Below are 57,553 nucleotides of genomic sequence, written 5' to 3' on the forward strand. Positions count from 1 at the left end.
ACGTCTCTGTGACGCTCAGCCGAGCGCCTTCTCGACCTCCCGGGCGAGCTCCCCGGCCCGGGCCGCGGACAGCGGATCGCCGTCCGTGTCCGTGACGTAGAAGGCGTCCACCGCGTTGGCCCCCAGCGTCGACACGTGTGCGCTGCGGACCCGGACGGCGCTCTGTTCGAGCGCCCGGCCGATCCGGTGCAGCAGCCCGGGGGCGTCCTGGGCGCGCACCTCGATCACCGTGGCCAGCTGCGAGCCGGCCGCCGCGACCGTGACCCTCGGCGGCGGCGCCTTCACCCCGCGGCGTCGCGGGTACGCCGCCTCGCGCTCGGCCAGCCTGGCCCGGATGTCCAGCGAGCCGTCCAGCGCGCGTACGAGATCGGCGCGCAGCCGGGCGGCCTGCGGCAGGGACCCGTACTCGGCCGCGACCCGCCAGCTGAGCAGCAGCAGGTCCGCGGAGTCGCCCATCTCGGTGGGCAGCTCGACGGCCCGCAGGTCCGCGGCGCGGACGGTGAGGCGGTGCAGGGCGAGGACGCCGGCCGCGGCGGGAAGGACCCCGGGCCGGTCCGGGAGGGCGATGAGGAGTTCGACGCCGACGGGTTCGGGTGCGCCGTCCTCGTCCGGGGTCTCGGTCTGGGCGTGCAGGGAGAGGACCGGTTCCCCGGTGCGCAGCGCCTCCACGGCCAGGCGCTCCTGTTCGGCGCTGGGCGCCGCTTCCTCGGGCTCCTCGGGTGCCTCGCCGGCGAGGACCGCGGCGACGCGCCTGACCAGGTCGGTGACGAGGGAGGCGCGCCAGGTGGACCATGCGGCGGGCCCGGTGGCGAGCGCGTCGGCCTCGGTGAGTGCGTGCAGGAGTTCCAGCGTGGAGGCGGTGCCGACCGCGTCGGCGACGGAGCGGACGGTCGCCGGGTCGTCGAGGTCGCGGCGGGTGGCGGTCTCGATGAGCATCAGGTGGTGGCGCACGAGGGTGGCGATGACGCCCACGTCGTGCTGGTCGAAGCCGATCCGGGCGGCCATGTCGCGGGCGATGACCTCGCCGGCGACGGAGTGGTCACCGGGCCAGCCCTTGCCGATGTCGTGCAGCAGCGCGGCGACGAGCAGCAGGTCGGGCCGGCCGACCCGGCGGGTGAGGGAGGAGGCGCGGACGGCCGTCTCGACGAGGTGGCGGTCCACCGTCCAGGTGTGGACGGGGTTGCGCTGCGGCCGGCAGTGGACCCGTTCCCAGTCGGGGAGGAGCCGGGTGATCAGCCCTCGGCCTCCAGGGCCTCCCACACGGGGACGGTGGCCTCGCCCGCGCCGAGGAGGGTGACGAGTTCCTCCCGGGCCTCGGCCGGCCAGGGCACCGGCAGCGGCTTGGCCGCGGTGGCGAGGTGGCGTACGACGTGGCGGGAGAGCGGGAGTTCGGACTGGGCGGCCGCGGCGGCGGCACGCAGGACGAGCACCGGGTCCCGCTCCGGCCGGGCGGTGCGGGCGAGGACGACTTCGCCGTCGGCCTCGACGACGCCGTCGGCGAGCGGGCTGCGGTCGGTGGCCGGGGCACGGCCGCCGCCCAGCATGGCGCGCAGCCGGGGCCGGACCGAGCGGGCCCGGAGCACCCGGTTGACCTCGCGCCAGGTGACGTCGGTGGCGTACGAGACGGTGCGGGCGGCCTCGTACACCTGGCGCAGCAGTGCGTCGGCGTCCAGGAGTCCGAGTGCGCCGGCGACCTGGTCCTGTTCCTGGAGGGCGAGGCGGTCGGTGGCGCGGCCGGTGGTGAGGTGGAGGGCGTCGCGGGTGTCGAGCAGGACGCGGCGGGCTTCGGCGAGCCCCTCCCGGGGTGCGTCGGCGACCCAGGACGCGGCCACGGCGCGCAGGGCGGTGGCGTCGCGCAGCCCGCCGCGGGCCTCCTTGAGGTCGGGTTCCAGGAGGAACTGGAGCTCGCCCTGCCGTTCGGCCCGTTCGCGGCACAGCTCGTCGAGCGCGGGCAGGCGCTTGGGGGCCTGGTTGCGCCAGTCGGCGAGGATCGCGGTGCGCAGGGAGGCGACGAGGCCGAGGTTCCCGGCGACCGGCCGGGCGTCGAGCAGCCCGAGCTGGACCTTGAGGTCCTCGCCGGCCGTCTTGCGGGCTTCGGCGGGAGTGCGTACCGAGTGGTCGAGGGCGAGCCCGAGGTCCCAGACGGGGTACCAGACGCGGTCGGCGAGGGCGGCCACGGCAGCCGCGTCGGCGGTGCCGTCGTGCAGGAGCACGAGGTCGAGGTCGCTGCGCGGGGAGAGTTCGCCGCGGCCGTAGCCGCCGACGGCGACGAGTGCGGCGCCGCGGACACCCGCGTGTTCGGCCGCGGCGGTGAAGAGGGCGGTCAGCCACTCGTCGGTGAGCGAGGCGAGGGCCGCACGGCGCGGCGGCCCGGACTGCGCCTTCTCCTGGAGAAGGCGCAGCCGGGCCGCCGCATAGCCGCTGGGTCCCGAGTCCTCGGATCCGGTGGTCACTTCGGTACTCGTCACCCAGCTGCCTTTCCGTTTACGGAACCGTCGGTCAGAGTGCGTCCGGGCCGCGTTCACCGGTGCGGACCCGGATCGCGGTCTCCACCGGCACGCTCCACACCTTGCCGTCACCGATCTTGCCGGTCCGGGCGGCCTTGACCACCACGTCGATGAGCTGTTCGGAGTCCTCGTCCTCGACGAGCACCTCGATGCGGATCTTCGGGACGAGGTCGACGGTGTACTCGGCGCCCCGGTAGACCTCGGTGTGGCCGCGCTGACGCCCGTAGCCGCTGGCTTCCGTGACCGTGAGGCCCTGGACGCCGAAGGCCTGGAGGGCCTCCTTGATCTCGTCAAGCCGGTGGGGCTTCACGACTGCGGTGATGAGCTTCATGCGTCCACCTTCTTGTTCGTCGGGGTTCCCGTGGTGCCGGGGGCGGGCGGCGTGGGCCGTGTGGACAGGCCACCGCCCGCACCGCTGAAGTCGTACGCGGTCTCGGCGTGCTCGACCTGGTCGATGCCGGAGACCTCGTCGTCCTCGGTGACCCGCATCCCGATCGTCTTGTCGAGCAGGAAGGCGAGGATCGCGGAGACGACCAGAGAGTACGCGAGGACGGCGAAGACACCGACGGCCTGCTTGCCGAGCTGGTCGAGTCCGCCGCCGTAGAAGAGGCCCTTGGCGTCGGACTGGACTCCGCCGGTGGCGAAGAGTCCGATGAGCAGGGAGCCCGCCACACCGCCGACGAGGTGGACACCGACGACGTCCAGGGAGTCGTCGTAGCCGAACCGGTACTTCAGGCCGACCGCCATGGCGCACAGCACACCGGCGATGGCACCGACCGCGATGGCGCCCAGGGGGCTGATCGCGCCGCCGGACGGGGTGATGGCGACGAGGCCCGCGACCGCGCCGGAAGCCGCGCCGAGGGTGGTGAAGGAGCCGTGGCGGAGCTTCTCGTAGCCGAGCCAGGCGAGCATCGCGGCCGCCGTGGCGACCTGCGTGTTGACGAACATGACCGCGCCGACGCCGTCGTCGTTGCCGAGCCAGGAGCCCGCGTTGAAGCCGAACCAGCCGAACCAGAGGAGACCGGCGCCGAGCATGACGAGCGGCAGGCTGTGCGGCCGCATCGGGTCCTTCTTGAAGCCGACCCGCTTGCCGATGACGAGGATCACGCCGAGCGCCGCCGCACCGGCGTTGATGTGCACGGCCGTACCGCCGGCGAAGTCGATGACGCCGAGCTCGAAGAGCCAGCCGCCCGCGCCCCAGACCCAGTGGGCGACGGGGAAGTAGACGACGGTGACCCAGAGGGTGATGAAGAGCGCCCAGGAGGTGAACTTGACCCGGTCGGCGAGCGCACCGCTGATCAGGGCCGGCGTGATGATGGCGAACATCAGCTGGAAGACGGCGAAGACGTAGACCGGGATGGTGTAGCCGTCCCAGAGCTCTGTGACGCCGATCCCGCTGAAGCCGGCGAAGTCCGAGGTCCAGCCGATGAAGGACCCCACGTCGTTACCGAAGGCAAGGCTGAATCCGTACAGCACCCACAGGATCGTGACGATCCCGAGGCTGATGAAACTCATCATCAGCATGTTGAGGGTGCTCTTGACGCGGACCATGCCTCCGTAGAAGAAGGCCAGGGCCGGAGTCATGATCATCACCAGGGCCGAGCAGATGAGCATGAACCCGGTATTGGCGGCAGACAGCGTCGGGGCGTCTGCTGCAAGCGTCGTGATGCCTGGGGGCATCGGCGTCTCCTCGTCGTCGGTGCGGCCGCGTGCGGGCGATGGGGGCACAACCACGTGCGGGACCACTGGGGAAAAGGTGCGGGCCGGTTATGCGCCATGAGATTCGCCCAGTGCCGTTTCCGCCGATGCCGCACGATGTTTCGCCGCAGTGACGAAGGGGAGCGACGTGTTACGTCCCATGAACCGCCCGTGCCGCATCCGCGCTCGGGCCTACTCTGCGGCCGGAGCCGCATACGGTGCGGTTACGACGCTCCGGTACGGGCACGACCACACGAACCGGCCACGGCGACCACCCGCTGACCTGGCAATCGGGGGAGCCGAAGTCGGTCCTTGCGGGGTGGCCGTCGTGGCCGGGGCCTGGGTGCCGCTCAGACCGCTTCGGCGGTCTCGGGCAGTTGTTCGGTGAGGAGATCGGTGAGCCGGGCGACCTCGGGAATGTCCCCGAAGTCCCTGGCCGCGGTGTCGACCGTCTTGCGCAGCCGGGTGTTGACGCGCTCGGAGCGGACCTTCTTGGCGACGCGCAGCGCCTTCTCGGCCAGCACGGTGGACTGCTCGGGCTCGCGCTTGAGGAGGTGGACGGTGGCGAGGCCGATCAGGTTGAGGGCGTACGACCGCTGGTGCTCGTCGTCCTCGCCGAAGAGCTGGACCGCCTTGTCCATGACGGGTTCGGCGAGCGAGGCGTACGTGGGGCTGCGGCCGGCCACATAGGCCAGGTCACGGTAGGAGTGGGAGTTCTCGCCGTTGAGCTCGGCCTCGGAGAAGAAGCGGATCCAGTCGGGCTCGGGCTCGCCGTCGATACCGGCGTCCAGGAAGGTGTCCTCGGCCATGCGGACGGCTCGTTTGCACTTGCTCGGCTGGCCCATGTTGGCGTAGGCGCGGGCCTCCATCGCATACAGCATGGCCTGGGTCCGGGCGGTGGCGCACTCCCGGCTGCCGTACTGCGCGAGGTGGATCAGTTCGAGGGCATCCTCGGGGCGGCCGAGGTGGATCATCTGCCGGCTCATGCTGGACAGCACGTACGAGCCCAGCGGCTTGTCGCCGGCCTCCTTGGAGGCGTGCAGCGCGAGGACGAAGTACTTCTGGGCGGTGGGCTGAAGGCCTACGTCGTAGCTCATCCAGCCTGCCAGCTCGGCCAGTTCGGCAGCGCAGCGGAACAGCCGCTTGGCGGTGGCGGCCGGCTGCGGTTCCTGCAGCAGGTCGGTGACCTCGTGGAGCTGGCCGACGACGGCCTTGCGGCGCAGTCCCCCGCCGCACTGCGCGTCCCACTGACGGAACATCGCGGTGGTGGATTCCAGCAGGTCGAGCTCGGGGCCGGAGAGCCGGGAGGGGCGGCGGTCGGCGGCGGCCGACTCCGGCTCCGCGGCTCCGGCGGACACGACGGGCACCAGCCAGCGCTGCATGGGCTCGATGAGGGCGGGGCCGGCGGCGAGGGCGAGCGAGCTGCCGAGGAACCCGCGGCGGGCGAGCATCAGGTCGCTGCGGGAGAACTCGCTGAGCAGGGCGACGGTCTGCGGTCCGGCCCAGGGCAGATCGACGCCGGCCACCGACGGTGCCTGGTGCGCGGCGCGCAGCCCCAGGTCCTCCACGGCGACGACGGTGCCGAAGCGCTCCGAGAAGAGTTCGGACAGGATGCGCGGGATCGGTTCGCGCGGCTGCTCACCGTCGAGCCAGCGCCGCACCCGGGAGGTGTCGGTGCTGATGTGGTGGGCGCCCATCTGCCGTGCCCTGCGGTTCACCTGCCGTGCCAGCTCGCCTTTCGACCAGCCGCTGCGCATGAACCATGATCCCAATTGCCCGTTCGGGCGCTTACCGGCATTCGCCTCGCCCGCGCCGCTGCCACTCACTGGAACGCCCCCATCCCGCCGAATACTGTCGCCGCGAACCACTATCAGAATGCCGTGAACAGATGCTGCCCGTACGAAGGTTGGACACCATCGAACAGAAAATCGGGTTGCCTCCGGCATACCCATGGGCGCACATACTTCCACGCTTCGTGTACCGACGGTAATCCTACGATCACCCCCTCGGGAGGGTGATTGGAGAAACGCCACCATTCGCCACCCCTTCGGATGAACGCCACCGCGGCCGGGCGCGATTCACTTGACAGACAGCGATCAGCGGTGGGCGCACAGGCGCATCCAGGGGCGCGCAGACGGCGTCCGACTCCCCGGGGCGCGCCCCGCACCCACCGGGGCCACTGGAAAGCGGAGGGTCACGATTGAACTCCGGTACGTAACCACCGGCGAGTTGGACCCGTTGGAGGGGGCATGGGCTTCACGATCGGCGGCATCCGCGAAAAGCGATCCGGCTCACGGCGCCGCGGCCGTGCGGCCGAGGGCACCGCGGTGGCCGAGTACACGGGACTGTGGGGCTGGGCCGTCACGCCCGGCGCACGGGCCTCGGACGGCAACTGCTCGTGCGGGGACGCCGGTTGCGTCTCTCCCGGCGCACATCCACTGGACTTCGCGGACGAGGTTCCCGCCGGGGCGACACTCCACACCGCCGCGCGGGCGTGGGCCGAGGTGCCGGGCGCCTCGATGCTGCTGCCGGTAGGCCGCAGCTTCGATGTGCTCGATGTCGCCGAACTGCCCGGACGCCGGGCACTGGTGCGGATGGAGCGGATGGGCCTGCCACTGGGGCCGGTGGCGGTGACCCCGGCCGGCCGGGCGCAGTTCTTCGTCGCACCGGGCGCCGCCGCCGGGCTCCCCCAACTGCTGTACCGGATGGGCTGGGACGACGCGGACCTGGATCTGCGGGCTCTCGGCCCGGGCACCCACATCACCGCACCACCGTCGGACCAGGGCGGCCTCGGCCCGGTCCGCTGGCTCCGGCCGCCGGCCCTGGACACCGCGGCGGCGCCACCGGAGGCGCGGCTGCTGCTGGGCACACTGGCGTACATCTGCCACCGGGCGCCCTGCGGCTGAGCCGCCTGGGCTGCGCGACTGAAGCTGTGCGGCGGGACCTGACAGCGAAGAACCCGGCCGCAGGTGTCACGCGGCCGGGCTCTTCGCTGTCTGCGGGACTTCAGTCCCCGATCAGGGCGTCCACGAACGCCTCCGGTTCGAAGGGAGCCAGATCGTCCGGCCCCTCGCCGAGTCCGATCAGCTTCACCGGCACGCCCAGTTCACGCTGGACGGCGATGACGATGCCGCCCTTGGCGGTGCCGTCGAGCTTGGTGAGGACGATGCCGGTGATGTCGACGACCTCGGCGAACACCCGCGCCTGGACCAGGCCGTTCTGACCGGTGGTGGCGTCGAGGACGAGCAGGATCTCGTCGAGCGGGCCGTGCTTCTCGACCACCCGCTTGACCTTGCCGAGCTCGTCCATCAGGCCGGTCTTGGTGTGCAGCCGGCCCGCCGTGTCGATGAGCACGACGTCGGCGCCCTCGGCGATGCCTTCCTTCACCGCGTCGAAGGCGATCGACGCGGGGTCGCCGCCCTCGGGCCCGCGCACGGTGCGGGCGCCGACGCGCTCGCCCCAGGTCTGGAGCTGGTCGGCGGCGGCGGCCCGGAAGGTGTCGGCCGCGCCGAGCACGACGCTGCGGCCGTCGGCCACGAGCACCCGGGCAAGTTTGCCGGTGGTGGTGGTCTTGCCGGTGCCGTTGACACCGACGACCATCACGACGCCGGGGGTGTCGACGCCGCTCTCCGTCTTGACGGCGCGGTCGAAGTCGGTGCCCAGCAGGGTGAGGAGCTCCTCCCGCAGCAGCGAGCGCAGCTCGTCGGGCGTACGGGTGCCGAGGACACGGACGCGCTCACGGAGCCGCGCCACCAGTTCCTGGGTGGGTGCGACGCCCACGTCGGCGGTGAGGAGGGTGTCCTCGATCTCCTCCCAGGTGTCCTCGTCGAGGTTGTCCCGGGACAGGAGCGTGAGCAGCCCCTTGCCCAGGGAGTTCTGCGAGCGGGCGAGCCGGGCCCGCAGCCGTACGAGACGGCCGGCGGTGGGCTCGGGGACGTCGAGCGCGGGGGCTTCGGGTGCGACGGTCTCCGGAGCCTGTCCGGGGGCGGCCTCGGCAGGCGGAAGCCCGACGTCCTCGATGGTGCGGCGCGAATCGTCGCGCGGCGTCTCGGCCTCCTCGCCGACATGGGGCTCGGCGGGAGGAGTGATGGTCGGCGTGCTCGACGGTGCCGGGGGCAGCTGCTTCTTCTTGCGGCTGCTGACCACGAGCCCGCTGATCACGCCGACCGCGACCAGGGCGATGACTACAGCAAGGATGACGAATTCCATAACCCACCCAGTATCGGTCACGTGCGGGGACAAACGGGGAATGCGCGAGCCCGTAGGGGGACGAGTGCCCGCGATCGCCCCGCGGGAACGGGGGCGGGCGGGCGGCGCCCCCGTGAATCCACCGAGGCGTTACGCCCGGTATGACGGTAAAGGTACGATCTTGGCCGTGGAGACCCGTGGCCTGGACCCCGTGCCCGACAGCGAGCGCACCGGCCGGGTCCGGAGCCTCTTCCCCACCTGGATCGCGGCCAACATGACCGTGCTCCTGCTCACCATGGGCGCGGGGCTCATCGTCTTCAACGCGCTGAACTTCTGGCAGGTGCTGGTCGTCGCGGTGGCCACGCCCGTCGTCTCGTTCGGAATGGTCGGGCTGATCTCGATCGCGGGCAGACGCGGTGGCGCGCCCGGCATGGCGCTCTCCCGGGCCGTCTTCGGGCAGCGCGGCAACCTCGCGCCCGGTGCGCTGATCTGGGTCGCCCGCTGGGGCTGGGAGACGGCCAACGCGGTCACCGGCGCCTACGCCGTGCTGGCCGTGCTCGATCTGCTCTTCGACATCCGGACCACCTCGACCCTGATCATGGTGACCCTGCAGGCTTTCGTGGCGGCCAGCTTCCTGCTGTCGGGGCTCGGCGTGCGGGCACTGCGGGTGTGCTGCACCTGGTCCGCCTGCCTCTTCGGCGGGTTCAGCGTCCTCGTGCTGGTGCGTCTGGCCGCCGCGACGCCGTGGCGGGCCGTCCTGGACCTGCCCGCCGGACCTACGTCGATGATGATCGCGGGCATCGGCACGCTGGCGGCCGGCGGCCTCAGCTGGGCCCCCTCGGGCCCGGACTTCACCCGCTACCTGCCGCGCACCGCGTCCGGGCGGGCGATGGTCGCGGCGACCGTGGGCGGCGCGGGAATCGTGTTTCTGCCGATGGTGCTGATGGGTGCGGTGATGGCGGTCGGTACGCCGGGACTGGCCGTCACCGACGATCCGGTCTCGTTCATCGGCGTCCTGCTGCCCGGCTGGATCTCGGTGCCGTATCTGATCGTCGCCGTCCTCGGGATGGTCCTGATCAACGCGATGTCGATGTACTCGGCGGGATTCACCGCGCAGACCCTGGGATTCAGGGTCCCGCGGGCCTGGGCGGTCGGGATCAATGCGGCGATCAGTCTGCTCCTGGGGTCGCTGCTGATGATGGTGGCGAGCAGTTTCATCGATTCGTTCGTCTCCTTCCTCAACCTGCTCGCGGTGACGTTCTCGGCCTGGATCGGTGTCTTCGGCGTGGACCAGTTACGGGGGCGCACCTACGATCCGGTGGCACTCATGGACACCACCCCCACCAGCGCCTACTGGTACGCGGGTGGGTTCGCGTGGCCGGCGGTGGCGGCCTGGGCCGCGGGACTGGCGGTGGGGCTGCTCTTCACCGGCGTGGAGTGGTTCACCGGTCCGCTCGCCACCACCTGGATCGGGCGGAGCGGCCTCGGCTGGGCCGTCACGATCGTCGTCTCGGGCGGCCTGTACGCGGCACTGCCGCGTCCCGGGGCGCGACGGGGTGCCGCACCCCTACACTTCTGACGCTTCGTCAGCTACTGTCCGGGCCGCCCAGCCCAGCCCTCCCGGCGAAGGGGACAGTGTCATGGCCTTCACAGTCGTCCGGTTCAACCTCGTCGATCCCGACGCCACGCCCGGATCCCTCTCGGCCCGCTACCGCGCGGCGCTGGACATGACCGCGTACGCCGACGAGCACGGCGTCGACACCGTGCAGACCGAGGAGCACCACGGCGCCGCCAACTCCTGGCTGCCCTCGCCCTTCGTCTTCGCCGGCGCCGTCTTCGGCGCCACCCGGCGGATCGCGGTCACGGTCTCCGCGGTCATCGGTCCGCTGCACGACCCGCTGCGGCTGGCCGAGGACATCGCGGTGCTCGACCTGCTGAGCGCCGGCCGGCTGGTCACGGTCGCCGGGATCGGCTACCGGCCGCAGGAGTACGAGCGGGCGGGCGTCGAATGGGGCAGGCGCGGCCGCCTCCAGGACGAACTGCTGGAGACGCTGCTGCGGGCGTGGACCGGCGAGCCGTTCGAGTTCCGCGGCCGTACGGTCACGGTCACCCCTCGTCCGTACACCCGTCCGCACCCGCTGCTGCTGGTGGGCGGCAGCTCCCGGGCAGCGGCACGGCGGGCGGCCCGGCTGGGGCTGCCGCTGTTCCCGAGCGCGCATCTGCCGGAGCTGGAGGCGTACTACCACGAGCAGCGCGCGGAGCACGGAACGGAGGGATTCTGCATGATGCCCGCGGCCGAGACACCGCTGCTGCACGTCTCCGAGGACCCGGACCGGACGTGGGCCGAGTACGGGGAGCACTTCCTGCACGAGGCGCGCACGTACGCCTCCTGGCAGTCCAAGGACATCCGCTCGGCCGTGCGCTCGGCGGCGACGACGGTGGCGGAGCTCCGCGACGAGGGCGTCTACCGGATCGTCACGCCGAAGGCGTGTGCGGAGTTGGGCCGGGAGCTGGACAGCCTGGTGCTGCATCCGCTGTGCGGCGGGATGCCGGTCGAGGAGGGGTGGCGCAGCCTGCGTCTGTTCTGCGAGGCGACCGGGGCCTGAACGGCGTACGGCCCCGGCTCGCGGGCGCGAGCCGGGGCCGTACGTTAACGAGGAGCGGGGCAGCGGGGATCAGCCCATCTCCTCCAGCGCCTTGCCCTTGGTCTCCTTCACGAACTTGATGACGAAGGGGATCGAGAGCGTGGCGAAGCATGCGTAGATGATGTACGTGCCCGACAGGTTCCAGTCGGCGAGGCTCGGGAAGCTCGCGGTGATCGCCCAGTTGGCGATCCACTGGGCCGAGGCGGCGACGCCGAGCGCGGCGGCGCGGATCCGGTTCGGGAACATCTCGCCGAGGAAGACCCAGACCACGACACCCCACGACAGGGCGAAGAAGAGCACGAAGACGTGGGCGGCGATCAGGGCCACCATGCCCTGGGTGTCGGGGAGTTTGCCGTCGACCAGGTCGGCGGAGAAGGCCCACGCCTCGAAGGCGAGGGCGACGGCCATGCCGCAGGAGCCGACGAGGGCCAGCGGCCGGCGGCCCACCCGGTCCACCAGCACCATCGCGATCACCGTACCGATGATGTTGACGATGGAAGTGGTGAAGGAGTAGAAGAACGAGCTGCTCGGGTCGATGCCGACGGACTGCCAGAGCGTCGCCGAGTAGTAGAACGCCACGTTGATGCCGACGAGCTGCTGGAACACCGACAGGCCGATACCGACCCAGACGATGGGCAGGAAGCCGAAGCGGCTGCCCAGCAGGTCCTTGAAGGTCGACTTGTGCTCGCGGTGCATCGCGGTCTCGATCTCGGTCACCCGGGCGTCGAGGTCGACGTCCTTGCCCTCGACCTCGGACAGGATCTTGCGTGCCCGTTCCTTCTTGCCGACCGAGATCAGAAAGCGCGGCGACTCGGGGATCGCGAAGGACAGCAGGCCGTACAGGACCGCGGGCACGACCATCACACCGAGCATCCACTGCCAGGCTTCGAGGCCGCCGATCTTGCCGCGCTGGTCACCGTCGGCGATCTGCAGGATGCCGTAGTTGACCAGCTGGGAGATGGCGATGCCGATGACGATCGCCGCCTGCTGGAAGGAGCCGAGCCGGCCGCGGTAGGCGGGCGGCGAGACCTCCGCGATGTACGCCGGGCCGATCACCGAGGCCATACCGATGGCGAAGCCGCCGATGATGCGCCACATCGCCAGGTCCCAGAGCGCGAACGGGAGCGCGGAACCGACGGCACTGATGGTGAAGAGGACCGAGGCGATCTGCATGCAGCGGATACGGCCGATGCGGTCCGCGATACGGCCCGCGGTGGCCGCGCCGATCGCACAGCCGATCAACGCGATGGCGATGACCTGGGCGAGCGTGCCGGAGCCGATGTCGTACCGGCTGCGGATCGCTTCGACCGCTCCGTTGATCACGGAACTGTCGTATCCGAAGAGGAAGCCACCCATCGCAGCGGCTGCCGTAATGAAGATGACATGGCCGAGGTGGTCCGGGTGGGCCGTTCGGGCTCCGGACTCTGGTCCCTGCGATGTGCTGGTCACGTGAACTCCTGGTGCCTGGCCGCAACGCAGGCGTGGGGGGTGAGCTGTTCCCAGTGGCGCATAAGTTCAGCTCTGCCACCACTTGAAGGTAAAAACGACGTTACAGAGACTATGCGTTCAAGTTTTGAAGTCAAGAGTGGGGTCACGGCAGACTTCTACCCAGGAGCACCCAAAAGGTACGTTGAATTCTTGAAGGTTGGGTAAAGGCTCAGCGGAGACGTTGACTGATGACCTTGGAGACCCCGTCGCCCTGCATCGAGACTCCGTAGAGCGCGTCGGCGACCTCCATCGTCCGCTTCTGGTGAGTGATCACGATCAGCTGGGAGCTCTCCTGGAGCTCCTCCATGATCCGGATCAGCCGCTGCAGGTTGGTGTCGTCGAGCGCGGCCTCGACCTCGTCCATCACATAGAACGGGCTCGGCCTGGCCTTGAAGATCGCGACCAGCAACGCCACTGCCGTCAGCGAGCGTTCGCCGCCGGACAGCAGGGACAGCCGCTTGACCTTCTTGCCGGGCGGCCGGGCCTCGACGTCCACGCCGGTCGCGAGCATGTTGTCCGGATCGGTCAGGATGAGCCGCCCCTCACCGCCCGGGAAGAGGCGCGAGAAGACGCCCTCGAACTCGCGGGCCGTGTCCCGGTAGGCCTCGGTGAAGACCTGCTCGACGCGCTCGTCGACCTCCTTGATGACCTGCATCAGGTCGGCCCGGGTCTTCTTCAGGTCCTCCAGCTGCTCGGAGAGGAATTTGTGCCGCTCCTCCAGCGCCGAGAACTCCTCGAGGGCCAGCGGATTCACCTTCCCGAGTTGCTGGTACGCCCGTTCGGCCGACTTCAGCCGCTTCTCCTGCTCGGCCCTGACGAACGGCTTCGGCTGGTTGCGCGGGTGCTCCGGATCCTCCGGCAGCTCCTCGCCCTCGGCGGCCGGGGACGGCGGCACGAGCTGGTCGGGCCCGTACTCCGCGGCCAGGCCGGCCGGCTCCACGCCCAGCTCCTCCAGCGCCTTCGCCTCAAGCTGTTCTATCCGCAGCCGCTTCTCGGCGCCGAGCACCTCTCCCCGGTGGACCGAGTCCGTCAGCTTGTCGAGCTCGCCCTTGAGTTCGCGGCCCTGCTGCCGCTCGGCCGCCAGCTCCCGCTCCCGCTCGGCCTTCGATGCCTCGGCGGCCACCCGTTCCTGTTCCGCCCGCAGGACGGACACCTCGACGTGGGCGAGCAGCTGACGGGCGCCGGATGCCACGGCGGAGGCCACCTCGGCCTCGTGCCGCAGCCGGGCCCTGCGCTGCTCGACGCGGGCACGGGCCTCCCGTTCGGCGCGGGCACCGCGGTCGAGCGAGTCGGCGCGTCCGGCCAGCGCCTTGACCCGTTCCTCATGGGTACGGACCTGGAGGCGGGCCTCCATCTCGGTCTGGCGGGCGTTGGCGCCGTCGGCGGCGAGCCGGTCGCGCACGGCGGTGTCCGGTTCCTCGTCCGCACCGTCCCCGGACGCCTCCTCGGCGACGAGCAGCCGCTCGGCCAGCTCCTCCGCCTCCTGCGTCGCCCGCTCCAGCGCCTCCTGGGCGCGAGTGGCGGAGGCGGCCATCCGCTCGGCCTCACCCACCGCGCCGCGCGCCTGACCCGCCAGCCGCCCGAGCTGCTGGGCCACGCCGGACTTCTCCCGCTCGGCGGCCCGGCGCCGCTCCCCCAGCTCCTCGACGAGCGCCGCGGCGGTCCCGCGGCGCTGCGTCTCGATCCGCTGGACCTCTGCCAGCTCCGTGCACCGCACCGCCAGTTCGGCCAGCTCGGCAGCCGCCTCGTCGACGGACGCCTGGACCTCGAGGAGGGTGGGCGCCCCCGCCGAACCGCCGTGCGCGAAGTGCGCCGACAGGACGTCCCCCTCGCCGGTCACCGCCGTCAGCTCCGGGTGGGCGGCAACCAGGTCCTCGGCATCCTCCAGCGTCCCGACGACCACCATGTCCCGTACCAGCCTGCGCACCGCGGCCATCAGTTCGACGGGGCCGCCGACGAGGTCGGCGACGGCCGGGGCGCCGCGGCCGTCCCACACCGGAACGGCCAGGTGTCCGGCCCCGTCCGCCCCGGCTCCGGCCCCGGCCGGCCCCTGCGGCACGAAGGCGGCCACCGCGGCCTGCGGCACGGCGGCCTGGTGTGCGGGTTCGATGCCCTGCCCGGGTTCGGTGCGCTGCGGCATCGCGGCCTGCTGCACGAGGCCCGCGCCTGGTGGTCCCGCGGCCCGCTGCCCGGATTCCGTGCCCGGTGGTACCGCGGCTTGCCGCACGGGTTCGGTGCCGTTCGGCATCACGGCCCGCTGCACGAGGTCCGTGCCCTGCCCGGGTACGTGGGCCTCCCCGCCGCGGACCGCGGAGTGCGGCTCGGACCCCTGACCCGGGACGTGGCCCGCCGCGTGAGCCCCGCCGGGCACCCCACGGTCCTCAACCCCGCCCGCGCCTGCGCCTGTACCTGCACCCGCGCCCGTGAGCAGCAGCGCGGCCCGTCCCGCGTCCAGTTTGCGCAGCAGCCGGATCGCCTCCGCAGCCGTGGCCGGGTCCGTCACCGCCACCGCGTCCGCCGCCGCGCCCAGTGCGGCGGCCACCGCGACCTCGTGCCCCGGGGCCACCGTGAGCAGTTCCGCCGCCGGCCCGAGCAGGCCCGCCAGCCGGTCCCGGGCACCGAGCAGCACCCCGGTGCCGTCCTTGCGGCGCAGCCCGAGGGCCAGCGCGTCATGGCGGGCCGAGACCGCCGCGCGCTTGCGTTCGGCGGTGGTGACGGCCTCCCGCGCCGCGGACAGCGCGCCCTCCGCCTCCTTCAGCTCGCGCCTGGCCGCCTCGTGCCGCTCGCCGAGCTCGGTGTCGCCGGCGTCCAGGCCGTCGACCTCGGCCTTGAGCTGCTCGTACTCCTCCTGGGCCACGACCGCCCGCTCCTGCGCCTCGTCGCGCGATGCGGCCAGCCGGTCGATCTCGGACTGCGCCGAACCGGCCCGGCTGCGGGCGGCGTTGACCTGGCCGGTCAGCCGGGCGAGCCCCTCGCGGCGGTCGGCGAGGGCGCGGGCCGCGTCCTTGAGCCTGCGTTCCTCGGCCGCCAACTCCCGTTCCAGATCGGCCCGGTGCGAGGCGGTGTCCTCCAGCGCGTGTTCCGCGGCCTCCAGCGCCGCGGTCAGCTCCGCCTCCTGCTCGCGGATCCGGGCCGCCTCGCGCTCCATGTCCTGCGGGTCGCGGCCACGCTGCTCCTCGACCGGCGGGGCGGTGGCGCTCTTCACCCGGGCGTCGGCCAGTGAGATCGTGCCGCGCACCCGCTCGGCCAGCTGGGACAGCTCGTACCAGGTCTGCTGGGCACGCTGGAGCCGCGGTGTCAGCCGCCGCACCTCGTCCTCGAGCTCGGCCTCGCGTGCCAGTGCAGCCTTGAGCTCGGCCTCGGCGCTCTCGCGGCGCTGCTTCAGCGCCGCCTCGTCGGCGATCTCGCCGCGCAGCGCGGTGTGCAGCCGCACCAGGTCGTCGGCGAGCAGCCGCAGCCGGGCGTCGCGCAGGTCGGCCTGGATGACCGCGGCCCGGCGGGCGACCGCGGCCTGCCGGCCGAGCGGCTTCAACTGCCGGCGCAACTCGTCGGTGAGGTCCTGGACGCGGGCCAGGTTCGCCCCCATCGCGTCCAGCTTCCGCAGCGCCTTCTCCTTGCGCTTGCGGTGCTTCAGTACGCCGGCGGCCTCCTCGATGAACGCGCGGCGCCCCATCGGATCGGCGTGGAGCACGGAGTCCAGCTGGCCCTGGCCGACGATGACATGCATCTCCCGGCCGATGCCGGAGTCCGAGAGGAGTTCCTGGATGTCCAGCAGCCGGCAGGTGTCGCCGTTGATCTGGTATTCGCTGCCGCCGTTGCGGAACATGATCCGGGTGATCGTCACCTCGGCGTATTCGATGGGCAGTGCGCCGTCGGAGTTGTCGATGGTCAGCGACACCTCCGCCCGTCCGAGCGGAGGCCGCCCGGTGGTGCCGGCGAAGATGACGTCCTCCATCTTGCCGCCGCGCAGGGATTTGGCGCCCTGTTCTCCCATGACCCAGGAGAGCGCGTCCACCACATTGGACTTGCCCGATCCATTGGGACCGACCACACACGTGATCCCGGGTTCGAACCGCAGGGTGGTGGCGGAGGCGAACGATTTGAAACCACGCAGGGTCAGGGCCTTGAGGTGCACGCCGCCGGACTCTACCTTTCGCTCTCGGTTTCGCTGATGAAGGTGCAGGGCACATCAGACGGTAAGGGAAGGGGTGTACGTCCGGGGCGGGACGGGCGGAGTCCGGAGGGGAAAAGAAAGAAGGGACGCCGAAGCGTCCCCTGCAAATCTTGTGAAATGCTCTGTCGACGGATCGGCGTCTCATGGAGACGCGCGTTCCGGATCAGTGACAAGGCAGATGAAGACGCAGATCAAGAGCAATTGATCTTCAATGATCCGGTGACGATCCGGCGAGAATCCGTGCGGCTGACGCATGCAGCCCGACCGGCCCTGGGGCCCTCGGTCAGGTCAGCGCCGGCTCCGCCTGAGGTACGTCGATGTCGATGCTGTCGAGCAGCGACTCTTGGTGCTGAGCGGCGGCGTTGAGCGCGTCGTTCTCGTCCTGAATCCGTACGATCTCGGATTCAAGATCCTGGACGCGCTGCTGAAGCCGTCGCATCTCGGCGAGGAGTCGCGGGTCGGAACCGCCGACGTAACCGAGAAGCGCCTTTGCCATGAGGATGGTCCTCCACACTGAGTGACCGACCGATGCGGTGTGGGTCGTGAGGGAATCGCACCCGCGGTGCTCGGCAGTGCTCTGTGTTCACTGCTGTTCTGCTGCCAAACAGCTCTGCCGAACAGCTAAGGTGCGCGGGGTTTTCAGCGTCTCACCAAAAAGTTTGACGGTCAACACGATCACACCCCGTAAAGGCGGGCGTCCCGGGGGCGCGCGGCTCGACGATCACGCGGCGCGACTCTCCTGCGGGGCCCTCAGGGGCGTGGAGATCATCCTTACCGCCGCAGCCTGGCACGCCAACCGAATCTTGGCAACCACCGGGTCATTCCGCAGGTCATTTCATGTGTACGCGCCGCGCCACCCCCCGCCGTCACGCCCTGACGCACTTCGAACACGGCCCGAACACAAGGCATGTTCCGACCCCGTTCGGGACCTTGATCAGCGGATCGCGAATCCCTCATATCCGCCGCGCGGCGTGTCCCAGATCTCAGTGACGCCGTCAACGCGGCCGGGTGTGTCGTCCGAGCGCAGCCAATCCAGTAGACGGTGGCAATTCTCACGCCGCCCCTCGGCGACAACCTGCACCCGGCCGTCATCGAGATTGAGGGCGAATCCGGCGAGGCCGCCGATCTCCAGAGCGTTTGCCCTGGTGAACCAGCGAAACCCTACTTGCTGTACTCGGCCGCGTACCCAGGCGGTGAGTCGCACATCTTCGTTCATGCCCGAACGCTAACCGTCCAATTGCTCTCGGAGCACTTCTCGCCGAGAGGCCATGGCGTACAGTCCCCTCGCAAAAGCTTCACTCGATCGGGTGAGCCATGGTGGCGCCGAAAACGGCGTCCGAGTCGTCAGAAGGGCACAGCAGATGGGACGCCATCGACGCTCCGCCGCAGCTCCCGCCGCTGAAGAACACGCGGAGGGGCCGCAGGCCGGAGTCATGGAGCGCGCCGCAAGAAGCGGTCCGGCATGCCGCTTCGCACCGGACTTCTCGGCGTCTCCGCGGCCGTGGCCGTCGGGGCCGTCGCCGTGGCCTCCGGCCTGCTGCCCGGTGGCGACAACTACGTGGGCGGTGGTTCGGCCGCCGACCAGGTGCGCTCCGAGGCGGCCCCGGACCTGCTGACGCAGGGCGGCTCCACGACCGAGCCGGCCGACCGCGGATCCGCTTCCGCCTCGGCCAGCCGCGGCACCGAGCGGGGCGTCGGGCCCACCAAGTCGAGCTCCCCCAAGGCCGGCAAGCCGTCCTCGTCCCCTTCCAAGACGGCCACGGCGACGAAGGAGGCGAAGAAGAGGGAGCAGGCCACGCACGCTCCCTCCTCGAAGTCCCCCGCCGCGTCGAAGAGCTCGGCCCCGTCCGCCCCCGCGAGCTCGAAGGCAGCGGCGCCGAAGGCGTCGACCTCCGCTCCGGCCCCCGGACCACGGCGCCGGCCACCACCGACAGCTCGGCCCAGGCCGCCGTGCTCTCCCTGGTGAACCAGGAGCGCGCCAAGGTCGGCTGCAGCGCGGTGACGGCCAGCAGCTCACTGGCCTCGCTCGCCCAGAACTTCAGCGACGACATGGCGGCCCGCGGTTTCTTCGACCACACCGACCCCGACGGCCAGACCCCCTGGGACCGTGCCGCCAAGGCAGGCGTGGACGGGCTCGGCGGTGAGAACATCGCCCGCGGTCAGGCCGACGCACAGGCTGTGATGGACGCCTGGATGAACAGCGACGGTCACCGCGCGAACATTCTCAACTGCGACTACAAGACGCTCGGCGTCGGTGTCCACTTCGGCTCCGGCGGTCCCTGGTGGACCCAGGACTTCGGCTTCTGAGCCGTACCCGCCCCGCACCACCACTCGCTCCGACCTCGTACGCCCCACCCGCTCACCCACGGACCGCGCAAACCCGTGGAGAGCGCTGTGCGGGCGTACGCTGGTTTCCATGGACGAGAACGGCTGCGACGAGCACCGCGGCGACGGCGGGACGAACTGCGGCCCGGACGACGTACTGCCCTTCGACGTGTTCTCCAAGCAGTGCCCCTCGCGCGGCACGCTGGAACATGTCACCGGTCGCTGGGGCAGCCTGACGCTCGGCGCCCTGTCCGAGGGCAGCCTCCGCTTCAACGCCCTGCGCCGCCGGGTCGACGGGGTGAGCGAGAAGATGCTCTCCCAGACGCTGCACGCGCTGGAGCGTGACGGGCTGGTCCACCGCGAGGCGCAGCCCACCAACCCGCCCCGCGTCGACTACGAGCTCACGCCGCTGGGACGGCAGGTCGCCGAACGGCTGCTCGGGCTGATCCAGCTCGTCGAGGGCCGGATGGCCGAGGTCCTGGCGGCTCGTGGGCAGTACGACCAGGCCCACGCGGAGAAGTAGCGGAAGAGGCGCGCCCCCGGCCCCGCCTCAGGCGGTGTTGCGCGGCGGGCGCTGGCAGCGCGGGCAGAAGTAGCTGGACCTGTTCATCCAGGCGCGGCGCCGCATCGGCGTACCGCAGCGGTGGCAGGGCTCGTCCTCTCGCCCGTAGGCGTCGAGCGAGCGGTCGAAGTAGCCCGACTCGCCGTTCACGTTGACGTAGAGGCTGTCGAAACTCGTGCCGCCCTGTTCCAGCGCCGCGTTCATCACGTCGCGGACGTGGCCGAGCAGCTCGGCCGACTTGGGGCGGGTCAGGGTCGCGGTCGGCCGGTCGTAGTGCAGCTGGGCACGCCAGAGCGCCTCGTCCGCGTAGATGTTGCCGACGCCGCTGATCAGCGACTGGTCGAGCAGGGCGCGCTTGACCGTGGTGCGGCGCAGTCGCAGTGCGGTGTGGAACGCCGCGTCGTCGAAGGCCGGGTCCAGCGGGTCGCGGGCGATGTGCGCGATGGTGCCGGGCAGTCCGTCCGTGCTGCCGACAGCGCATTCGTGGACCGAGAGCCCGCCGAAGGTGCGCTGGTCGACGAAGCGCAGTTCGGTGCCGACGGAGTCGTCGAACCGGATCCTGACCCGGAGATGCTTCTCGTCGGGTGCGTCCGCGGGCTGCACCAGCAGCTGACCGCTCATCCCGAGATGTCCGAGCAGCGAGCTGGTCGTCTCGTCCAGCGGCACCCAGAGGTACTTGCCGCGGCGCATCGCCGGTCCGAGGCGGACACCGCCGAGCCGGGCCGCGAAGTCCACACCCCCGGCGAGGTGCCGGCGCACCGCCCGCGGATGCAGGACCTCGACCTCGCCGATCGTGCGCCCGGTCACCCAGCGCTCAAGACCGCGTCGCACGACTTCGACCTCGGGCAGCTCGGGCACGGTGTCGCTCCTGGCAGATCGGTGGGGGATCCGGACGGGTCCCGGCGTGGTTGAGGACAGAGAGAACCCCCGGTGCACAGGGCACCGAGGGGTTCTCGGGTCAGGCCGGAGCGACGTCCGTGGACGGCGGCGGGTCGGCAGGGGTGTCGGCGACCCCTCCGTCGGCGGCGGCCTTGGCCACAGCCTCCCGCGCCTCCGCGGCGGCGCTGATCTCACGCCAGGCGGATTCTGCCGCCTGTTGCTCCGCTTCCTTCTTGCTACGGCCGGTGCCGGTGCCGTACGAGACACCACCGACGCGAGCAGCAGCAGTAAAGGTCTTCTCGTGGTCCGGGCCGGTCTCCGTGACGAGGTACTCGGGGACTCCGAGGCTCTCGCTCGCGGTGAGCTCCTGGAGACTGGTCTTCCAGTCCAGGCCGGCGCCGAGGTTCGAGGACCTGTCGATCAGCGGGTCGAAGAGCCGGTGGACCAGCTCCGAGGCCGCGCTGAGGCCCTGATCGAGGTAGACCGCACCGAGCACCGCTTCAAGGGTGTCGGCGAGGATGGACGCCTTGTCCCGGCCACCCGTGCCCTCTTCACCGCGGCCGAGCCGGATGAAGGAGCCGAGTTCGAGGCCGCGGCCCACTTCCGCAAGCGCACGAGAGTTGACCACCGCGGCCCGCAGTTTGGCCAGCTGGCCTTCAGGCAGGTCGGGGTGGGTGCGGTACAGCGTGTCCGTGACCACCAGACCGAGCACCGAATCCCCGAGGAATTCGAGCCGCTCGTTGGTGGGCAGACCGCCGTTCTCGTACGCGTACGAACGATGGGTCAGCGCACGCACCAGAAGGGCGGACTCGAGGTGATACCCGAGCCGCCCTTCCAGAAGCGTGTGGGACGAGGCTGTGTTGACGTTGTCTGCCTGCTTCTTGGCGTGGGACAACTCAGACATCGGGCCTCTCACCAGCCGCTCAGACCTCGAGGACCTGGCGCTTGTTGTACGTGCCGCAGCTGGGGCACGCGATGTGCTGCAGCTTCGGCTCCTGGCAACGCTCGCACGAAACCAGGGTGGGGACCGCAGCCTTCCACTGCGACCGGCGGTGGCGCGTGTTGCTGCGCGACATCTTCCGCTTCGGAACAGCCACGGCTACTTCTCCTGCTTCTCGTCGACGCCAGGTTCGGCGCCGCCCATGTTGTCCTTCTCGCCGTCCTGAACGGTCTCGGCGAGTCCTTGCAATGCCGCCCAACGGATGTCGAGGGCTTCGTGGTGGTGGCCGGGGTTCTCGTCCAGCCTGACTCCGCATTCGGAGCACAGACCGGCACAGGTCTCCTGGCACACCGGCTGCATCGGCAGTGCGAGCACCACCGCATCACGCAGCACAGACTCGAGGTCGAACAGGCCGTCCTCGAGGAAGAACCTGTCCTCGTCGTCCTCGGCGTCGTCGACCGGGTCCGCCGTCTTGCTGCGGTTCCGGTCATCGGCGTCAGGGTACGAGAACATTTCCTGGAAGTCCGCCTCGACCTCAAAGCTCAGCGGCTCCAGACACCTTACGCACTCCCCCTCGGCCGATGCACGGGCGGTGCCTGTGACGAGCACACCTTCCATGACCGATTCGAGGCGGACATCCAGCTCCACGGGTGCGCCTTCCGGCACACCGATGACCCCGTCGATACCGAGATCCTTGGGGGCGTCCACCGAGCGGGTCAGCCGCTTGAGGGCACCGGGACGCCGACCCAGCTCGTGCGTATCGAACACGAGAGGGTTTCGGTGGTCGAGGTGGCCGTTCAGGGCTTCTCCTGCTTTCGAATCATGCGCATCACGCGTGGTGGGGAGGGGCTGACCGGCTCCGGAGTCGAAGCGGGCAGCCGGGACCGCGGACATACGCGCGACCGAAGAACCAGGATACTTGACGCACCGCTCAGCTCCCAATCCGGTCCTGATCCGGCCTCGGCACTGCCCCCGGCACGGCCCGCACCCGGTCCCGGAAGAGCTCCCCGGACCGCCTCCGCGCCGGTCAGCGCTCCTGTTCGTACCGGCGGAGCTGGTCCAGGTCGATCATCCCCGTGTCGAACAGGCTGGTCTCGTCCAGGGCGCCCTCGCCGTGCTGCTGGAGCGGCTGCTGCCGGTCGTCCTGTCCGGGCTGCGGCTGCTGCTGCCAGGCGTCGTAGCCCTGCTGCACGGGCAGTGCGCCGTGGTTCTGGTCGTAGCCCTGCTGCTGGTAGCCCGCGTAGGGGTCGGGCTGCTGCTGGTAGCCGTACACGTCCTGCTGCGGCTGGTCCTGGTACGCGTACGTCTGCGCGTACTGCGGGTCCGGCTGCGCGGGGAAGTGCGGATCGGCCTGCGAGGGAAGCTGCTGGGGCACCTGCGGCGGCTGCGGGGTGGCGAGCTCGGCCAGTCCCGCCCAGTGGTCCTCGTCGCTGGTGCGGCCCTGGCTGCCCGCGGCGTCCTGGGCCGCCATGTGCGCGCCGAGGTCGTCGGTGGCGACCCGGCCGTGCAGTTTCTGCCGGCCCCGGCCCACCGCCTCCAGGGTCTTGGCGAGCACCGCCTCGAAGGCGCCGAGCTTGGTGTCCACGTACTCGTCGGCCCGGCGCTGGAGCGTGGCCGGGTCGGCGCTGCGCTCCGGGGCCTCCGCGAAGTCGGGGTCCTCGTAGCCCTGCTCGTCGAAGCCCTGGCCGCGGCCGAGGAGCTTCTCGCGGCCCCGGTCGACGGAGCCGATGGTCTTGGTGAGGACGACCTCGAAGTTGGCGAGCTTGCTGTCGACGTACTCGTCGGCCTCGGCGCGGATCTCGTCGGCATCCTTGCGGGCCTCACCGAGGATCCGGTCCGCCTCGGCCTGGGACTGCCGGGCGATCTCGGTGCCGGAGATGAGCGAGCCGCGCTCGGCGTGGGCGGTCTCGATGATCCGCCCCGCCTCCTGACGGGCCTGCTCGACCAGCTGCTCTCGGCCGCCGATGAGCTCCTCGGCATGCGCGAGGGAGCCGGGCAGGGCCTGGCGCACCTCTTCGAGCATCGAGAGCAGTTCGGCGCGGTTGACCACGCAGGACGCCGACATGGGCATCGACCGGGCGCTCCCGACCGCTTCGACGATCTCGTCGAGCTTCTTCTGCACGTCCACCGTGTGCTCGCCACTCTCTACTGCCGATTGGAGACGGACGGGACGACTGTACGGCCAGTCGGCGCCCGCCCGACACCTGGTGACGGACTGTCAGTGCCTCAACGCTGAGCGAGGCGTTCCGTCAGTGCCTCGTGGACCAGCGGCGGCAGCAGGTGCGAGACGTCGCCGCCCCAGGTCGCCACCTCCTTGACCAGGGAGGACGACAGGAAACTGTAGGTCGGATTGGTGGGCACGAAGAGCGTTTCGACGCCGGAGAGCCCGTTGTTCATCTGGGCCATCTGCAGTTCGTAGTCGAAGTCACTGACCGCCCGCAGACCCTTCACGATCGCCGGGATGTCGCGCTGCTTGCAGAAGTCGACGAGCAGCCCGTGGAAGGCCTCGACCTGGACGTTGCCGAAGTCCGCGGTGACCTGGCGGATCATCTCGATCCGCTCGTCGACCGTGAACAGGCCCTTCTTGGACTGGTTGATCATCACCGCGACATGTACGACGTCGTACAGCTTCGAGGCACGGCCGATGATGTCGAGATGTCCATTGGTGATGGGGTCGAACGACCCCGGGCAGACGGCGCGGCGCAACTTGATTCCCTCGCTCTCCGGTCCGGTCATCGTGCGTCTTCGCACGTAGCGGCGGCGCGACCGTACCAAAGCGTTCCCTCGCCGTAGCGACGGGCCCGCAATGGCTCGAATCCCTTGGGCCAGCTGAATTCTCCGCCTCTGGTGCTGCGCTCCACGGTGACGAGCGCATCGCCGGAGAGCCACCCCTGAGCACGGAGTGTGAGCAGTATCTCGCCAAGATCGTCGTCGGTGACGGCGTACGGCGGGTCCAGGAACACCACGTCGTACGGTTCCTCGGGCGCCGGTCCTGTCACGATCTGTTCGGCTTTGCCGGTACGGACCTCGGCGCCGGGCAGCCCGAGGGTACGGACGTTGTCCCGGACGGTGCGGACGGCCTTGGCGTCGGCCTCGACGAGCAGCGCGTGGACCGCGCCGCGGGAGAGCGCTTCGAGGCCGACGGCGCCCGAGCCCGCGTACAGATCGGCGATCCGGATGCCGTCCAGGGTGCCGAGGAGCGCCTGCCAGGTGGAGAACAGCCCCTCGCGTGCGCGGTCGGAGGTGGGGCGGGTGCCGGTACCGGGCGGGACGGCCAGGCGGCGTCCGCCGGCCGAGCCGGCGATCACGCGGGTCATGGGTGTCTGATCCTCGGGTCGGGGCGGCGCGCAGGGTGCTGCGGGCGCCGTACCTCCCACGATATGGCGTCGCGGCTGCCTGGGCGCCCCCGGTGGTCCGGCCCGCACCGGCACTCCTGCGTCACCCCTTGTCGAGGTACTCCTCACGGTCCTTGTCGAGCAGCGCGTCCAGGACGAGGCGCAGCTCGGGCAGGTGCTCCAGGTCCGGATCCGCGGCGACGACCTTGACGGCCTCCTCGCGGGCGGCCGCGATGACCTCCTCGTCGTCGATGACGCTGAGGACGCGGAGCGAGGAGCGGACCCCGGACTGCGCCTGGCCGAGTACGTCGCCCTCGCGGCGCTCCTCGAGGTCGATCCGGGACAGCTCGAAGCCGTCGAGGGTGGCGGCGACGGCGGAGAGCCGGGCGCGGGCGGGGCTCGCCTCATGGGCCTCGCTGACCAGCAGGCAGAGTCCTGGGGCTGACCCCCGGCCGACCCGGCCGCGCAGCTGGTGCAGCTGAGAGACGCCGAACCGGTCGGCGTCCATGATCACCATCGCGGTGGCGTTGGGGACGTTGACCCCGACCTCGATGACGGTGGTGGCGACGAGGACGTCGACCTCGCCCGCGGCGAACCGGCGCATGACGTCGTCCTTGTCGTCGGGGTGCATCCTGCCGTGCAGCACCTCGACGCGCAGACCGGCCAGTGGTCCCTTGGCGAGCTGTTCGGCGATCTCCAGGACGGCGAGCGGCGGACGCTTGTCCCCCTCCTCCTCGGCGGCCTTCTTCCCCTTCTTCTTGGCCGCCTCGTCCTCGTCGTCGCCGATCCGGGGGCAGACCACATACGCCTGGTGCCCGTTCTCCACTTCCTCGCGGACCCGTTCCCAGGCGCGGCTGAGGAAGTGCGGTTTGTCCTTGGCGGGGACCACATGGCTGGCGATCGGTGAACGGCCGGCCGGCAGCTGGTCCAGGACGGAGGTCTCCAGGTCCCCGAAGACGGTCATGGCGACCGTCCTGGGAATGGGGGTGGCGGTCATCACGAGCAGATGCGGTGGCTGCTTCCCCTTGGAACGCAGGGCGTCGCGCTGCTCCACCCCGAAGCGGTGCTGCTCGTCGACGACGACCATCCCCAGCTCGTGGAACTGCACCTTGTCCTCGATCAGCGCGTGGGTGCCGATCACGATCCCGGCCTCGCCGGTGACCAGGTCCAGGAGCGCCTGGCGGCGGGCCGGCATGCCCATGGAGCCGGTCAGCACGACCACCTTCGTGCCCTGCCCGGCCCCGCCGGGCGCCGGTCCGCCGCCCGCGCCCCCCGCATCGGGAGGCGCTTCGCGCCACAGCCCCCAGTTCCCGGCCAGCTCCCCCATCATCTCGGTGATGGACCGGTGGTGCTGCTGGGCGAGGACCTCGGTCGGCGCGAGCATGGCGGCCTGCCCGCCCGCGTCCACGACGGCGAGCATGGCCCGCAGCGCGACCAGGGTCTTTCCGCTGCCCACCTCGCCCTGCAGCAGCCGGTGCATCGGGTGCTCGGTCGCCAGGTCGTCGAAGATCTCCTTGGAGACCTTGAGCTGGCCGTCGGTCAGGGTGAAGGGCAGCTTGGCGTCGAAGGCGTCGAGCATCCCGCCGGGGACGGGCCGGCGGGCGACGGCGGGCAGCTGGGTGTCCGCGTACCTGCGGCGGGCCAGCGCGACCTGGAGGACGAAGGCCTCGTCCCACTTCAGCCGGTCCCTGGCAGCCGCGACGTCGGCCTTGGTCTGCGGGCGGTGGATCTTCAGCAGCGCCTCGGGCAGGGCGGTGAAGCCGCGGCCCTCACGCAGCGCGGGCGGCAGCGGGTCGACGGCCTCCTGGGCGCTCGGCAGCACCGCGTCGACGGCCTTGGCGATCCGCCAGGAGTCGAGCTGCTTGCAGGCGGGGTAGATCGGGAGCAGCTTGCCGGCGAAGGCGTCCACGGCCTCGGTCGCCTCGGCCCCGTCGGCGGACTCGGCGTCCAGGAGCTGGTACGTGGGGTGGGCGAGCTGCATCTTCCGGTTGAACACGGAGACCTTGCCGGCGAACATGGCGCGCCGGCCCGGCAGCAGTTCCTTGTGCGGCTTGTGGACGCCGTGGCCGAAGAAGACCAGCTGGAGCCGGCCGTGGCCGTCGGTGAGCGTCACTTCGAGGCGTTTGCCCCTGCCGTTGTTGAACGCCATGACGCGGGCGTCGGCGACCTGGGCGACGACCGTCACGTGCTCGTCGAGCGGGAGGTCGGTCAGTGCCGTGAGCCGGCCGCGCTCCTCGTACCGCCGCGGGTAGTGGTGCAGCAGATCGCCGACCGTGTGCAGGTCGAGGTGCTCGGCCATCACCTTCGCGGTGGCGCCACCGAGGAGCTTCTTGAGGGGTTCGTCGAACGCAGACACGCGGTCCATTGCACACCACGCCACTGACAGTTGTCCGCCGGGCGCCACCGCGCCGCGGTAAGTACCGGTCACGATCGCGGCGGAGAGTCCGCGTCGGGCGCTACTCCACCCCGATCAGCAGCGGAGCGCACTGGTGGCCGCCGCTGTACACCACCGTGTCCACCGCCAGGTAGCCCTCCCGGACGTGTTCCTCCAGGGCGCCGGACAGCTCTTCGGGGACGTCCTCGCCCAGGACCAGGGTGACCAGTTCGCCGCCGGCCGCCAGCATCCGGTCCAGCACCTTGCGGGCGGTGGCGGGGACGCTCTCGCCGATGACGGCCACGTCGCCGTCGATCAGCCCGAGGATGTCGCCGGCCTGGCAGATGCCGGCCATGGTCCAGGACTGCCGCTCGGCGACGGCCAGTTCGGCGTACCGGGTGGCGCCGGCCGCCGCGGTCATCGCGACCACGTCCTCGTCGAAGCTGCGGTCCGGTTCGTGGACGGCCAGGGCGGCGATGCCCTGGACCGCGGCCCTGGTCGGGATCAGGGCGACCCGGATGCCCTCCGCCCTGGCCTGCTCGGCGGCGGCCGCGGCCGTGTGCCGCAGGTCCCCGTCGTTGGGCAGGAGCACCACCTCGCGGGCGTGGGCGCGGCGGATCGCGTCGACCAGTTCGCCGCTGGCGGGCGGTTCGCCGGGGCGCGCGAGCACGGTCGTCGCGCCGGCCTCCGCGCACACGCCGCCGAGCCCGTCGCCGGGGACCACCACGACGACGGCGCGCTGGGCGGGCTCCGGGCGGGCGTGCACCCGGTCCGCGGCGAAGTGGGTGATCCGGATGCGGTACGGCCGCCCGGCCTCGACCCCGGCCTCCACCGCCGCACCCGCGTCGTCCACGTGCACGTGGACGTTCCAGAGCCCGTCGCCGCCCACCACCACGAGGGAGTCGCCCAGCGAGTCGAGCCGGGTGCGCAGCCGGGCCACGGCCTCGTCCCGGGCCTCCAGCAGGTAGATGACCTCGAAGGCGGGGCCGCCCTCCGGGTCGTCGGCCGCGGGGCAGTCCCCGTCGGCGGCCGCGAGCGGAACGGGCGAGGCGGGTGCCTCGTACACCCGGTCGGGGACCCGGCCCGAGACCGCCTCGACCAGCGCCCCGAGCACCGCCACCAGTCCCCGCCCCCCTGCGTCCACGACGCCGGCCCGGCCGAGGACGGCGAGCTGTCCGGGAGTCGCCTCCAGGGCGGTACGCGCCCCTTCGTACGCCGCCCGCGCCACCGTGGCCGCCCCCGCGCCGGCGGCCGCGCGCCCCGCGGCTTCGGCTGCCGCGGTGGCCACGGTCAGGACCGTGCCCTCGACGGGGTGGGCGACTGCTTCGCGCGCCGCGGCCGCGGCCCGGGTCAGCGCGAGGCGCAGCCGGTCCGTACCGGCTCCCTCGGCCAGCACTTGGGCCATGCCGCGCAGCAGCTGCGCCAGGATGGTGCCGGAGTTCCCGCGGGCGCCGATCAGCGCCCCGTGCGCCATGGCGCGCACCGCGTCCGCGGTGGAGGGCACCGAGGTGCCGGTCTCATGGGCGGCGAACACCGCCTCGACGGCCGCTGCCGCGGATTCCACGGTCAGATAGAGGTTGGTGCCGGTGTCCCCGTCGGCGACCGGATACACGTTGATCGCGTCGATCGCCTCGCGCTCCCGGCCGAGTGCGTCCAGCGTCAGTGAGCACCAGGTACGCACCGCGACGGCGTCCAGGTCGTCGGCGATCTGCGGCACCTGACGGTCCTCCTCGGAGCGGGGTTGGGAGGGTGGGCTGCACCGCAGGGTAGTCCTGGACGGCGCCCCTGACCGGTTCAGGGGCGGGGCGGGCACCTGTGGAACCCATGGTAGTTTCGTATCTCCGACGCAGCCGTTGTATGCTGCTTCGGTTGCCCGATGAGAGTCGGGCCATTCCCCCGGTACCGCCACTTCAGTCAATGAATCCGGCGTGCCGGAATTCACTGTAAGTGCACCTGAAGTCTTTGGAGTGACCCGTGGCTGCCAACTGCGACGTTTGCGGCAAGGGGCCGAGCTTCGGCAACAGCATTTCGCACTCGCACCGCCGTACGTCCCGTCGCTGGAATCCCAACATCCAGCGCGTGCGTGCCGTGGTCGGGCGGACGCCGAAGCGGCTCAACGTCTGCACCTCGTGCATCAAGGCCGGCAAGGTCGCGCGCTGACGTTCCCGTCGTAGCGCAGCCTTACCGGTTGCCCAAAAAGCCGGTCCACCTCGGTGGACCGGCTTTTTGCTGTGCTCCGGCGGGGGCGGGGCTCAGCGGGCGTCCCGCAGCTGCCATCCGTGGTCGACCGGGCCGATGCCCGTGCCCAGCGGGAAGCCGGCCGCGATCGCGCCGGTGACGTAGGACTTCGCGGCCCGTACCGCTGTGGGCACGTCCTGTCCCCGGGCCAGTCCGCAGGCGATCGCGGAGGCGAGGGTGCAGCCGGTGCCGTGCGTGTGCCGGTTGTCGTGGCGGGGGGCGCGCAGCCAGTGCTCCTCGGCGCCGTCCGTGAGCAGGTCCACGGGTTCGCCCGGCAGGTGCCCGCCCTTGATGACGACCCAGCGGGGCCCGTACCCGAGGATCTCGGCTGCCGCCCGGCGCATGCCGGCCTCGTCGGTGACCGTGATGCCCGTGAGCTGCGCCACTTCGTCGAGGTTCGGGGTCGCCACGGTCGCGACGGGCAGCAGCTTCGTGCGCACGGAGTCCAGCGCCTCGGCGGCGAGCAGCGGGTCACCGTGCTTGGAGACGCCCACCGGGTCGACGACGGCCGGGGCGTCGGTCGCGGCGAGCAGCGCGGCGACGGTCTCGACGAGCACGGCGGACGACAGCATGCCGGTCTTGACCGCGCTGACGCCGATGTCGTCCACGACGCTGCGGTACTGGGCGCGCACCGCCTCCTCGGGCAGTTCCCAGGCGCCCTGCACGCCGAGTGAGTTCTGGGCGGTGACGGCGGTCAGGACGCTCATGCCGTGCACACCGAGTGCCAGCATCGTCTTGAGGTCGGCCTGGATGCCCGCCCCGCCGCCGGAGTCGGATCCGGCGACGGTGAGGACACGGGGAGGCACGGCGGTGGGTATGGGCATGCGCCGCAATCTACTGGGCGTCCTCGATGTCCCCGAAATGGTCCCAGCCGCTCTTGCTGGTCCAGGGCGCGCCGTCGACCGTCACCTGGGGCAGCGCGGAGGGTTGAGGACCTCGCCGATCACCTTCCAGCGGGCCGGCAGCTTCACGTCCGGCGGGAACGTCGCGACGATCGCGTGGTCCTCTCCCCCGGTGAGCACCCACTGGAGGGGGTCCACGCCGACGGCCTGCCCGATGTCGGACATCTGGGACGGGATGTCGATGCGCCCGGACTGCAGGTCGATCCGGACCTTGCTCGCCTCGGCGATGTGCCCGAGGTCGGCGACGAGCCCGTCGCTGACGTCGGTCATGGCGGTGGCGCCGAGCCCGGCGGCTGCGGGGCCGGCGTGGTACGGCGGTTCGGGGCGCCGGTGGGCCTCCACGAAGGCGCGGGGCGAGCGGAAGCCGCGGGACAGCACGGCGTACCCGGCGGCGGACCAGCCGAGCCAGCCGGTGACGGCGACGACGTCGCCGGGCTGGGCGCCTGACCTGGTGACGGGTTCGTGGTTGCGCAGATCGCCGAGTGCGGTGATCGCGACGGTGATGGTGTCGCCGCGGACCACATCGCCGCCGACCACGGCCGCCCCCGCGACCTGGCACTCGTCACGGATGCCGTCCATGAGCTCCCCGGCCCAGGTCACCGGGAGTTCGGCGGGGACGACGAGACCGAGGAGCAGCGCGGTGGGCACGGCTCCCATGGCGGCGATGTCGGCGAGGTTCTGTGCGGCGGCCTTGCGTCCGACGTCGTACGCCGTCGACCAGTCACGCCGGAAGTGGCGCCCCTCCAGCAGGATGTCGGTGCTGGCCACGACCCTGCGGTCGGGGGCGGTCACGACCGCCGCGTCGTCCCCCGGCCCCAGCCGTACCGCCGGAGTGGTGGTGAGCCGGGACGTCAGTTCCCTGATGAGCCCGAACTCCCCCAACTCGCCCACGGTTCCCTTCACCGAGTCTCACCCCTCATCTATCGCGCCGGACGGGCGTCCGGCCTGCTTCAGCGGCCTGACGCCCGGACCGTGGACCGGCCCCCGGGGGCGGTCCGTCCTGGTGGTCACGTGCATGCCTGTCCCCCGTCTGCACCGCTGAGCTTGCGGTCGCGGGCCGTCACTGCTGTCGGTACTGTCAAGAGATACGTCAACTTGTGTGTTCTGTACGCCACGCTGTGGGCGTGATCCGGCCCGCAGGTCTCCCCGCGGCCCGCGGCAACGCGATACCGTGGCGTCCCTTTCCCCACATGATCCTCGTGGCCGCCCTGGAGGTTCCGTGGTACAGGCGTACATCCTTATTCAGACCGAGGTGGGCAAGGCGTCGACCGTCGCCGAGACCATCGCAAAGATCCCGGGAGTGATCCAGGCAGAGGACGTCACAGGTCCCTACGACGTGATCGTGCGTGCTCAGGCCGACACGGTCGATGAACTCGGACGCATGGTGGTGGCCAAGGTTCAGCAGGTGGACGGCATCACCCGAACCCTGACCTGCCCGGTCGTTCACCTGTAACCCCGTCTACGCTGGGCCGGTGACGACTTCCTGCCGCCGGCTCCTCCGTCCCGTGTTCCTCGGTCCGTCCGCTGCCCTGGTGCTCATGGCCGCGGCGGGCTGCTCCTCGACGGACGCCACGGCATCGGTCACGGTTCCCACCCCGTCCTCGGAAGCCGCAGCCTACTGCCGTGCGTTGCACAAGGAGCTGCCGAATGCCGTCGCCGGTCAGAAGCGCAGTGATCCCGGGCCCGGCTCGGACCTGACCGCCGGGTGGGGGGACGGGGCGATCGTACTGCGCTGCGGTGTCCCGCGCCCCGCGAAGATGGACGACGCCCAGTCGAAGGCGATCAGCGCGAGCGGCGTCAAGTGGATGCTGGAGCAGCGGGAGGGCGAGGGGCCGCGCTTCACGACCACCTTCCGCAAGGCGTACGTCGAGGTGACGTTCTCGGCGGCGTACGCGCATGACGTGAGCCCGCTGGCGGCCTTCGCCCGGCGGTCAGGAAGACGATTCCCAGCAGCCTGTAGGGCGTGTGCTCCCGTGCGGAGCACACGCCCCGGCCTTCGGTCCGGGTCAGCGCAGGCCGGTCGGCCGGTTCAACGCCGCCTGGATGAGCCGGTCCACCAGCTGCGGGTAGTTGACGCCGCTCTCCTGCCACATCCGCGGGAACATGGAGATCGGGGTGAAGCCCGGCAGGGTGTTGATCTCGTTGATGACGAAGCCGCCGTCCTCGGTGAGGAAGAAGTCGGCGCGCACCAGCCCCTCGCAGGAGGCCGCCTCGAAGGCGTCGACCGCGAGCCGCTGGACCTCGGCGGTCTGCTCGTCGGTGAGCGGGGCGGGCACGATCCCGGACGCCGCGTCGATGTACTTGGCCTCGAAGTCGTAGAAGTCGTGCGAGGTGACCGGCGGGATCTCGGCCGGCGCGCTGGCGCGCGGTCCGTCCTCGAACTCCAGCACCCCGCACTCGATCTCGCGGCCCCGCAGCAGCGACTCGACCAGGAACTTGGGGTCGTGGCGGCGGGCCTCCTCGATCGCCTCGTCGAGGCCGGAGACGTCGTCGACCTTGGTGATGCCGATCGACGAGCCGGCCCGGGCGGGCTTGATGAAGAGGGGCCAGCCGTGCTCGCCGGCGAAGGCGACGATGCGTTTGCGGGCGGCCTGGGGTCGTTGTCCCACTCACGGGGGCGCACCACCACGTACGGCCCGACGGGCAGTCCGAAGGAGGTGAAGACCCGCTTCATGTACTCCTTGTCCTGGCCGACCGCCGAGGCGAGGACGCCGGCGCCGACGTACGGGACTCCGGAGAGCTCCAGGAGGCCCTGGAGCGTGCCGTCCTCACCGTAGGGGCCGTGCAGGACGGGGAAGACGACGTCGACCTCGCCGAGCGCCTTGGGGACCGAGCCCGGTTCGCTGTAGACCACTTCACGGCTGCCCGGGTCGACGGAGAGCACAACGGCGCCCTCGTCGGACTCGGCCAGCTGGGACACGTCCGGCATCTTCCGGTCCGTGATGGCCATGCGGTCGGGTTCGTCGGCGGTGAGCGCCCAGCGGCCGTCCGTCGTGATGCCGATCGGCAGGACGTCGTACTTGGTCCGGTCGATGGCGTTCAGGACGGCACCGGCCGTGACGACCGAAATTCCGTGTTCGGAGCTGCGGCCGCCGAACACGACGGCCACACGCGGCTTGCGGAGCTGCTGCTCCGTGCTCTGGGGGAGGTTCTCGCTGCTCATATCGCGATGAGCGTACCTGCTGGTACGGGTCGCGTCAGCGTGGCCGGGGCCGCCCGGGCCCGGTCCGGGGGCCGAACGGGGTCAGTGCCGCTCTGCCTTGGCGCTGCGCGACATCAGTTCCTTGAGCGCGACCATCGGCGGCTTGCCCTCGTGGACGATGCCGACGACCGTCTCGGTGAGGGGCATGTCGACCCCGTGCCGGCGGGCCAGGTCGAGCACCGATTCGCAGGACTTGACGCCCTCGGCGGTCTGCTTGGTGACCGCGATGGTCTCCTCCAGCGTCATGCCCCGGCCGAGGTTGGTGCCGAAGGTGTGGTTGCGCGAGAGCGGCGACGAGCAGGTCGCCACCAGGTCGCCGAGTCCGGCCAGTCCGGAGAAGGTCAGCGGGTCGGCGCCCATGGCCAGGCCCAGCCGGGTGGTCTCGGCGAGGCCGCGGGTGATGAGCGAGCCCTTGGCGTTGTCGCCGAGTCCCATGCCGTCGGCGATGCCGACGGCCAGCCCGATGACGTTCTTGACGGCGCCGCCGAGTTCACAGCCGACCACGTCGGTGTTGGTGTACGGGCGGAAGTACGGGGTGTGGCAGGCGGCCTGGAGGCGGCGGGCGACGGACTCGTCCTGGCAGGCGACGACGGCCGCGGCGGGGCGGCGTTCGGCGATCTCCTTGGCGAGGTTGGGTCCGGTGATGACGGCGATGCGGTCGGCGGGGACCTCGGTGACGTCCTCGATGACCTCGCTCATCCGCTTGGCGGTGCCCAGTTCGACGCCCTTCATCAGGGAGACCAGCACCGTCTGCGGCTCCAGGTGCGGGGCCCAGTCGGCCAGGTTGGCGCGCAGCGTCTGGGAGGGCACGACGAGAACGGCGAAGTCGGCGCCGCGCAGCGCCTCGGCGGCGTCGGTCGTGGCCCGGATGGACGCGGGGAGCTCGATGCCCGGCAGGTAGTCGGGGTTGGTACGGGTCGTGTTGATGGCCTGTGCGACCTCGGCGCGGCGTCCCCAGAGGGTGACCTCGCAGCCCGCGTCGGCGAGGACCATGCCGAAGGCCGTACCCCATGAGCCGGTTCCGAAGACGGCTGCTTTTACGGGGTGCGTCACTTGGGTCCCTCTCCTTCGGCCTTGCGCCGCTGTTCGGCACGGGCCCTGCGGTGGTCGTAGAGCTGGGCGGGGGGCTGCTGCCCGCGTACGTCCGCCAGCTGTTCGGTGATGGCGAGCATGATGGCCTCGGTCGCCTCGCGCAGGACCTCGGGCGTCGGCTCCTTGTCGTAGAACCGGGAGAGGTCGACGGGCGGACCTGCCTGGACCTGCAGGGTCTTGCGGGGGAAGAGGCGCAGCTTGTTGTCCGTGGCGTAGGGCGGCATCGCCAGGTTGGCGCCCCACTGGGCGACGGGAATGACCGGGGCCCTGGTCATCAACGCGACGCGGGCCGCGCCGGTCTTGCCGCCCATCGGCCACATCTCGGGGTCACGGGTGAGGGTGCCCTCCGGATAGAAGGCCACGCATTCGCCGCGCTCGATGGCGTCGACGGCGGCCCGGAAGGCGTCCAGCGCGTTGGTGGTCTCGCGGTACACGGGAATCTGGCCGGTGCCACGCAGCATCATTCCGACAAAGGGGGTCTTGAAGAGGCCCGCCTTCGCAAGGAGCCGCGGCACCCGTCCGGTGTTGTACTGGAAGTGCCCGTACGAAAGAGGGTCAAGATACGAGTTGTGATTGACCGCCGTGATAAAACCGCCGTCGGCCGGAATGTGTTCCATTCCCCGCCAGTCGCGCTTGAACAGAACCACAAGCGGCGGTTTTGCGATGACCGCTGCCAAGCGGTACCAGAAGCCGATTCTGCGGCGGGACACCCGGACACCTTCCTTTATGGACCTGACGTGGGAGCTGTGCATCCTGACTACCGACGGTCAAGTCTCGCCCCAGGCCCCTGCTCTGTCGAGAACACCGTACGCCTCGGCTTCGAGGCCGACCCTCCGGGTTGTCACACCGGCAGGCGAGAATAGGCGGCCATGCGCATCGAGGGGGAGACCGCCACGAACACCGACCCGACCGGCCGCTGGTCCCTGGTCGTCCCGTTGAAGCCCCTGGCGCGGGCCAAGAGCAGGCTGGTGCCCGCGTCGGGCGCCCTGTTGCGGCCGCGGCTGGCCCTGGCGTTCGCCCAGGACACCGTGTACGCCGCGCTGGCCTGCCGGGCGGTGGCCGATGTGGTGGTCGTCACGGACGACACGGCGGCCGGTTCCGCGCTGTCGGCGCTCGGGGCCCGCGTCGTGGCCGACTTCCCGGCCGCCGGGCTCAACGCCGCCCTCGCACACGGTGAGCGTGCGGTCCGGGCGATCCGTCCCGGGGCGGCCGTCGCCGCGCTCAACGCCGATCTACCCGCACTGCGCCCGGCGGAATTGGTCCGGGTGCTCGATTCCTGTGCCGCTTTTCCCCGCGCATTTGTGACCGACGCGGCGGGAATCGGAACGACATTGCTGTCGGCTGGGCCAGGAGTGGAATTGCGGCCCGCTTTCGGGGGCCGGTCGCGGGCCCGCCACCTCGCGTCCGGCGCCGTGGAAATCGCACTGCCCGGCATCGATTCGGTCCGCCAGGACGTGGACACCGGCGACGATCTGCGGGCCGCGCTGGCCCTGGGCGTGGGGCCGTACACGGCGGGGCGCTGGGCCGCCGGGGTCCCCGCGATGGACCGATAGGCTGCCGTTCATGCAGGCGACCTCGTACACGTACGACCCCGAGACCCGCACCGGCAGCGTGCTGCTCGACGACGGCACCCCGGTGGACTTCGACGCCCCGGCCTTCGACGCCGGCGGCCTGCGGCTGCTGCGTCCGGGGCAGCGGGTGCGGATCGAAGGGGACGGCGAGGGTGCCGGGCTGCGGATCACCCTGGTGACGCTGCAGACCTTCTGAGCGCCGCGGCAGCCCCTGAACAGCCCGCGGGCCGGGCCCCTGAGGGGAGCCCGGCCCGGCGCGTGTGAGGAAGCCCTGTGCTGCTCGGTCTCACTTCTTGCGTGCAGTGGCCTTCTTGGCCGTGGTCTTGCGCGCCGTGGTCTTCTTCGCGGGCGCCTTCTTCGCCGTGGTCTTCTTGGCGGGCGCGGTCTTGCTGGCGACGGCCTTCTTGGCGGTCGTCGTCTTCTTCGCCGCCGCGGGGGTCGCCTTCTTGGCGGTGGCCGTGGTCTTCTTCGCCGCCGCGGACGTCTTCTTCGCGGGGGTCGCCTTCTTGGCGGTGGCCGTGGTCTTCTTCGCCGCTGCCACGGTCTTCTTGGCGATGGCCTTCTTCGCCACGGCCTTCTTGGCGGTGGCCTTCTTGGCGGCCGCCTTGGCCGTCGTACGGGTGGAAGATCCGCCCGAGAGGCTGCCCTTGGGCGCCTTCTTCACGGCCACGTCGTTCTTGGGGAGCTTCTTCGAGCCGCTCACCAGGTCCTTGAAGCCCTGTCCCGCACGGAAACGGGGCACGGAGGTCTTCTTGACCCGTACGCGCTCACCCGTCTGCGGGTTGCGGGCGTAGCGGGCGGGGCGGTCGACCTTCTCGAACGAGCCGAAGCCGGTGACCGAAACGCGGTCACCTGCGACAACTGCACGAACGACCGCGTCGAGCACCGCGTCGACGGCGTCCGCGGCCTGCTGGCGGCCGCCGACCTTGTCGGCAATCGCTTCTACGAGCTGTGCCTTGTTCACGTCTTCCCCTTCGGAGACATAGCCAGAACGAAACTGTTCAAGCTTTTTCGCACGTTAGGCAGATATATACCGCAAATCAAACACGAAACGGGCTAATCACCCTAGTGCCGCAACGAAGTCGACCGCTGCGCTGTTCCGCAGAGTCAGTCACCTTCGGGGAATCGGCCCTCATCGAGGTCCTTCATCAACCGGTCCAGACGCCTTGCTGCATCTGGGAGATCGTGCTTCGCCGCTGCCGTGACGACCAGCAGCTTCCGGTTCAGCGCCATCCGTACGCCCTCCGGGACTTGCAGTGCACGCACTCGTGAGTGCGCTTCCTTCAATCGGTCGGCGACTTGGCCGTAAAGCTTGAGTTGGCTGTCGCGTTCCATGCACCGATTGTGCCATCTGGGGCGAGTTGTCGCCCGACGGGGTCTCAACAAGCGACTGCGCCCCCTACCAGAAGGCAGGGGGCGCAGTACTGGAAAAGCGCTGCTCAGGCGTTAATTGTACGTGGCTTGTGGGCCGGCCTGGTCGCCTCGTAAGAAGCGATGTCCGCTTCGTTCTGCAGGGTGAGGCTGATGTCATCCAGCCCGTTCAGCAGCCGCCAGCGGGCGTTCTCGTCGAGTTCGAAGTCGGCGGTGATGCCCTCGGCGAGGACCTGCCGCTTCTCCAGGTCGACGGTGATCTCGGCCGTCGGGTCGGCCTCGGTCAGCTCCCACAGGGCGTCGATGACCGGCTGGTCGAGGACCACGGTCAACAGCCCGTTCTTCAGCGAGTTACCGCGGAAGATGTCGGCGAACCTGGCCGAGATCACGGCCTTGAAGCCGTAGTTCTGCAGGGCCCAGACGGCGTGCTCGCGGGACGATCCGGTGCCGAAGTCGGGGCCGGCCACCAGTACCGAGGCGCCCTTGCGCTCGGGGCGGTTGAGGACGAAGTTCTCGTCCTTGCGCCAGGCCTCGAAGAGCCCGTCCTCGAAGCCGTCCCGGGTGACCTTCTTCAGCCAGTGGGCGGGGATGATCTGGTCGGTGTCGACGTTGCTGCGGCGCAGCGGGACGGCCCGGCCGGTGTGTGCGGTGAAAGCTTCCATGATTCTCAGACTCCGGCGGGCGTGCGGTCGTCGGACAGGTCGGCCGGCGAGGCCAGATGGCCCAGCACGGCGGTGGCGGCGGCGACCTGCGGGGAGACCAGGTGGGTACGGCCGCCCTTGCCCTGCCGGCCCTCGAAGTTACGGTTCGAGGTGGAGGCGGAGCGCTCGCCGGGGGCCAGCTGGTCGGGGTTCATACCGAGGCACATCGAGCAACCCGCGTGCCGCCATTCGGCTCCCGCGGTGGTGAAGACCTTGTCCAGGCCCTCCGCGACTGCCTGCAGGGCGACCCGGACCGAGCCCGGGACGACCAGCATCCGCACACCGTCGGCGACTTTGCGGCCGTCCAGGATCTCGGCGGCGTTGCGCAGGTCCTCGATGCGGCCGTTGGTGCAGGAACCTACGAAGACGGTGTCGACATTGATCTCGCGCAGCGGCTGTCCGGCGGTCAACCCCATGTACTCCAGGGCCTTTTCGGCGGCGAAGCGCTCCGAGGCGTCCTCGTACGAAGCGGGGTCGGGGACGTTGGCCGACAGCGGCGCGCCCTGGCCGGGGTTGGTGCCCCAGGTGACGAACGGCGCCAGTTCGGCGGCCTCGATGACCACCTCGGCGTCGAAGACGGCGTCGTCGTCGGTGCGCAGCGTCTTCCAGTACGCCACCGCGGCGTCCCAGTCCTCGCCCTGCGGGGCGTGGTCGCGGCCCTGCAGGTAGTCGAAGGTCGTCGCGTCGGGGGCGATCATGCCTGCCCGCGCGCCGGCCTCGATCGACATGTTGCAGATGGTCATCCGGGCTTCCATCGACAGCTTCTCGATGGCGGAGCCGCGGTATTCGAGGATGTAGCCCTGGCCGCCACCGGTACCGATGCGCGCGATGATCGCGAGGATCAGGTCCTTGGCGGTGACGCTGTCGGGCAGTTCGCCGTCGACGGTGATCGCCATCGTCTTCGGACGGGCCAGCGGCAGCGTCTGGGTCGCCAGGACGTGCTCGACCTGGCTGGTGCCGATACCGAAGGCCAGCGCGCCGAACGCGCCGTGCGTGGAGGTGTGGGAGTCGCCACAGACGACCGTGGTGCCGGGCTGGGTCAGACCCAGCTGGGGGCCGACCACGTGCACGACGCCCTGCTCGACGTCGCCCAGCGGGTGCAGCCGGACACCGAAGTCCGCGCAGTTCTTGCGCAGGGTCTCCAGCTGTGCGCGGGAGACCGGGTCGGCGATCGGCTTGTCGATGTCGAGGGTCGGGGTGTTGTGGTCCTCGGTGGCGATGGTGAGGTCGAGGCGCCGCACCGGGCGTCCGGCCTGCCGCAGACCGTCGAAGGCCTGCGGGCTGGTCACCTCGTGCAGCAGGTGCAGATCGATGAAGAGGAGGTCGGGCTCACCTTCGGCGCGCCGGACGACATGGTCGTCCCAAACCTTCTCCGCGAGTGTCCTACCCATCGCTTTCCCTCCGGCCGGCGTCGTCGCCGGCCCAACTAGAGATTCGGTGCGCCCCCGTCCGGACCCCCGTATGGGGCGGTGGCTACGGGCCGTTGTGGGGCCGCCCGTACAGGTTCGCAACTTCCCTGGAAAATTGAACTTGCGTTTCACAGAGTGAGACGCGAGTATCGTCGTATGGACAACTCTAGCGGCGTCGGCGTTCTCGACAAGGCAGCTCTGGTATTGAGCGCCCTGGAGTCCGGTCCGGCCACCCTCGCCGGGCTGGTCGCGGCGACCGGGCTCGCACGACCCACGGCCCATCGACTGGCCGTGGCACTGGAACACCACCGCATGGTGGCGAGGGACATGCAGGGCCGTTTCATTCTCGGCCCCCGGCTGTCGGAACTCGCGGCTGCTGCCGGTGAGGACCGGCTCCTGGCCACGGCGGGACCGGTACTCACCCACCTGCGCGACATCACCGGCGAGAGCGCCCAGCTCTATCGCCGGCAGGGCGACATGCGGATCTGCGTGGCGGCGGCGGAGCGGCTGTCCGGACTGCGGGACACCGTGCCGGTCGGCTCCACGCTCACCATGAAGGCGGGCTCGTCCGCCCAGATCCTGATGGCCTGGGAGGAGCCGGAGCGCCTGCACCGCGGCCTCCAGGGCGCCCGCTTCACGGCGACGGCGCTCTCCGGCGTACGGCGCCGGGGCTGGGCCCAGTCGATCGGCGAACGGGAACCGGGCGTGGCCTCGGTCTCGGCGCCGGTCCGCGGCCCCTCGAACCGGGTGGTCGCGGCGGTCTCGGTCTCCGGACCGATCGAGCGCCTGACCCGTCACCCGGGCCGGATGCACGCGCAGGCCATCATCGACTCGGCCGCCCGGCTGAGCGAGGCGCTGCGCCGCACTGGCTGACCCGGCCGCCCCACCCTTCTCCACAACCGGCCGCCCCAGCGTCGTGGCGGCCCCTTCAGCGCCTCACTTCAGCACCTCACCTCGCCGGCGAACGGTGCGCGCGACGGCCCGGCGTCACCGGCCACCCTCATCTGGATCGGCTGTTCCTTCGAGGGCGACCACCTGCCGCAACACGCACAGGGCATTCATCAAGTGGCAGTCAGCCGCGTGAACATGACGGGGGCTCAGCACCCGCACGCACAAGCAGAAGGCCCCTCACCGAAGTGAAGGGCCTCTCTCTGACGCTCTGTTGTACCCCCGACCGGATTCGAACCGGCGCTACTGCCGTGAGAGGGCAGCGTGCTAGGCCGCTACACAACGGGGGCTTGGGTACTGCGACTTGCTGTCTTGCGCTGGGCTACCAGGACTCGAACCTAGAATGACGGTACCAGAAACCGTAGTGTTGCCAATTACACCATAGCCCATGGTGTTACAAGTACCCCCGACCGGATTCGAACCGGCGCTACTGCCGTGAGAGGGCAGCGTGCTAGGCCGCTACACAACGGGGGCCCTAGCGATCCTGCATCGAGAGCGTGGGTGCGACCCAGGTGTTCTCGCGGGAAGGATCTGTACCCCCGACCGGATTCGAACCGGCGCTACTGCCGTGAGAGGGCAGCGTGCTAGGCCGCTACACAACGGGGGCTTGTTCTTGCTACTTACTACTTGCTGTCTTGCGCTGGGCTACCAGGACTCGAACCTAGAATGACGGTACCAGAAACCGTAGTGTTGCCAATTACACCATAGCCCACTGAAACGCAACCCCTGGAAGGGTTTCATCTCTGTCTGCGTTTCCCGGCCGGTTCTTTCGGCCCGTTCGGGCGACGCAGGAAGAACATTACCTGAAGGTGTCCGGCGCTCCAAAACGGGTATCGCCCGCCAACAGCCCGGGAAGCTGGTCGAGGGCCGTGATCCGGACGAGTTCGGGATGTCCGCCCCGGCCGCCGCGGTCCAGCCAGACCCCCGTCAGACCGGCGGCCGTCGCACCGCGGGCGTCGATGTCGGGTTCGTCGCCGACGTAGACGACCTCCGCAGGCGGCAGGGCCAGGGCCTCGCAGGCGGCGAGGAAGGCTCCGGCGGCGGGCTTGGCGACGCCCAGCTCGGCCGCGCAGAGCAGCGACTCGAACCGGTCGCGCACGCCGAGCACCGTCAGCTTGCGGTGCTGCTGTTCCAGGGACGAGTTCGACAGCACCGCGAGCCGGTACGTCCCCGCCAGGGCGTCGAGTACGGGCACGGTGTCCGGGAAGAGGGTCCAGGCCGCTTCGTAGTGGGCGATGTGCCGGTCGAACCAGGCATCGGCCTCGGCGTCGTCCAGCCGGCGCCCGAGGAAGTCCCTGGCCCGGTCCCGGCGCTGCCCCTGCCAGTCGGTCTCCCCCGCGGCGAACCGTGCCCAGTGGTGCCGGGTGAGCCGCTGCCAGGCCTCACCGGCCTCCTCGGCCGTGCGGTACCCGCTGGGCAGGCCCTCCGCCGCGAGGTGCCCGCTCATTCCGGTGGCGGAGGCCGTCGTGTAATCGAAGAGCGTGTCGTCCACGTCCCACAGGACGGCTCTGATCGGCATGATCCGACTCTACCCGCGGCCCGCCGCACGCGAAGGGGCCCGGCGGCCGCGGTGTGCGGTTGCCGGGCCCCTTCGCAGGTGCGCCCGCCTACACGGCCAGCTTCGCCAGCGCGGCGTCCACCCGGGCGAGGGTCTTCTCGCGGCCCAGGATCTCCAGGGACTCGAACAGCGGCAGACCGATCGTGCGGCCGGTGACGGCGACCCGGACCGGGGCCTGGGCCTTGCCGAGCTTCAGGCCGTGCTCCTCACCGGCGGTGAGGACGGCCTGCTTCAGGGCGTCCGCGTTCCACTCCGCCTCGGTCAGCTTGGCGCGTGCCGTCACGAGCAGGGCGTAGGAGCCCTCCTTCATCGCCTTGGCCCAGGACGCCTCGTCGGTCGCCGGCTCGTCGAGGAAGAGGAAGTCGACGTTGGCCGTGATCTCCGAGAGGACCGTGACGCGGGTCTGGGCGTGCGGGGCGATCGCCGCGAACAGGTCCGCGTCGAAGGCCTCCGGGGCCCAGGGGGCGAACGGGGCGCGCAGCCAGGGGCCGCACGCCTCGGTGAAGGTCTTCACATCGAGCCGGCGCACGTGCTCGGCGTTGACGTGCTCGCACTTCTTGAGGTCGAAGCGGGCCGGGTTGGCGTTGACGTCCTTGATGTCGAACGCGGCGACCATCTCGTCGATGTCGAAGATGTCCCGGTCCTCGGCGATCGACCAGCCGAGCAGGGAGAGGTAGTTGAGCAGCCCCTCCGGCAGGAAGCCGCGCTCGCGGTAGAGGTTGAGCGAGGCCTGCGGGTCGCGCTTGGAGAGCTTCTTGTTGCCCTCGCCCATGACGTACGGCAGGTGGCCGAACTCCGGGGTCCGCTTGGCCACACCGAGCTCGATGAGCGCCCGGTACAGCGCGATCTGGCGCGGGGTGGAGGAGAGCAGGTCCTCGCCGCGCAGGACGTGGGTGATCTCCATCAGCGCGTCGTCGACCGGGTTGACCAGCGTGTAGAGCGGGGCGCCGTTGGCGCGGACGATGCCGTAGTCCGGCACGTTCTCCGGCTGGACGGTGATGTCGCCGCGGACCAGGTCGGTGAAGGTGATGGCCTCGTCGGGCATCCGGAAGCGGACGATGGAGGTGCGTCCCTCGGCCTCGTACGCGGCGGTCTGCTCGGCGCTCAGGTCGCGGCAGTGGCCGTCGTACCCGGACGCCTTGCCGGCGGCGCGGGCGGCGTCGCGGCGGGCGTCGAGCTCCTCGGTGGTGCAGTAGCAGTGGTACGCGTGGCCGGCGGCGAGGAGCTTCTCGGCGACGTCCTTGTAGATGTCCATGCGCTGCGACTGGCGGTACGGGGCGTGCGGGCCGCCGATCTCGGGGCCCTCGTCCCAGTCGAGACCGAGCCAGCGCATCGAGTCCAGCAGCTGGGTGTACGACTCCTCGGAGTCGCGCGCCGCGTCGGTGTCCTCGATGCGGAAGACCAGGGTGCCCTGGTGGTGCCGGGCGAAGGCCCAGTTGAAGAGGGCCGTCCGGACCAGGCCCACGTGGGGGTTGCCGGTCGGGGAGGGGCAGAAACGTACCCGGACGTCTGAGTTAGCCACGCTTGATCACCTTGTTGGTGAGAGTGCCGATGCCTTCGATGGTGACGGCGACCTCGTCGCCGACGTGCAGGGGTCCGACCCCTGCGGGAGTGCCCGTGAGGATCACATCGCCCGGGAGCAGCGTCATGGCCTCCGTGATGTGGACCACCAGGTCCTCGATGGAGCGGATCATCTCGCTCGTCCGGCCGAGCTGGCGTTGCTCGCCGTTGACCGTGGCCTGGATGGTGAGGTCGGCGGGGTCGAGGTCGGTCTCCACCCAGGGGCCGAGCGGGCAGGAGGTGTCGAAGCCCTTGGCCCTGGCCCACTGCTTCTCGCGCTTCTGGGTGTCGCGGGCGGTGACGTCGTTGGCGCAGGTGTAGCCGAAGATGACGTCCTTGACCCGCTCGCGCGGCACCTCGCGGCACATCCGGCCGATGACCACGGCCAGCTCGGCCTCGTGGTGCAGGTCCTCGGAGAAGGAGGGGTACTCGATGGCGTCGCCGGAGCCGATCACCGAGGTGGTGGGCTTGAAGAAGGCGACGGGGACGTCGGGGACCTCGTTGCCGAGTTCCGCGGCGTGCTCCGCGTAGTTGCGGCCGATGGCCACGACCTTGTTGGGGAGCACGGGCGGCAGCAGCCGGACCTTGCTCAGCGGGACCTTGGTCCCGGAGAGCTCGAAGTCGGCGTACGGGATGCCCTTGATGATGTCGAGGACGAGACCGTCGGGGCCGTCGCCCTCGACGGCGCCGAAGGCGACATTGCCGTCGATGGAGAACCTGGCGATGCGCACGGGAAGCTGTCGCCCTCACTTGCTGGCTGACTGAAGACTGACGCTCCAGGCTAACGCGGGTGAGGGGCCGTGCCGTGCGGGATTACTCCGCGGCGACGGCGACGGCCGCGGGGGCGACCATCAGGATCGTGCGACGGGGGTTGGCCGTCTGCGTCGGCAGGTCGGCGGCGTGCTCCGGCCGCTCCGGCGTCTGCAGCGCTTCGGCGTCGTCGAGGTGCGCCAGCGTCGTGCGCCGGGGGTTGGCAATGTTGCGGAACATCATCGTCGTCTTCATCTGCCGTTCGGACCCTGTCGGTAGGGGCGCCGCCCGAGGGGCGCCGGTTGACGGTTCTGCCATCCCTGTAAAGCGTCAGGCTAAACATCCGATTCCCTCCGGGAGCCCGGAAGAGACGGCGATCATCATGTGAGTTTGCTCACCCAGGGGCTGACATTTACCCCAATCCGGGCGCCCAACCGGGGTCAGGGAAACGGACATTGCACCACTGAATGAGTCATTCCGCTGCTGATCATGGCGACTGGGACACCCCCACCCCCACCTGATTCACCCGCAATAGTCCGGTATGACAGTGAACTGCCTCCACGGCTTGTCACGCCACCATCACAACGAGTCACGCAGGTCACAGCCCGGTACCTGGCCCTTGTTGGAGATCCTGCACTGTGCTGGAATTCCACGCACCGCCGCAGGTTTCAGGCCGGCGCGCAGGGGCGCAACGCAGCGCCGAGTGGCGGCGGGAAGGGGAAGGACGCCGGTCACTCAAGACCACCATGGGGCAGCACAACGCCCCACGACGCCGACACCGTTCCGCCCGTCCATGACGGAGGAACGCCTGGTCCAGAGGTTGCGACGCTAGTGCAGGGACGTTTCAAGAGGGATGGCAGCGCTGCGGCCGAACAGGAGCCGCGCGGCGGGACCGACCGCGGCTCCTCGCCCCAGCACGCCCAGAACCCCGGACCGGCCGCGGCCGGTGACAACAGCGAGCGCGCCAAGCGCTCCGGCGCGTCGGCGAAGGGCGGCTCCGATCCGATCACCTCGGTCAAGCCGCAGGGCCCGGTCAACACGGGGTCGCGAGTAGCTCTCCGCAACTGGCGCATCAGCACGCGTCTGGTCTCCCTGCTCGCCCTCCCCGTGGTCGCGGCGACCACGCTGGGTGGTCTGCGTATCAACGACTCCATGAACGACATCCAGCAGCTGGAGCACATGCAGCTGCTGACCAAGATGACCAAGCAGGCGACCTCGCTGGCCCAGGCGCTCCAGGAGGAGCGCGACCGGTCGGCAGGACCGCTGGCCAACGGCGTGCCGGCCGACGACTTCAAGGTCACCGAGCCGCGCAAGAAGACCGACCGGGCGAAGAAGGCGTTCTTCGCCGCGACGAACGACATCGGCGACACCGAGGGCGACGAGACGCTGGAGAGCATCCACTCCAGCGTCCAGCAGATCGCCGCGCAGCTGGGCAGCATCCGCGACATCCGTAAGCAGGCGTACGCCAAGGACAGTCCGAGCCTCCAGACCGTCGACGCCTACAGCCAGCTGATCACCTCGCTGCTCAGCCTCTCCCAGGACATGGCGCAGGCGACCAGCAGCCCGGAGATGATCAAGCGGACCCGCGCCCTGGCGGCCTTCTCCTCCGCCAAGGAGTACGCGTCGGTCCAGCGCGCGATCATCGCGGCCGCGCTGCCGGGAGGCAACGACCAGCACGCCGACCTCGACCAGAACGACCGGCAGTTCGGCCTGGCCGCGCTGCGCAAGGAAAACCTGGCCCGCAGCTCGTTCGAGTCGATCTACACCAGCACCGGGCAGAACGCCGCCGAGCTGACCGCCACCCTGGACAACGGCCACCCGGACATCAAGGCGGCCGACAGCTACGCCCGGAAGGTGCTCGACACCCCGACCGGCATGGACGGGTCCGCCCGGCGTTCGTACATGGACTGGTACGACCAGGACTCCAACAAGATCAACGCCATGAAGCTGGTCGAGGAGACCCTCCTCAGCGACATGGAGGGCAAGGCGCGCGAGCTGCGCGACGAGTCCCAGCGCGAAGCGATCATCAGCGGTGCGCTCATCCTGCTGGTGCTCGGTGTCTCGCTGGTCGGCGCCTTCGTCGTCGCCCGGTCCATGATCCGCTCGCTGCGGCGGCTGCAGGACACCGCGACGCGCGTCGCCCAGGACCGGCTGCCGGAGCTCGTCAAGCAGCTCTCCGAGGCGGACCCGCAGGACGTCGACACCTCGGTCGAGTCGGTCGGTGTGCACTCCCGGGACGAGATCGGCAAGGTGGCCGCGGCCTTCGACGACGTGCACCGTGAGGCCGTCCGTCTCGCCGCCGAGCAGGCCCTTCTCCGGGGCAACGTCAACGCGATGTTCACCAACCTCTCGCGCCGTTCGCAGGGCCTCATCCAGCGTCAGCTCTCGCTCATCTCCGAGCTGGAGTCGCGCGAGGCCGACCCGGACCAGCTGTCCTCGCTCTTCAAGCTCGACCACCTCGCGACCCGTATGCGCCGTAACGGTGAGAACCTCCTCGTCCTCGCGGGCGAGGAGCCGGGCCGCCGGTGGACCCGTCCGGTGCCGCTGGTCGACGTGCTCCGCGCCGCCGCCTCCGAGGTGGAGCAGTACGAGCGCATCGAACTGGCCGCGGTGCCCGCCACCGAGGTCGCAGGCCGGGTCGTCAACGACCTCGTGCACCTCCTCGCCGAGCTGCTGGAGAACGCCACGTCGTTCTCCTCGCCGCAGACGAAGGTCCGGGTCACCGGTCACGCGCTGCCCGACGGCCGGGTGCTCGTCGAGATCCACGACACGGGCATCGGCCTCTCCCCCGAGGACCTCGCGGCGATCAACGAGCGGCTCGCCTCGCCGCCCACCGTGGACGTCTCGGTCTCGCGCCGCATGGGTCTGTTCGTGGTCGGCCGGCTGTCCCTGCGTCACGGCATCCGTATCCAGCTGCGGCCCTCCGACTCCGGTGGTACGACCGCGCTGGTCATGCTCCCCGTCGATGTCGCGCACGGCGGCAAGCAGCCCGTTCCGAAGCAGGCGCAGGGCCAGCAGCCCGCTCCCGGTGGTCTGCTCGCCGGTGGCAGCGCGCCCGCCGGTGGTGGACTGCTCGCCGGTGGCGGCGGTCCCCGCCCCGGTCTCGACAGCGCTCAGTCGGCTTCGGGTGGCCGGCTCCCGGCCGGTCCGGGTGCCAACCGCGGCCAGGTCGGTGCGGGCTCGGGCCCGCGGGCCGCGCTGCCCGCCCGGGACGCCGCCTCCGCCCGGCCCCAGAACCAGCAGGGCCAGCCCGGTCAGCAGGGCCGTCAGGGTCAGCCCGGTCAGCAGAACTCCGGCTTCCAGAGCGCCGGGTTCTCCGGCAACGGTCCGCAGGGCCGGCAGCCGCAGGACCCCTCGCGCCAGGAGCCGCCGCGTCAGGGCGGCGGGCTCTCCGGTGCCTTCGGCGGCGGTGCCCGGCTGGGCGCCCGCGGCCAGGGCGACGGTGCCGGCCGTACCGACTCGGGCCAGCCCGGTCTGTTCGGTCAGCGGCCGCCGGAGCAGAACGGCCAGGGTGCGCCGAACGGCCCGGGGCGACAGGCTCCGCAGCCGCAGCAGGCCCGGCAGAACCCCGGCCAGGGCGGCTTCCAGCAGCCCGGCGGTCCGGGCGACAACGGCCGTCAGCTGCCCCCGGTCGGCGGTCCGCGTGCGGAACTGCCCGGTGGCAGCCCGCAGCCGCAGCGCCCGCAGGCCACCAGCTGGGGCAGCGAGCAGCCGTCCGTGCCCCAGCGCTCCCCGCTCGACGCCCCCCGCGGTCACGAGGAGCCCGAGTCCAACCAGTTCCAGCGCCCGCTGAACCCGCCGCCGCTCACGCCGCGTCCGCCGATGGACGACCGGCAGGGGCCCGGCTCCACCGCCGAGTTCTCCCGCCCGGACTTCTCGGCGGGTCCGCCGGCCCCGCAGCACGGGCCGGGTCAGCAGCAGGCGCAGGACCCGGCGGGCACCGCGCAGTTCGCCCGCCCGGACTTCGGCCGTCCGCAGCCCTCGCAGGGCCAGGACCAGGGTCTGCCCGCTCCGCGTCAGCGCGACCGCGACAACGGGGACTTCGGTGCCCCGCGGCCGCCCGTCGCGCCGGCTCCGGACCCGCAGTACCGGCCGGCCCTGCCGCAGCAGCCCGAGGCGCTTCCGCCGGCCTCCGGGCCCGGCGACGGCCGTACGCCGCTGTACGACACGCTGGAGACCAACTGGTTCCACGGTCCGCAGCAGAGCGGTCAGCAGCCGCCCGCCGCGCCGCAGGCACCGGCCTTCCCCCAGCAGTCCGCAGGCGAGCGTCCCGTGCCCCCGGCACCGCAGCGCGGTGCCGGCGACAACAACGGCGTCACGAGCTCCTGGCGCGCCTCGCCGAACGACGAACTCGTCCGGCAGGCGGAGCGGGTGAAGAAGCCCGCGGCAGGCGGAATCACCACTTCCGGTCTGCCCCGCCGGGTGCCGCGTGCCAATCTGGTGCCGGGTACCGCCCAGCAGCAGAACCATCAGTCCGGTCCCCAGGTCTCGCGTGCGCCCGATGATGTGCGCGGGCGGCTGACCAATCTCCGCCGGGGCATCCAGCAGGGGCGTCAGGCCAACAACGGCCCGTCGACCGGCAGTTTCCCACTCGGCCCCACTCACCAGCAGGAGCGTTAGTTGAGCCCGATGAGTCAGGCCGCGCAGAATCTGAACTGGTTGATCACCAACTTCGTGGACAACACCCCTGGGGTGTCGCACACGGTGGTGGTCTCCGCAGACGGCCTGCTGCTGGCGATGTCCGAAGGTTTCCCGCGTGACCGCGCCGACCAGCTGGCGGCTGTCGCCTCCGGTCTGACCTCGCTGACCGCGGGTGCCTCCCGGATCTTCGAAGGCGGCGCCGTCAGCCAGACCGTGGTGGAGATGGAACGCGGGTTCCTCTTCCTGATGTCCGTATCGGACGGCTCCTCGCTGGCCGTGCTGGCCCACCCGGACGCCGATATCGGTCTGGTCGGGTACGAAATGGCTCTGCTGGTGGACCGGGCGGGCACTGTCCTCACCCCGGACCTCCGTGCGGAGCTCCAGGGCAGCCTGCTCCACTAGGCGGCCGCCGGTGACACAGACGATTACCCCAGGTACCGCACACACCCCTCGCCCGTCCGGCCGCTTACAGCCCCCCACCGGCCCCTTCAGACGGCAAGCCGACACCCTGCTGTCACGCCCGGAGGATTCATGACCCCGCCACCCGCCTCACCCGATCCGTACGGCGCGCTGAACCACGCGTCGTACGAAGGTGAAGGCGACCAGCCGCTGGTTCGTCCGTACGCCATGACCGGCGGCCGGACCCGACCGCGCTACCAACTAGCGATAGAGGCGCTGGTCAGCACCACGGCCGACCCGGCGCACCTGGGGACACTGCTCCCCGAGCACCAGCGGATCTGCCACCTGTGCCGTGAGGTCAAGTCGGTGGCCGAGGTGTCGGCCCTGCTGTCGATGCCGCTCGGTGTGGCCCGGATTCTCGTCGCGGACCTGGCGGAAGCCGGCATGGTGGCAATCCACCAGCCGGGCAACGGAGAGGCCGGCGGCGCGCCGGATGTGACACTGCTCGAAAGGGTGCTCAGTGGACTTCGCAAGCTCTAGTGGCGGTGCCGCCCGTGCCACCACCTCGGCGAAGATCGTGGTGGCAGGCGGGTTCGGCGTGGGTAAGACCACGTTTGTCGGTGCCGTTTCGGAGATCAATCCGCTGCGCACCGAAGCCGTGATGACGTCCGCGTCCGCGGGCATCGACGACCTGACACACACCGGCGGCAAGACCACCACCACGGTGGCCATGGACTTCGGCCGCATCACCCTGGACCAGGACCTGATCCTGTACCTCTTCGGTACACCCGGCCAGGACCGCTTCTGGTTCATGTGGGACGACCTCGTACGCGGCGCCATCGGCGCCGTCGTACTCGTGGACACCCGCCGCCTCGCCGACTGCTTCCCCGCCGTCGACTACTTCGAGAACAGCGGACTCCCCTTCGTCATCGCCCTCAACGGCTTCGACGGCCACCAGCCCTACACCCCCGACGAAGTCCGCGAAGCCCTCCAGATCGGACCCGACACCCCGATCATCACCACGGACGCGCGGCACCGCGGCGACGCCAAGAGCGGTCTGATCACGCTGGTGGAGCACGCACTGATGGCGCGGCTCAAGTAGGCGCAAGTCGGTATTGCCGTACGGCAATTCGCGTAGTCACACGGGGGTGGACTGTGTCGTTTGACACGATCCGCCCCCGTGTTCATAACGTTTCGAAAGAGAATTACCTCACGGTCAATACCCGATGCGCACGACTGGTACCACTGTGCTCACATGAGCCCCGCCATTTGACGGGGCTCGTTCTTTATGCCCGTTTTATCTGCGGCCTGGACCACTCGGAATGGCTGATTCCGAGTGTTTGGAAGGCGACCGTTCCCCGTGCTGCAATTCGACGAACTCCCCAGTAGTAAGTACGGCCCTGAACAAACACGGCACAACGTAGGTGCCGACGCCGAGAGGTTGTTGGTCGAGTGAGGCGTAACAACGAGGGCTCCACGGCGCTGCCGGAGCGGGGCAACTTCACCCCGCCGCGCGCCGCGGCGTCGTCCGCCGACGTGTCCGAAGGGATACCCGCAGGTGGCAGCACCAGCCGGATGTCCCCGCGCAACTGGCGGGTGCCCACCCGGCTGAACGCGATCCTTCTCATCCCGGTACTGGTCGGCCTGGTCATGGGCGGTTTCCAGGTGAAGGGGTCGATCGACACCTGGCAGGAGGCCCAGGACGCCGAGAAGACCGCGCTGATCGTGCGCGCCGCGGCCGAGTACGGCCAGGCGCTGCTCAACGAGCGGGACCTCTCGGCGCAGTCCCTGCTCTCGAACAAGCGCGACGCGGCCGTCGTGACCCAGGTCCGGGCCACCACCGACTCGGCCGCGCGCAAGTTCGACGCGGCCGTGCAGGGCATGCCGTCCAAGCAGGGCCTGGAGCGTCGTCTCAAGCTGTTCAAGCTGGAGGAGCCCAAGCTTCCCGAGCTTCGCAAGGCCGCCTACGCCGAGGCCATGGACCCGGTGAAGACGGAAGAGGGCTACGTCCAGGTCCAGCACTCCCTCATGGAGTTCTGCAACGAGCTGGGCCTGGGCACCGGCAACATCACCAGCTACGGCCGTACGGTCTACGCGATCGAGCTCGCCAAGGCTGCAGAATCGCTTCAGCGCTCCATCGGCATGCACCTGCTGGTGCGTCCCAGCCAGGAGAGCGGCAAGTTCAACGACCAGGTCAAGGCGTTCGGCTCGTACAACTACCTGGAGCAGATCGCCCTCGGCGAGTTCGTCTCCGGTGGTACGGAGAAGGACGCGGCCCGGCTGAAGACGGTCATGGCGGGCAAGGCCGCCGCGGGCGCTGCCAAGCTCAAGTCGGCCAAGGAGCAGGCCGACGCGGCCGGCGTGCCGTTCGTGGCGCCGCCCACCATCGACGGCTCGGTCTTCGACGGCATGGCCCAGCAGCTCGGCCTGGGCAGGAGCCCCGCTCAGCTGAGGGCGAAGGGGATCACCCCGGAGACCTGGATGGCCGCGTCCACGGCGAAGTTCGACGGCTACACCACGGTCGAGGACGAGCTCGTCGACAAGGCGGTGACCGAGGCCGCGGACATCTCGTCCAGCGCCAGGACCGACGCCATCGTCAACGCCGCGATCGTGCTCGTCGCCCTGCTGGCAGCCTTCGTGCTGGCGGGTCTCATGGCCCGGCAGATGAGCCGCTCGATGCGCCAGCTGCGCAACGCCGCCTTCGGTATCGCCGAGCAGCGGCTGCCCTCGCTGGTCGACCAGCTGTCCCGGACCGACCCGGGCCGGGTCGACACCCGCGTCCAGCCGATCCCGATCAACAGCCAGGACGAGATCGGCGAGGTCGCCCGCGCCTTCGACCAGGTGCACCGCGAGGCGGTCCGGCTCGCGGCCGAGCAGGCCATGCTGCGGGGCAACGTCAACGCGATCTTCACCAACCTCTCGCGCCGCAACCAGTCGCTCATCGAGGGCCAGCTGACCCTCATCACCGACCTGGAGAACAACGAGGCCGACCCGGACCAGCTGGAGAGCCTCTTCAAGCTGGACCACCTGGCGACCCGTATGCGCCGCAACGGCGAGAACCTCCTGGTCCTCGCAGGCGAGGAGCCCGGCCGCCGCTGGAACCAGCCCGTGCCGCTGGTGGACGTCCTGCGGGCCGCCTCGTCCGAGGTGGAGTCCTACGAGCGCATCGAGCTCTCCGGGGTCCCGGAGACGGAGATCCACGGCCAGTCCGTCACCGACCTCGTGCACCTGCTGGCCGAGCTGCTGGAGAACGCCACCACGTTCTCCTCGCCGCAGACCAAGGTGCGGGTCACCGCGACCCGGCTGCCCGACAGCCGCGTGATGATCGAGATCCACGACAAGGGCATCGGCCTCACCGCCGAGGACTTCGCCGACATCAACCACAAGCTGGCCAACCCGCCGACGGTGGACGCCGCCGTCTCGCAGCGCATGGGCCTCTTCGTGGTCGGCCGGCTCGCCGACCGGCACGGCATCCGGGTCCAGCTGCGCCCCTCGGGCGAGCAGGCCGGCACCACCTCGCTGGTCATGCTGCCGGACGCGATCACCCACGGTGGCGGCGGCGAGAACGCCCCCGCCCAGGACGACTTCACCGTCTCCTCGATCATTCCGCAGCAGCAGCAGTCCTTCGACGCACTCCCGCAGCACCCCCAGATGCGCACGGCGGCGGAGCTCGGCTTCGACGACTCGCGCTACGAGGAGCCGTCGGCGGACCCCGCGCAGCTCGACCCGGTGGGCCGCTCGCTCATGCGGGAGGAGCGCCGCGCGGCGCTGGAGGCGCAGACCGGCAACGAGCGCCCGCCGTTCCCGCAGCAGCAGGAGCAGTACGCCGGGGAGTCGTACAGCGAGGACCCCTACGCCGCGAACCAGTACGCCCGGGAACCGCAGCAGGAGCAGTACGAGCAGCCCGCGTACGACGGCGGCTACGACCCGTTCCGCGGCGACGCAGGCTATGCCGGACAGCAGTCGGACTTCAGCGGGCAGGGCGGCTATCCGGAGGCGGCATATGCGGCCCCCGAGACGCCTCAGCAGGCATATGACGGGCAGTACGCCACCCAGCCCCAGCAGGAAGAGTGGGCAGATCAGGGCGGGTACCAGGGTGGGTACGAGCCCGCGGCGCAGGCCGAACCGGAATCTGCCGCGAGCGCTCCCGCCGAGTCCCGGGAACGCGTAGGCTTCGACCGTTCGGGACCCGTTCCGAACGCCGGCCACGACATCACCGAGGCCGGTCTGCCGCGCCGGGGCGGCCAGCAGCACTGGCAGCCCACCGGCCGTGGCAGCGACCGGCCCGTCGCCGCGCAGGGGCAGCCGCAGCAGCAGGAACCGCCGCAGCAGCCGTCGCCCGCGCAGCAGGACGGGGACGGTCCCGAAGACTGGCGCTCGGCGAACGACGAGCGCTGGGAGCGGGCCGAGAAGCTCCGGGAGCCGAAGGCGGGCGGGGTCACCCCGTCCGGTCTTCCCCGGCGCGTGCCCAAGGCCAATCTCGTCGAGGGCACGGCCGAACAGACCCAGCAGGGCGGCCCCCAGGTCTCCCGCGCCCCGGAGGACGTGCGTGGCAGGTTGAGCAACCTGCGGCGGGGCGTTCTGCGGGGACGTAACGCGGGTTCGGACAGCAGTAATACCTACAACCAGGAGCGTTAGTGTGAGCCCGATGAGCCAGGCGGCGCAGAATCTGAACTGGTTGATCACCAACTTCGTGGACAACACCCCTGGGGTGTCGCACACGGTGGTGGTCTCCGCCGACGGACTCCTGCTGGCGATGTCCGAGGGATTTCCGCGTGACCGCGCCGACCAGCTGGCGGCTGTCGCCTCCGGTCTGACCTCGCTGACCGCGGGTGCCTCGCGGATCTTCGAGGGCGGCGCCGTGAATCAGACAGTTGTGGAGATGGAGCGGGGATTCCTCTTCATCATGTCCGTCTCCGATGGATCTTCGTTGGCCGTTCTTGCACACCCGGACGCCGATATCGGTCTGGTTGGGTACGAAATGGCACTTCTGGTCGATCGTGCCGGCAGCGTCCTTACTCCGGACCTGCGCGCCGAACTTCAGGGAAGTCTTCTTAACTAGTAGACAGACAGTGCGTTTCGCCTCACCGCGCCATAAGGTGCGGTGGCGCGGATCCACTGAGACCGGGACCGGCAGGCGGAGGAGGAATCGTGGGTACACCCCCAGGCGGGCACCAGTTCAACAGTGGCCAGCAGGTACCGGGTGAGCACAGGGACGACGGCTTCAACTTCCCCTCCACACCAGGCAGACAGGGCAGGCAGCAGCCCTACCGGCAGCCGCAGCCGCCGAGGCGCGCCCAGGGCGCGGACGACTGGCCGCAGCACACCCAGGGCTCGGAGTGGCCGCAGCAGCCGCAGCAGCCCCAACAGCCGCAGCGCCCGCACCGGTACGACTCCCCGCAGCCGCCCCGCATTCAGCCGGTGCAGCCGCGACGGGCTCCCGAGCCGGCCGCGCCGGCCGCGCACAATCCGCTGGTTCGTCCGTACGCCATGACCGGTGGCCGGACCCGACCGCGCTACCAACTCGCCATTGAGGCGTTGGTCAGTACTACGGCCGATCCGTCCCGGCTGCAAGGGCAGTTGCCCGAGCACCAGCGGATCTGCCGGCTGTGCATCGAGATCAAGTCGGTGGCCGAGATCTCGGCCCTGCTCTCGATCCCCCTCGGCGTTGCCCGGATCCTCGTAGCCGACCTGGCAGAGGCCGGACTCGTCGCTATCCACCAGCCCGGCGGCGAAGAGTCCGCCGGCGGCCAGCCAGATGTGACACTGCTCGAAAGGGTGCTCAGTGGACTTCGCAAGCTCTAGCGGCGGAGCGGCCCGCTCCACTACCTCGGCGAAGATCGTGGTGGCAGGGGGCTTCGGCGTGGGTAAGACCACGTTTGTCGGTGCCGTTTCGGAGATCAATCCGCTGCGCACCGAAGCCGTGATGACGTCCGCGTCCGCGGGCATCGACGACCTGACACACACCGGGGACAAGACCACCACCACGGTGGCCATGGACTTCGGCCGCATCACCCTGGACCAGGACCTGATCCTGTACCTCTTCGGTACACCCGGCCAGGACCGCTTCTGGTTCATGTGGGACGACCTCGTACGCGGCGCCATCGGCGCCGTCGTGCTCGTGGACACCCGCCGCCTCGCCGACTGCTTCCCCGCCGTCGACTACTTCGAGAACAGCGGACTCCCCTTCGTCATCGCCCTCAACGGCTTCGACGGACACCAGCCCTACACCCCCGACGAAGTCCGCGAAGCCCTCCAGATCGGACCGGACACCCCGATCCTGACCACGGACGCGCGGCACCGGGCGGATGCGAAGAGCGCGCTGATCACCTTGGTGGAGCACGCGCTGATGGCCCGCCTGCGGTAGGCCCCTCCCGGGCCCGGACATACGTGAGGCCCCGCGCTCCCTTGGTCGGGAGTGCGGGGCCTTTCGCGTGGTGCGCCCGGCCTTCGGCCGTGCTTTGTGCTCAATCGCCGGACGGGCTCAATCCGAAGGTCAGCCCTGCCAGCTGTGGGGGGCGCGGAAGCCCGGGGTGCGCTCCAGGCGGCGCCAGCCGGCCGTGTTGCGGCCTCGGTGGGCGGGGGCCTCGGCGGGCTGGGAGGCGGCGCGGGCGAGCAGGACCGCAGTTATGGCGGCCAGCTCCTCGGGGTCGGCAAGACCCTTCTCGACACGCAGCACGGACTCGGCGGCAGTGGTCATGGATGTCTCTCCGTCTTCTCGGCAGGTCTTCGCGGGGCCTTGCAGGGTTGCTGCGGGGGGCTGCGGACTACTGCGGGGGGTTGCCGTGCTTGCGGGACGGCAGGTCGGCGTGCTTGGAGCGGAGCATCGCCAGCGAGGCGATCAGGACCTCGCGGGTCTCGGCAGGGTCGATGACGTCGTCGACCAGGCCGCGCTCGGCGGCGTAGTACGGATGCATCAGTTCGGCCTTGTACTCCTTGACCATGCGCGACCGCATGGCCTCGGGGTCCTCGGCGTCGGCGATCTGCCGACGGAAGATGACGTTGGCCGCACCTTCGGCGCCCATCACCGCGATCTCGTTGGTGGGCCAGGCGTAGGTGAGGTCCGCACCGATGGACTGGCTGTCCATGACGATGTACGCGCCGCCGTAGGCCTTGCGGAGGATCAGCGAGATCCTCGGCACCGTGGCGTTGCAGTAGGCGTAGAGCAGCTTCGCCCCGTGCCGGATGATCCCACCGTGCTCCTGATCGACGCCGGGCAGGAAGCCGGGTACGTCCAAAAGGGTGACGATGGGGATGTTGAATGCATCACACATCTGGACGAACCGAGCGGCCTTCTCGCTCGCCTCGATGTCCAGGACACCGGCCAGGGCCTGCGGCTGGTTGGCCACGATGCCGACGACCTGGCCGTCCAGGCGGGCCAGGGCGCAGATGATGTTGCGGGCCCAGCGCTCGTGGATCTCCAGGTAGTCGCCGTCGTCGACGAGCTCCTCGATGACCTTGTGCATGTCGTACGGGCGGTTGCCGTCGGCGGGCACCAGGTCCAGCAGGACGTCGCCGCGCCGGTCGGCCGGGTCGTCGCTCTCGGTCGAGGGCGGGTTCTCGCGGTTGTTGGAGGGCAGCATCCCGATCAGGTAGCGGACCTCGGCGATGCAGGTCTCCTCGTCGTCGTACGCGAAGTGCGCGACGCCCGAGGTCTCGGCGTGCACATCGGCGCCGCCGAGGCCGTTCTGGGTGATCTCCTCGCCGGTGACCGCCTTGACGACGTCCGGTCCGGTGATGAACATCTGCGAGGTCTCGCGGACCATGAAGACGAAGTCGGTGAGGGCCGGGCTGTAGGCCGCGCCGCCCGCGCACGGGCCGAGCATCACGCTGATCTGCGGGATGACACCGGAGGCGCGGGTGTTGCGCTGGAAGATCCCGCCGTATCCGGCGAGCGCCGAGACGCCTTCCTGGATACGGGCGCCGGCGCCGTCGTTCAGCGAGACCAGCGGGGCACCGGCCGAGATGGCCATGTCCATGATCTTGTGGATCTTGGTGGCGTGGGCCTCGCCCAGGGCGCCGCCGAAGATCCGGAAGTCGTGCGCGTAGACGAAGACCGTCCGGCCCTCGACCGTGCCCCAGCCGGTGATGACACC

General features: G+C 70.5%; 47 protein-coding genes, 5 tRNA genes and 5 pseudogenes (1 of these 57 cut by a window edge). 19 read left to right on the top strand and 38 right to left on the bottom strand.

Annotated features, from left to right (window positions below):
• Window positions 1-15: 15 nt before the first annotated feature.
• The 4 genes and pseudogenes from LNW71_RS06605 to LNW71_RS06620 form a co-directional block, all read right to left on the bottom strand.
• Window positions 16-2,468, bottom strand: a pseudogene (locus tag LNW71_RS06605) ([protein-PII] uridylyltransferase).
• A 31-nt stretch (window positions 2,469-2,499) separates the two neighbouring features.
• The gene (locus LNW71_RS06610; protein WP_136330688.1) at window positions 2,500-2,838 is read right to left on the bottom strand and encodes a P-II family nitrogen regulator; all 339 of its coding nucleotides are present in this window, start codon (window positions 2,836-2,838) and stop codon (window positions 2,500-2,502) included.
• Complete coding sequence (locus LNW71_RS06615) at window positions 2,835-4,187, bottom strand: ammonium transporter (protein ID WP_250967382.1); 1,353 nt, start codon at window positions 4,185-4,187, stop codon at window positions 2,835-2,837. The genes LNW71_RS06610 and LNW71_RS06615 overlap by 4 nt, the downstream gene beginning before the upstream one ends.
• A gap of 368 nt (window positions 4,188-4,555) precedes the next feature.
• Window positions 4,556-6,031, bottom strand: coding sequence for a hypothetical protein (locus LNW71_RS06620; RefSeq protein WP_250967383.1), 1,476 nt, complete (start codon window positions 6,029-6,031; stop codon window positions 4,556-4,558).
• A 423-nt stretch (window positions 6,032-6,454) separates the two neighbouring features.
• Between LNW71_RS06620 and LNW71_RS06625 the strand changes: the two genes are divergently transcribed.
• A complete protein-coding gene (locus LNW71_RS06625; protein ID WP_250967384.1) occupies window positions 6,455-7,111 on the top strand; it encodes a bifunctional DNA primase/polymerase in 657 nt (218 codons plus the stop codon).
• A 100-nt stretch (window positions 7,112-7,211) separates the two neighbouring features.
• Here LNW71_RS06625 and ftsY read toward each other — a convergent pair whose 3' ends face one another.
• Window positions 7,212-8,414: a signal recognition particle-docking protein FtsY gene (gene ftsY, locus LNW71_RS06630; RefSeq protein WP_250967385.1), complete on the bottom strand. Its 1,203-nt coding sequence runs from the start codon at window positions 8,412-8,414 to the stop codon at window positions 7,212-7,214.
• Window positions 8,415-8,580: 166 nt separating this feature from the next.
• Here ftsY and LNW71_RS06635 point away from each other — a divergent pair, with 166 nt between their 5' ends.
• Window positions 8,581-9,972: a cytosine permease gene (locus LNW71_RS06635; protein WP_250967386.1), complete on the top strand. Its 1,392-nt coding sequence runs from the start codon at window positions 8,581-8,583 to the stop codon at window positions 9,970-9,972.
• A gap of 61 nt (window positions 9,973-10,033) precedes the next feature.
• Complete coding sequence (locus tag LNW71_RS06640; protein ID WP_250967387.1) at window positions 10,034-10,999, top strand: LLM class flavin-dependent oxidoreductase; 966 nt, start codon at window positions 10,034-10,036, stop codon at window positions 10,997-10,999.
• 69 nt (window positions 11,000-11,068) lie between these two features.
• Here LNW71_RS06640 and LNW71_RS06645 read toward each other — a convergent pair whose 3' ends face one another.
• From LNW71_RS06645 to LNW71_RS06660, 4 genes are all read right to left on the bottom strand, one after another.
• The gene (locus LNW71_RS06645) at window positions 11,069-12,487 is read right to left on the bottom strand and encodes a sugar porter family MFS transporter (protein ID WP_250967388.1); all 1,419 of its coding nucleotides are present in this window, start codon (window positions 12,485-12,487) and stop codon (window positions 11,069-11,071) included.
• Window positions 12,488-12,695: 208 nt separating this feature from the next.
• Window positions 12,696-16,661, bottom strand: coding sequence for an AAA family ATPase (locus tag LNW71_RS06650; RefSeq protein ID WP_250967389.1), 3,966 nt, complete (start codon window positions 16,659-16,661; stop codon window positions 12,696-12,698).
• Between the two features lie 322 nt (window positions 16,662-16,983).
• A complete protein-coding gene (locus LNW71_RS06655) occupies window positions 16,984-17,196 on the bottom strand; it encodes a hypothetical protein (RefSeq protein ID WP_024494492.1) in 213 nt (70 codons plus the stop codon).
• A 438-nt stretch (window positions 17,197-17,634) separates the two neighbouring features.
• Window positions 17,635-17,916 carry an acylphosphatase gene (locus LNW71_RS06660; RefSeq protein WP_250967390.1) on the bottom strand — a complete coding sequence of 94 codons (282 nt, stop codon included), beginning with the start codon at window positions 17,914-17,916 and terminating at the stop codon, window positions 17,635-17,637.
• 145 nt (window positions 17,917-18,061) lie between these two features.
• On the opposite strand from LNW71_RS06660, the pseudogene LNW71_RS36420 reads away from it, so the two are divergent.
• A pseudogene (locus tag LNW71_RS36420) lies at window positions 18,062-19,007 on the top strand (CAP domain-containing protein).
• 109 nt (window positions 19,008-19,116) lie between these two features.
• A complete protein-coding gene (locus LNW71_RS06675) occupies window positions 19,117-19,548 on the top strand; it encodes a helix-turn-helix domain-containing protein (RefSeq protein WP_250967393.1) in 432 nt (143 codons plus the stop codon).
• A gap of 27 nt (window positions 19,549-19,575) precedes the next feature.
• On the opposite strand, the gene mutM is transcribed toward LNW71_RS06675, so the two are convergent.
• From mutM to LNW71_RS06720, 9 genes are all read right to left on the bottom strand, one after another.
• Window positions 19,576-20,445: a bifunctional DNA-formamidopyrimidine glycosylase/DNA-(apurinic or apyrimidinic site) lyase gene (gene mutM, locus LNW71_RS06680; RefSeq protein WP_250967394.1), complete on the bottom strand. Its 870-nt coding sequence runs from the start codon at window positions 20,443-20,445 to the stop codon at window positions 19,576-19,578.
• Window positions 20,446-20,545: 100 nt separating this feature from the next.
• The gene (gene rnc, locus LNW71_RS06685) at window positions 20,546-21,370 is read right to left on the bottom strand and encodes a ribonuclease III (protein ID WP_250967395.1); all 825 of its coding nucleotides are present in this window, start codon (window positions 21,368-21,370) and stop codon (window positions 20,546-20,548) included.
• 19 nt (window positions 21,371-21,389) lie between these two features.
• On the bottom strand, window positions 21,390-21,563 hold the full coding sequence (gene rpmF, locus LNW71_RS06690; protein ID WP_003965982.1) for a 50S ribosomal protein L32: 174 nt from the start codon (window positions 21,561-21,563) through the stop codon (window positions 21,390-21,392).
• A 2-nt stretch (window positions 21,564-21,565) separates the two neighbouring features.
• On the bottom strand, window positions 21,566-22,174 hold the full coding sequence (locus LNW71_RS06695) for a DUF177 domain-containing protein (RefSeq protein ID WP_250971917.1): 609 nt from the start codon (window positions 22,172-22,174) through the stop codon (window positions 21,566-21,568).
• 259 nt (window positions 22,175-22,433) lie between these two features.
• Window positions 22,434-23,534 carry a cell division initiation protein gene (locus LNW71_RS06700; RefSeq protein ID WP_250967396.1) on the bottom strand — a complete coding sequence of 367 codons (1,101 nt, stop codon included), beginning with the start codon at window positions 23,532-23,534 and terminating at the stop codon, window positions 22,434-22,436.
• A 98-nt stretch (window positions 23,535-23,632) separates the two neighbouring features.
• Window positions 23,633-24,112, bottom strand: a complete 480-nt coding sequence (coaD, locus tag LNW71_RS06705; protein ID WP_250971918.1) for a pantetheine-phosphate adenylyltransferase — start codon at window positions 24,110-24,112, stop codon at window positions 23,633-23,635.
• 26 nt (window positions 24,113-24,138) lie between these two features.
• Window positions 24,139-24,723 (bottom strand): 16S rRNA (guanine(966)-N(2))-methyltransferase RsmD, encoded by a 585-nt coding sequence (gene rsmD / locus LNW71_RS06710; RefSeq protein WP_250967397.1) that lies wholly within the window; start codon window positions 24,721-24,723, stop codon window positions 24,139-24,141.
• 121 nt (window positions 24,724-24,844) lie between these two features.
• On the bottom strand, window positions 24,845-27,106 hold the full coding sequence (gene recG / locus LNW71_RS06715; protein WP_250967398.1) for an ATP-dependent DNA helicase RecG: 2,262 nt from the start codon (window positions 27,104-27,106) through the stop codon (window positions 24,845-24,847).
• Between the two features lie 91 nt (window positions 27,107-27,197).
• Window positions 27,198-28,832: a DAK2 domain-containing protein gene (locus LNW71_RS06720; protein ID WP_250967399.1), complete on the bottom strand. Its 1,635-nt coding sequence runs from the start codon at window positions 28,830-28,832 to the stop codon at window positions 27,198-27,200.
• 257 nt (window positions 28,833-29,089) lie between these two features.
• Here LNW71_RS06720 and rpmB point away from each other — a divergent pair, with 257 nt between their 5' ends.
• A complete protein-coding gene (rpmB, locus tag LNW71_RS06725; protein ID WP_003965989.1) occupies window positions 29,090-29,275 on the top strand; it encodes a 50S ribosomal protein L28 in 186 nt (61 codons plus the stop codon).
• A 92-nt stretch (window positions 29,276-29,367) separates the two neighbouring features.
• Here the strand turns inward: rpmB and thiD are convergent, their stop codons facing one another.
• Both thiD and LNW71_RS06735 read right to left on the bottom strand, forming a co-directional pair.
• Window positions 29,368-30,177, bottom strand: a complete 810-nt coding sequence (gene thiD, locus LNW71_RS06730) for a bifunctional hydroxymethylpyrimidine kinase/phosphomethylpyrimidine kinase (protein WP_250967400.1) — start codon at window positions 30,175-30,177, stop codon at window positions 29,368-29,370.
• Between the two features lie 10 nt (window positions 30,178-30,187).
• A pseudogene (locus tag LNW71_RS06735) lies at window positions 30,188-31,158 on the bottom strand (thiamine-phosphate kinase).
• Between the two features lie 316 nt (window positions 31,159-31,474).
• On the opposite strand from LNW71_RS06735, the gene LNW71_RS06740 reads away from it, so the two are divergent.
• Entirely contained in the window at window positions 31,475-31,708 is a 234-nt protein-coding gene (locus LNW71_RS06740; RefSeq protein WP_064070330.1) for an Lrp/AsnC family transcriptional regulator, read from the top strand.
• A gap of 19 nt (window positions 31,709-31,727) precedes the next feature.
• A pseudogene (locus LNW71_RS06745) lies at window positions 31,728-32,215 on the top strand (DUF3515 domain-containing protein).
• A gap of 46 nt (window positions 32,216-32,261) precedes the next feature.
• On the opposite strand, the pseudogene LNW71_RS06750 reads toward LNW71_RS06745, so the two are convergent.
• The 3 genes and pseudogenes from LNW71_RS06750 to LNW71_RS06760 all read right to left on the bottom strand — a co-directional run bounded on the left by LNW71_RS06750 (window position 32,262) and on the right by LNW71_RS06760 (window position 35,259).
• A pseudogene (locus LNW71_RS06750) lies at window positions 32,262-33,418 on the bottom strand (D-alanine--D-alanine ligase family protein).
• 81 nt (window positions 33,419-33,499) lie between these two features.
• Window positions 33,500-34,510 carry an NAD(P)H-dependent glycerol-3-phosphate dehydrogenase gene (locus LNW71_RS06755; protein ID WP_250967401.1) on the bottom strand — a complete coding sequence of 337 codons (1,011 nt, stop codon included), beginning with the start codon at window positions 34,508-34,510 and terminating at the stop codon, window positions 33,500-33,502.
• Window positions 34,507-35,259: a lysophospholipid acyltransferase family protein gene (locus LNW71_RS06760; RefSeq protein WP_250967402.1), complete on the bottom strand. Its 753-nt coding sequence runs from the start codon at window positions 35,257-35,259 to the stop codon at window positions 34,507-34,509. The genes LNW71_RS06755 and LNW71_RS06760 overlap by 4 nt, the downstream gene beginning before the upstream one ends.
• A gap of 159 nt (window positions 35,260-35,418) precedes the next feature.
• On the opposite strand from LNW71_RS06760, the gene cofC reads away from it, so the two are divergent.
• On the top strand, window positions 35,419-36,102 hold the full coding sequence (gene cofC, locus LNW71_RS06765) for a 2-phospho-L-lactate guanylyltransferase (RefSeq protein ID WP_250967403.1): 684 nt from the start codon (window positions 35,419-35,421) through the stop codon (window positions 36,100-36,102).
• A 10-nt stretch (window positions 36,103-36,112) separates the two neighbouring features.
• Window positions 36,113-36,316 (top strand): hypothetical protein, encoded by a 204-nt coding sequence (locus LNW71_RS06770; RefSeq protein WP_250967404.1) that lies wholly within the window; start codon window positions 36,113-36,115, stop codon window positions 36,314-36,316.
• Window positions 36,317-36,406: 90 nt separating this feature from the next.
• Here the strand turns inward: LNW71_RS06770 and LNW71_RS06775 are convergent, their stop codons facing one another.
• From LNW71_RS06775 to leuC, 4 genes are all read right to left on the bottom strand, one after another.
• Window positions 36,407-37,084, bottom strand: coding sequence for an HU family DNA-binding protein (locus LNW71_RS06775; RefSeq protein ID WP_250967405.1), 678 nt, complete (start codon window positions 37,082-37,084; stop codon window positions 36,407-36,409).
• 143 nt (window positions 37,085-37,227) lie between these two features.
• Entirely contained in the window at window positions 37,228-37,455 is a 228-nt protein-coding gene (locus tag LNW71_RS06780; RefSeq protein WP_250967406.1) for a hypothetical protein, read from the bottom strand.
• 104 nt (window positions 37,456-37,559) lie between these two features.
• On the bottom strand, window positions 37,560-38,153 hold the full coding sequence (leuD, locus tag LNW71_RS06785) for a 3-isopropylmalate dehydratase small subunit (protein WP_250967407.1): 594 nt from the start codon (window positions 38,151-38,153) through the stop codon (window positions 37,560-37,562).
• A 5-nt stretch (window positions 38,154-38,158) separates the two neighbouring features.
• Window positions 38,159-39,583, bottom strand: a complete 1,425-nt coding sequence (gene leuC, locus LNW71_RS06790; protein WP_250967408.1) for a 3-isopropylmalate dehydratase large subunit — start codon at window positions 39,581-39,583, stop codon at window positions 38,159-38,161.
• Between the two features lie 174 nt (window positions 39,584-39,757).
• On the opposite strand from leuC, the gene ndgR reads away from it, so the two are divergent.
• Window positions 39,758-40,474, top strand: a complete 717-nt coding sequence (ndgR, locus tag LNW71_RS06795; RefSeq protein WP_024490257.1) for an IclR family transcriptional regulator NdgR — start codon at window positions 39,758-39,760, stop codon at window positions 40,472-40,474.
• A 292-nt stretch (window positions 40,475-40,766) separates the two neighbouring features.
• On the opposite strand, the gene LNW71_RS06800 is transcribed toward ndgR, so the two are convergent.
• From LNW71_RS06800 to LNW71_RS06840, 9 genes are all read right to left on the bottom strand, one after another.
• Window positions 40,767-40,839 (bottom strand) — tRNA-Glu (locus LNW71_RS06800).
• 27 nt (window positions 40,840-40,866) lie between these two features.
• Window positions 40,867-40,938 (bottom strand) — tRNA-Gln (locus tag LNW71_RS06805).
• Between the two features lie 12 nt (window positions 40,939-40,950).
• Window positions 40,951-41,023 (bottom strand) — tRNA-Glu (locus LNW71_RS06810).
• Window positions 41,024-41,083: 60 nt separating this feature from the next.
• Window positions 41,084-41,156 (bottom strand) — tRNA-Glu (locus LNW71_RS06815).
• A 33-nt stretch (window positions 41,157-41,189) separates the two neighbouring features.
• Window positions 41,190-41,261, bottom strand: a tRNA-Gln gene (locus LNW71_RS06820).
• Window positions 41,262-41,348: 87 nt separating this feature from the next.
• Window positions 41,349-42,068, bottom strand: coding sequence for an HAD family hydrolase (locus LNW71_RS06825; protein ID WP_250967409.1), 720 nt, complete (start codon window positions 42,066-42,068; stop codon window positions 41,349-41,351).
• A gap of 88 nt (window positions 42,069-42,156) precedes the next feature.
• The gene (gene gltX / locus LNW71_RS06830) at window positions 42,157-43,629 is read right to left on the bottom strand and encodes a glutamate--tRNA ligase (RefSeq protein WP_250967410.1); all 1,473 of its coding nucleotides are present in this window, start codon (window positions 43,627-43,629) and stop codon (window positions 42,157-42,159) included.
• Window positions 43,622-44,398 (bottom strand): fumarylacetoacetate hydrolase family protein, encoded by a 777-nt coding sequence (locus LNW71_RS06835; protein WP_250967411.1) that lies wholly within the window; start codon window positions 44,396-44,398, stop codon window positions 43,622-43,624. Before LNW71_RS06835 ends, gltX begins: the two co-directional genes overlap by 8 nt.
• An 82-nt stretch (window positions 44,399-44,480) precedes the next feature.
• Entirely contained in the window at window positions 44,481-44,672 is a 192-nt protein-coding gene (locus LNW71_RS06840; protein ID WP_250967412.1) for a hypothetical protein, read from the bottom strand.
• Window positions 44,673-45,248: 576 nt separating this feature from the next.
• On the opposite strand from LNW71_RS06840, the gene LNW71_RS06845 reads away from it, so the two are divergent.
• The 8 genes from LNW71_RS06845 to LNW71_RS06880 all read left to right on the top strand — a co-directional run bounded on the left by LNW71_RS06845 (window position 45,249) and on the right by LNW71_RS06880 (window position 55,824).
• Entirely contained in the window at window positions 45,249-49,037 is a 3,789-nt protein-coding gene (locus LNW71_RS06845; RefSeq protein ID WP_250967413.1) for a nitrate- and nitrite sensing domain-containing protein, read from the top strand.
• A 9-nt stretch (window positions 49,038-49,046) separates the two neighbouring features.
• Entirely contained in the window at window positions 49,047-49,460 is a 414-nt protein-coding gene (locus LNW71_RS06850; RefSeq protein WP_024495006.1) for a roadblock/LC7 domain-containing protein, read from the top strand.
• Window positions 49,461-49,589: 129 nt separating this feature from the next.
• Window positions 49,590-49,997 carry a DUF742 domain-containing protein gene (locus LNW71_RS06855; RefSeq protein WP_073738726.1) on the top strand — a complete coding sequence of 136 codons (408 nt, stop codon included), beginning with the start codon at window positions 49,590-49,592 and terminating at the stop codon, window positions 49,995-49,997.
• Window positions 49,978-50,559, top strand: a complete 582-nt coding sequence (locus LNW71_RS06860) for an ATP/GTP-binding protein (RefSeq protein WP_073738725.1) — start codon at window positions 49,978-49,980, stop codon at window positions 50,557-50,559. The genes LNW71_RS06855 and LNW71_RS06860 overlap by 20 nt, the downstream gene beginning before the upstream one ends.
• A 350-nt stretch (window positions 50,560-50,909) precedes the next feature.
• The gene (locus LNW71_RS06865) at window positions 50,910-54,095 is read left to right on the top strand and encodes a nitrate- and nitrite sensing domain-containing protein (protein ID WP_250967414.1); all 3,186 of its coding nucleotides are present in this window, start codon (window positions 50,910-50,912) and stop codon (window positions 54,093-54,095) included.
• A gap of 10 nt (window positions 54,096-54,105) precedes the next feature.
• Window positions 54,106-54,519, top strand: coding sequence for a roadblock/LC7 domain-containing protein (locus LNW71_RS06870; protein WP_018551717.1), 414 nt, complete (start codon window positions 54,106-54,108; stop codon window positions 54,517-54,519).
• Between the two features lie 89 nt (window positions 54,520-54,608).
• Window positions 54,609-55,262 carry a DUF742 domain-containing protein gene (locus tag LNW71_RS06875; protein WP_250967415.1) on the top strand — a complete coding sequence of 218 codons (654 nt, stop codon included), beginning with the start codon at window positions 54,609-54,611 and terminating at the stop codon, window positions 55,260-55,262.
• Complete coding sequence (locus LNW71_RS06880) at window positions 55,243-55,824, top strand: ATP/GTP-binding protein (protein WP_014048542.1); 582 nt, start codon at window positions 55,243-55,245, stop codon at window positions 55,822-55,824. Before LNW71_RS06875 ends, LNW71_RS06880 begins: the two co-directional genes overlap by 20 nt.
• A gap of 129 nt (window positions 55,825-55,953) precedes the next feature.
• Here the strand turns inward: LNW71_RS06880 and LNW71_RS06885 are convergent, their stop codons facing one another.
• Entirely contained in the window at window positions 55,954-56,157 is a 204-nt protein-coding gene (locus LNW71_RS06885; RefSeq protein ID WP_250967416.1) for an acyl-CoA carboxylase subunit epsilon, read from the bottom strand.
• Between the two features lie 67 nt (window positions 56,158-56,224).
• Window positions 56,225-57,553, bottom strand: the 3' portion of a protein-coding gene (locus LNW71_RS06890; RefSeq protein WP_250967417.1) for an acyl-CoA carboxylase subunit beta. It continues 255 nt past the right edge of the window; the window shows 1,329 of its 1,584 coding nt (coding positions 256-1,584); its start codon lies beyond the right edge, outside the window; the stop codon is at window positions 56,225-56,227.

This window comes from Streptomyces sp. RKAG290 (genome assembly GCF_023701695.1).
In the GTDB taxonomy this organism is placed as follows: Bacteria; Actinomycetota; Actinomycetes; order Streptomycetales; family Streptomycetaceae; genus Streptomyces.

Coding starts and splice junctions, on each gene's coding strand:
- leuC (WP_250967408.1), bottom strand. CDS start 39,583: ATGGGTAGGACACTCGCGGAGAAGGTTTGGGACGACCATGTCGTCCGG.
- recG (WP_250967398.1), bottom strand. CDS start 27,106: ATGGACCGCGTGTCTGCGTTCGACGAACCCCTCAAGAAGCTCCTCGGT.
- LNW71_RS06675 (WP_250967393.1), top strand. CDS start 19,117: ATGGACGAGAACGGCTGCGACGAGCACCGCGGCGACGGCGGGACGAAC.
- LNW71_RS06770 (WP_250967404.1), top strand. CDS start 36,113: ATGCAGGCGACCTCGTACACGTACGACCCCGAGACCCGCACCGGCAGC.
- LNW71_RS06825 (WP_250967409.1), bottom strand. CDS start 42,068: ATGCCGATCAGAGCCGTCCTGTGGGACGTGGACGACACGCTCTTCGAT.
- LNW71_RS06615 (WP_250967382.1), bottom strand. CDS start 4,187: ATGCCCCCAGGCATCACGACGCTTGCAGCAGACGCCCCGACGCTGTCT.
- LNW71_RS06625 (WP_250967384.1), top strand. CDS start 6,455: ATGGGCTTCACGATCGGCGGCATCCGCGAAAAGCGATCCGGCTCACGG.
- leuD (WP_250967407.1), bottom strand. CDS start 38,153: ATGGAAGCTTTCACCGCACACACCGGCCGGGCCGTCCCGCTGCGCCGC.
- rsmD (WP_250967397.1), bottom strand. CDS start 24,723: ATGACCCGCGTGATCGCCGGCTCGGCCGGCGGACGCCGCCTGGCCGTC.
- ndgR (WP_024490257.1), top strand. CDS start 39,758: ATGGACAACTCTAGCGGCGTCGGCGTTCTCGACAAGGCAGCTCTGGTA.
- LNW71_RS06660 (WP_250967390.1), bottom strand. CDS start 17,916: ATGAACGAAGATGTGCGACTCACCGCCTGGGTACGCGGCCGAGTACAG.
- LNW71_RS06640 (WP_250967387.1), top strand. CDS start 10,034: ATGGCCTTCACAGTCGTCCGGTTCAACCTCGTCGATCCCGACGCCACG.
- LNW71_RS06850 (WP_024495006.1), top strand. CDS start 49,047: ATGAGTCAGGCCGCGCAGAATCTGAACTGGTTGATCACCAACTTCGTG.
- LNW71_RS06855 (WP_073738726.1), top strand. CDS start 49,590: ATGACCCCGCCACCCGCCTCACCCGATCCGTACGGCGCGCTGAACCAC.
- LNW71_RS06870 (WP_018551717.1), top strand. CDS start 54,106: ATGAGCCAGGCGGCGCAGAATCTGAACTGGTTGATCACCAACTTCGTG.
- cofC (WP_250967403.1), top strand. CDS start 35,419: ATGCGCATCGAGGGGGAGACCGCCACGAACACCGACCCGACCGGCCGC.
- ftsY (WP_250967385.1), bottom strand. CDS start 8,414: ATGGAATTCGTCATCCTTGCTGTAGTCATCGCCCTGGTCGCGGTCGGC.
- LNW71_RS06885 (WP_250967416.1), bottom strand. CDS start 56,157: ATGACCACTGCCGCCGAGTCCGTGCTGCGTGTCGAGAAGGGTCTTGCC.
- LNW71_RS06655 (WP_024494492.1), bottom strand. CDS start 17,196: ATGGCAAAGGCGCTTCTCGGTTACGTCGGCGGTTCCGACCCGCGACTC.
- thiD (WP_250967400.1), bottom strand. CDS start 30,177: ATGCCCATACCCACCGCCGTGCCTCCCCGTGTCCTCACCGTCGCCGGA.
- LNW71_RS06840 (WP_250967412.1), bottom strand. CDS start 44,672: ATGAAGACGACGATGATGTTCCGCAACATTGCCAACCCCCGGCGCACG.
- LNW71_RS06780 (WP_250967406.1), bottom strand. CDS start 37,455: ATGGAACGCGACAGCCAACTCAAGCTTTACGGCCAAGTCGCCGACCGA.
- rnc (WP_250967395.1), bottom strand. CDS start 21,370: ATGTCTGAGTTGTCCCACGCCAAGAAGCAGGCAGACAACGTCAACACA.
- LNW71_RS06610 (WP_136330688.1), bottom strand. CDS start 2,838: ATGAAGCTCATCACCGCAGTCGTGAAGCCCCACCGGCTTGACGAGATC.